We start from the raw sequence: 56,035 nt of genomic DNA, 5'->3' as shown, positions 1-56,035 counted from the left end.
CGTTCATGATCGGCGACCGCAACGTAGAGCAAGTCCAGCAAGAACTGCGCAAGATCGGCATTACTCCGCGTTGCACCGACGTAGGCGGAGGGATCAGCCGTACGCTCGAAATGAGCGTCGCCACCGGAGAGATCCGCTTAAAGACGTTGCCTCTCACCTCATAATGTCCGAAGAAGCTCCCGCTGGAATAGACTGCGGCAGCTTCTTTTTTTCACATAGCATTACCTTGCATCTATTCGACGATTTGGTGAAATGCTGAATAAATCTTGACATTTCCACCCTTACCCGATTGACTTCTCTCGCTTACGAGCGGATAATACTTCGCATGCGAAATAATTAAGGGGAATCCCATTGGACGACAATCAACGCGTCATGCAGATTTTTCAAGCTCACCGCGAGATTAATAAAGCTTTCTTTCAGTTGTTGCTCAAGGCCGCGAACCAACATAACATAACGCCCGTTCAACTTGTCGTGCTCGGCAAGCTGGCGGAACATCCGAACATGAGGCTGTCCGATCTCTCCGATCGGATGAGTCTTGGCAATAGCACGACGAGCGGCATTATCGATCGCATGGTCAAAGCCGGATTCGTGTCGCGCGAGCGCACGGAGTCGGATCGGAGGGCGATCACGTTGAATTTGACGGACAAAGGCGTAGAACTGAGAAAAGCTACGGAAGCTACAAGGATGACGTTACTGCATCCGCTATTACAGCTATCCGAGCCGGATCAACGGGAATGGCTTCGCATTCAGCAAGACATTATTCGCATTATAAAACAAGTCTAGAGGGGAAGTACCGCATGGCTAACATGGTAACCGGAACAATCCGCAGGGGACCGATTATGGCATCCTTGCTTATCGCCGCGTTCGTGGCGCTACTCAGTCAAACCGTATTGAACGTCGCTCTGCCCGTAATGATGAAAGATCTGGACGTGTCCGAGAACACGATCCAGTGGCTGTCCAACGGCTATATGCTCGTGAACGGCGTGCTCGTTCCGATCAGCGCGTTCTTCATTAACCGCTTTACGACGCGCCGCCTGTTCTTGATCGCATCTTCCTTGTTCGCGATCGGTACGATCGTGTGCGCGGTATCCCCCGGTTTTGAAGTTTTATTGGCCGGCCGTCTAATCCAAGCCGCGGGAGCCGGTATTCTTATGCCGCTCATGACGATCGTCATCCTTACGATCTTCCCTGTCGCTGAGCGCGGCAAAGCGATGGGTACGATGGGTATCGCGATGATCTTCGCTCCTGCCATCGGTCCTACGTTGTCCGGTTGGGTCGTCGAGCATTACGACTGGCGCGTGCTGTTCTACATCGTACTGCCGCTCGCTCTGTTTGCCGTAGCGTTCGGCGCGTATTCCATGAGAAACGTCATTCAGACATCAAGACCTAAGCTCGACATTATCGGCGTTATTCTATCCACGCTCGGATTCGGCGGTCTGTTGTACGGCTTCAGCGACGCGGGTAAAGCCGGATGGGGCGACGCGACGGTCGTCACTTGCTTGGTCGTCGGCGGCATTTCCTTATTGCTCTTCGTCATTAAGTCGTTAATGACCGAGAAACCGCTGCTCGAGATCAAAGTGTTCAAATATCCGATGTTCTCGCTCACGACGGTCATCAACGCCATCGTAACGATGGCTATGTTCTCCGGCATGATCCTGTTGCCGATCTTCCTGCAAAACGTTCGCCACTTTACGCCTCTAGAGTCCGGTTTGCTGCTATTGCCCGGCGCGATCTTGATGGGGATTATGTCTCCGATAACGGGCATGATCTTCGATAAAATCGGAGCGCGTTGGTTGGCCGTGATCGGGTTGATTATTACGTCGATCACGACTTACGAGTTCAGCCATCTGGCCATCGACTCGTCCTATAACCATATGATGTTGGTCTATACGGCGCGCATGTTCGGCATGTCCTTGCTCATGATGCCGATTCAGACGGCGGGTCTCAACCAGTTGCCGCGCCGGTTGAACGCGCACGGCTCCGCGATGTCCCAGACGCTTCGGAACGTCTCCGGCGCGATGGGCACCGCATTGCTCGTAACGGTCATGTCGAACAAAGCGGCTTCGCGCGCGACCGAGCTCGTCGTGGCCGGCGGTTTCGATCCAACGGATCCTAAGAACGAAAAGCTGATGAGTCCGATCGTCGACGCGTCGACGATCTACGGCATTAACCAAGCGTTCGTCGTCGCGACTTGGATGACGGTCGCCGCGCTCGTGCTGGCGTTCTTCATCAAGAAAGCGACGCCTGCGGAAGAGACGCCGGCTGTAACGCCGGCTGGCGAAGTTGCACCGGCAAAAAGATAATCGCGTTAACGTAACAAGGTTGAGCGGAAGTTCGCTCAACCTTGTTTATTAATTCGGTTCACCCTGTATGCTATAATAATCCAATATTTGCGACAAAAGGGGATGTTGGACGATGGCGCATTACTTATTCGATCAGCTTGCGTTCGTGCGCGGCAACACATTGAAGGCGATGGACGGAATTACGGAAGAGGAAGCCGAACGTATTCCCGACGGCTTCCGCAACCATATTCGTTGGAACCTCGGCCATATCTACGTCGTGCTGGAGCGGTTCGCTTTCCATTACATCGGGCTTCCGTTGCAACTGCCGGAAGGTTTTAAGGCGCTATTCGAATACGGTACGACGCCGCTTACTCCGCCGGAAGGCATAACGCCCCCGACGTTGCCGGAGCTGGAAGCTTTGCTGCGCGGACAATTGCAACGCATACAGGACGCGCTCGGCGACAGGATGCACGAAGAGATCGTACCGCCGTATAAGACGTCGACCGGCATTACGCTTGGTTCTCCCGAGCAATTTTTGAGCTTTAACCTGTATCACGAAGGCATGCACCAGAGCATCATTAAGCAGTATAAGAAAATGATCAGATAACGGAGACCTCATGAATAACCCGACATCTATAGAACCGCACGCAAACCCGCTCGCCAGCGAAGCGGATTCGTTCATCCGCGACTGCTACCGCGAGCTTGGCGAATCAATCGAGCGTACGGAGCAGCGCATCCGGCAAATCCACGAGGAAGTCGCTCGCACCGGAACCTATACCCATACGCTCGAAGAACTCGCGCATGGCGCCAGAATGGCGTGGCGCAATTCCAACCGTTGCATCGGACGTCTGTTCTGGAACCGGCTGCACGTATTCGATTGCCGAGGCTCGACGACCGAGCAATCGGTGTATGAAGCGCTTCTTCGGCATATCGAATACGCCACCAACGGCGGAGAAATCCGCTCGACGATCACCGTCTTCCCACCGTCGACCGTGCATGGAAACCCGATTCGGATCTGGAACCATCAACTGATCCGTTACGCGGGATACGTCGCTCCGGATGGCGGGATCGTCGGAGACCCCGCTTCGGTCGCCTTCACGAAAGCTTGCGAGTCGCTCGGTTGGCGCGGGGATGGCACGGCGTTCGACTTATTGCCGCTAGTTATCCAATGCGGGGACAACGCGCCGAAAGTATTCGAATTGCCTAAGGATATCGTCGTGGAAGTGCCGATTCGGCACCCGGAGATCGATTTGTTTCCAGGCGATGTTATCAAATGGTATGCCGTGCCGATCATCGCCGACATGCGGCTAGAGATCGGGGGCATCAGCTATGCGGCCGCTCCCTTCAACGGCTGGTACATGGGGACGGAGATCGGGGCGCGCAACCTGGCCGATAAATCCCGATACGACTTGTTGCCCCGGATAGCTGCAGCCATGGGGCTCGATATGTCCTCAAGTCTGTCGCTATGGCAAGACCGCGCATTGGTCGAGCTGAACGCCGCCGTTCTGCACTCCTTTCGGCAGCACGGCGTAAGCATCGTCGATCATCATACGGCAGCGCAACAGCTCGGAACGTTTCGGAAAAACGAGGAGAAAGAAGGGCGCGACGTAACCGGCCGGTGGTCGTGGCTCATTCCTCCGATGTCCCCAGCGACTACCGATATTTTCCACAGTTCGTTCGAAGATCGGGTGTTAAATCCGAATTATTGGAGCCAGCCGGCGCCTTATTAATATCAAAAACCCGCTCCAAGCCTAGGCTCGGAACGGGTTTGTTCGTTTATCAGGGATTTACCGCGCCATAGTGCAAAACGAGAAAAACGGTTTGCTGTTCAAGCTATTCGCGGGGCGGCGGTACGTCTTCTCTACCCACGGCATGGATATGCTTATGTTCAGGCAGAGTTCGACAAGGGGCGGCCGTTTCGGATTGTGCGCGGCCGGTTCATGTGGGGAGAGCGAACCGACTTCAGCGGGGATAGTAGGCGTATGTAAGTACGAATAGAGAGGTGGCCGCGGCAATAAGGAGAAGAGGAACAACGTTCAGAACTACGAATAGGACTAGCGCGTAAGATAAAGCCGCGGCTACCAGCAAAACATTCTCGTAGATAATAGACGCCAGCTGCGCATCCAAGGGGACGCCCACCCGCGTCGCGAGCACCATTCGGCCCGCATAGTTCCAGAAGCCGCCGGGGATGTACTTGGCGAATTGCGAGTCGATGAATATTCTGAGCCCGCCGAATAGGCCTAGCTTTGCGCCGCGACGGTATCCCGTCGGTTCCACGCCGAAGGCGTTGACGATCAACACCCAAATGCTCGCTTGCAGCATTAAAAACGCGGCGAACAACAGCATGGACGCGTAGAACCAGCCGTCCGCGTGCGCCAAGTAAGAGGCGACGTCCGACAGCTTTAACGGTACGCTCCGTACGATGAAGAAGACGATGACCGCCACGAGCAGCGTTTTGAACACCGCCGGTACCATTCTACGCAGCATCGTCATGCTTCAAAAATATTGAATTGTATTAAATATTTGCGATTGGCCTCTACGCGGCTTGGCTTAATCGAGCCATCCGTTCTTCTCGGCGATGGCGATCGCGTCGACCCGGTTTTTGGCGTCCAGCTTCTGGATCGCCTCGGACCAATAGTTGCGCACCGTCCCCGCGGTGAGGAACAGCTGCGCGGCGATATCGCCCGCGGACATCCCTTGGCGAGCTAGCTTCAGCAGCTCGCGTTCCCGCTCCGACAGCGGATTCTCCGTCTCCGTCTCCCAGAACGAAAGCGCCAGCTCCGGGCTGACCGCTCGCTTGCCTCCGTAGACGTTGCGCAGCGCGGTCGCTAGCTCGGCGATCGGCGAGTCCTTCAGCAGAAATCCGCGCGCGCCCGCCTTCATCGCCCGCTGAAAATAACCCGAGCGCGAGAACGTCGTCAAAATAATGACGAGGCAAGGATCTTTATCGGCACGAAGCCGTTCGGCGACGTCGAGCCCGGTCAGGACGGGCATCTCGATATCTAGCACGCACAGGTCGGGCTTCAGCTTGCGAATCATCTCTAACGCTTGCTCGCCGTTTTCAGCTTGGCCGACGACCTCGATATCCGGCTCCAAATCCAATAGCGCGCTCAGCGCGCCCCTCAGCATTCCCTGATCTTCCGCTAATAGCACTCTCATGCGCGCGTCTCCTCCCGCGATGTCGTGTTGACCTTCGGTACCGTAATCGTCATTCGGGTGCCTCGCCCGTTAGGCGAGTCTATGTTCAGCTTCCCGTCGACCAAATTCAATCGTTCCTGCATCCCTCTAAGTCCGTTGTGACCAGGCGGCGTAACGTTCGGCCCTCCACCATTGCCGGCAATTCCGACGCCGTCGTCCGATACGGTCAGACGGTGCAGTCCCGGCTCTTCCGCCCAATCTATCGTGCACGTGCGCGCGCGGCTGTGCTTGACGGCATTCGTTACCGCTTCGCGCAGGCACATGCCAAGCAAATTGTCGAGCAGCGGATTGATCGCGATGCTTGCAAAATCCCCTTGAAGCTTGAGGCCGATCGATGCCGTCGAAAGGATTCTTTTGGCGTTAGCCAGCTCATCTTGAATCGTCACCGCGCTCATGTCCGACACCAACTCTCGCACTTGCTTAAGCGCGGCGCGGGACGTCATCTGCACGTCGTAAATTTCCTGCTTGGCGCGCTCCGGCTTGCTATCGATCAGCTTCTCCGCCAGCTCGCTCTTCAGCGTAATCATCGTAAGCGTATGACCTAACGTGTCGTGCAGCTCTCTGGAAATGCGCTGCCGCTCCTCACTCTTGAACAAGCGCGCGATCTCGTCGTTGGCGAGCTGCAGCTGCGTTCGAAGGCGCTGCGAGCGACGGCTAACGAGCATCGCGACCGGTAAGAGCAGCAGGGCGAGAATCGCGGGCAACAATTGCAAGAAATCGTCCATCGTGCCCGTCGTTTCGTACCGCCATAAGTCGAGGCCGAACAACGCGAACAAGCCGGACAGGCCGATGGCGATTTCCCGCACCGACGGAAGCAAGCCAAGCAACGATACGGTGTAGAAGGCCATGTAGATGAAGCTCTCGTGGTACCTCCAGATGAAGTACCCGATAATGACGAGATGAACGATAATCGCCGCGAGCCGCCATTGGGTTCGAAGGAAGCCGATAACGTAACAAGCGATGAACACGATCAGAAGCGGAAAGCCGATCCATTGCTCGGCTGGCGACTGTTCGCCAACCGCCGCGAGCGGGAACAGCATGTAGATCAGCCACACCATGACCAAGACCAAAGGCGGCCCCTCTTGGGGCCGCCTGAATAAAATTTTGCGAATGCCGGACGGTAGGCGTAGACGCATCGTTAGATCGCTTCCTGTTTTTTCATGATATAAGAGGATAAGGCTAGGAATACCGCAACATAACCAATCAGAATAAGTACGCCGTTCCAATCTACCGAGGCACCTGCGACGGCGTCCCATGCTCCTTGGCCCAACCGGTACGTTGGCGTCGCATGAGCGATTTTCTGCATCGTGTCCGACATCGATTCGACCGGGAACCATAACCCGCCGAGCATGGACAAGCCCATGTAGCAAATCATCGACAGCACTTGGACGAAGTCGGCGTTCTTAATCGAACCGATCAGCGTGCCGATGCCCATGAACGTGAAGCCGCCGAGCCAGATGAACAAGCCGCTCGTCAGCCATTGCGAAGCCGACATGTCGACATGTTTCACGAAGCCGCCTACCATGAACATGATGAGCACGATCGTCAAGTTAATGAGCCCTTGCGCCATCACTTTGGAAGTCACGTAGGACCAAGTCGGAAGGGGCGTTATCCGGAGCAACGATAGCCAGCCCTGCGTGCGCTCCTTCGACAGACGCTGCGCGAACGAGGTCAGGCTAGCCCCAACGATACCGTAGACGGTCATGGACATCAGGTAATACGAGCTCCAGTCGACGTTGCCGACTTTCGTATCGCTCGGCACCGTATTCGTGAAGATGAAGTAGAAGATAACCGGCATAATAACCGAGAAAATAACGAACCGGCGGTTGCGCACCGTGCGCAGAAGCTCTGCCTTGCACTGCCCGAATGTCGCTCTTAAGGCGGTCGAATTCATCGTTATTGGTCTCCCTTCTGTTGAATGAGCGCTTGGAACGCATCGTCCAACCCGCCGCTCTGAATTTCGATATCCCGCATCTCGTAGCGCCGTTCGATCAGCAGCGTGATCAAGCGATCCGTATCGGCGCTATGAAGGGTTGCGCGGTGTCCGTTCCATTCGACCTTCTTCACGCCAGGCAGCGCGCTGAGCGAATCCGTCGTTACCGATGCACCCGCCGTGAACGAAATGACTCGGCCGGTCGTCTCCGCTTTGATCTGGCTCGGCGTTCCGTCGGCGATGATCTTGCCTTCGTTAATGACGACGACGCGGTCGGCCAAGCTATCCGCTTCCTCCAGGTAGTGCGTCGTAAGCACGACGGTTCTTCCTTTGTCGGCCATCGCGCGGATCGTCTCCCAGAACAGCTGGCGGGAAGTAACGTCCATGCCTACCGTAGGCTCGTCGAGGAAAATAATGTCCGGATCGCCCGCCGCGGCGAGCGCGAAGCCTAGTCTACGCTGTTGTCCGCCGGACAAGGACGAAGCCATCTTGTCCTTCTCGTTCTCAAGTCCGGAGATGCGTAGCAGTTGCTCCAGCGACTGCGGCTTCGTATAATAGCTGCGGAACAGATTGATCGTCTCCGCTACTTTCAGACTGTCGATAACGTTGACGTCCTGCAGCATCGCGCCGATGCGATCGCGCACTTGGATGTCCTTAGGATCTCCGCCCAGCAGCTTAACCGTTCCCGACGTCGGTTGCTTCATGCCGAGAATCATCGAGATCGTCGTCGTCTTGCCCGCGCCGTTCGGACCGAGCAACGCGAACACCGTGCCCCGCTCCACTTTCAGGGATAGATCGTCTACCGCTTTTTTACCTTTGTATATTTTCGTTACGCGCTCCAGCTCGATAGCCACGTTCATTGCTCACCACTCCTTATGCACACATCTTATCGCAACAACCGGCGCATTCCTACGCATTAAAATAATGAGATGGAGATGATAATTGTCATGCGCGGAGAGATGACAACGCCAACCCCTCCTGAGCTTATATGATATTTTTTATCATATAAGTTAGTTGCAAGCACTGTTATGGCGCGTATCCGATAATTTATATCGTAAAATGCGTGTGTTGGGCGGATTTATCTTCCTCAGCGGCGATTATCTGATATTTTATATCGCATAGTCGGGGCTAGCGTTGGGTCGCACGGCTTATCCGTTAGTTTATATCGTATAGCTGAAAAAAAAGCTGCGGCGGCACGCCTCTCGGCAACCGTCGCAGCTCTATGGGTTATCCTTGATACAATACCGCCTCAAGCCGGTCCAAGTTTTGCTCGTTGGCGCCTTCGGCGATCGGCTTGATCGCTTCGTAATCGCGCTCGTTCTCGAATTGCTGGCGGAACGTGATCTTCGTGCCTCCGTCTACCGCTTCCAGCAGGAAGGTCGCCGTGAAATGCGGTTGCGATTCGTGGCGCACCACGAGCCGTTCCGGTCTTGCGATTTCGACGAATCGCAATTCGTTAGGAAATTGGACGCCGTTCGGACCGTGGAACATGAATTTCCAATCCCCTCCCGCGCGGAAGTCGAACACCTCGAATACGCTCGCAAACCCGTTCGGCCCCCACCAAAGCGTCAGCAGCTCCGGGTTACTGAACGTCTCGAAAACCTGCTCGGGTGAAGCATGCAGGATGCGGGAAGTGGCTAGCTCGTTTGCATTGGCGTTAGTGCTCATTATCGATTCCTCCTTGGATTCTGATTATTGCCGTTACTTCCTCTTCTTCGCCGGCTTGTCCTTGTTCTCCTTCGCCCGGAACTTTACCATCTCTGCGATCAAAGCAAGCGGGAGCGGCTGATTCATCGGTAACTGGATCACAGATTTGGATACGACATAAGACGACAACTGGTCCTTGAATACTTCGAATACTGTGAACGGCGGCGGAAACGATAGCGAATAGTGCTTCGTGTATGCAGAGTAATAAATCAATTTGCCATGATAGTCGAAGGCTGGAATCTGGTAGCTGATCCCTTCCGTCGCTTCGGGTTCGGCCTCTCTAACCGTACGTCTGATGAGCTCTAGACCTTCCTGAACATCCTTCGGAAAAGTGCCAAAGTCCGGCGGGCGTTAAACGCTCCAGCATGACGAGCCAGGCATACGATACGTCGCCCTCTCCAGCCAACCGTTCTTCCGGTCCGGGTTCGACCGCTTCCACGACAGGCTCGGGCAACCAAGGTCCGACATAGCTTTCGCGGCGCCTTCTGGCGGATTTCAGCACGTTGAGGCAACGGTTCGTCGTAAGCTTGGCGAGATAAGCGCCGGGATGCTGCATCTCGACCGGTTCTGCGGAAGCTAGTCGTTCGAATACGTCCTGCACCACGTCTTCCACGTCCGATACGGAACCGAACATCCGATAGGCGATTGCCCACATTCGGCTCCCGTGATTCTTTCCCCTTATTGTGACGCCTCCACCTTTTCTCCCCAGAAAAGACCGCCCTCCCAGTTGTAAATCGAATGCCCGTTTCCACCGTCCGGCGTGTAAGATTTCGTGGTAAAGCTTGTTTCATCGATCTGATCAAGCAAAATCGACGGACTATGGTCCGCAATGTACATATCGTGATTCGTATTCAGCTTCTCGATCTGTCCATGCTCGTTGAGCGAATAAATCTCATAAATGCTACTGTTGCTGTTCGCGAATTGGCCCAACGTAAAATCGGCCCGGCCGTCGCCGTTGTAATCCGCCCAAGCTAAATTGAAGGTGCCGCTGAAATTCAGTCTTCCTCCCATTGCCGAATAAGTCGATACCGTCTCGCCTTTTGAATCGACGACGCGCAGCTGATAAGTGCCAGAATAATTGTCGGCATAGACGCCCCCGCCGGGGCCGCCGGCTTCCGCCTCCGTATAATGTTTGCCGGCAACCATCTCTAAATTAACATAGAGTGCGTCTCCGTTCGCCGTTCGAATTTCGTTATGAGAGAGCACATACTTGCCTTCGGAATCGGGCTGCAAAACCTGCGGTGGGCTCCTATCCACGGCTCCGATCTGCTTAACCTTGGCCACGTAATCGGAAAACAGCTTCTGGTCCTCCGCGATTTTCCTGACGTCTCCGCCGAAGACAGCTTCGATGTCTTTTCTATCCAACCGATACTCATAATCATCTTGACCGCCGTTGATCACTTGGGCATCGTCGACCTTAAAGACTATATAATCCGCGTTCCCGATGAGGCTCAGCAGAATGGCCGCATGTCGGTAGAACAGCTGCTCCAACGTAAACGGATCGCCACGGTCCATGTCCATGGTAATCCCAGTGTCATTGTCGATCTTGTACTGTATCGTTATTCCATAAGGTTCTTCGGCCGTCTGAAGCACCACTTCCTCGCGCTCGACTCCGCCGAGTAACGGCAACAGATCGATCAATGCGACCACTTTGCTGTTATCTCCGACAAAATTCGTACGGTGCTCCAGTAAGGTTTGGACGTCATAGCCCGTTACTTTACTTGCCGCCGATTCGGATGGCTGCGATGGGGTTGGCTGAGCTGGAGTTGGCTGCGCCTGCGAGTTTTCCTCCACTACCGCCGGATGCTTCGGGTTCGCGGTACACCCGACTACGATCACGACGAAAGCCAGCAAGGCGATCGCGACAGCCATGACTGGACCAGCATTCTTATAAGGTTCATATGGCATATTATTCATGGGCTAAAATGTCCCTCACTTCGCGTTGATGCGCTCCTGCACCCGTTTCGGTGCGACCGTTGAAGCCTTGCTGCCGAGCAGCTTCAAGTATTGCTTATAATACGTTTTAGCTGCCGCCTTCTGACCAAGCGTCCACTCAACGTCCGCTAGATTCAAGTAAGCAACGACCCGACCCGGCGCAAGCTTAATAATATTCGCAAGAATCGGCTTCGCTTCTTTATTCCGGCCTGCTAACGATAAGAAATAGGCGTAATCGTTCAGGATAGCCACGTATTTAATCAAGCTAATCGTCGGTTTCGTCCAAGTGTCGTCAGGCGAGCCCTCGATGTCTTCTTTGGTCAGTTCGCCGCCAGCATACGACGTGAGCATAAAGGTACCCTCATACTGGCCTAATCCATACTCCAGGTATCGAATGGCCGTTTTCATGTCTTTTTTGTAAATGGCCAGCGCTTTCTCATTAGACAGTAGCAGTACAGGACCAGGAAGCTCGAAAAAATCAGAATAAGCAGCAGGATAAAAAAGTCCGGGATCTGTCGATTCTAGGAGAATCAACCCATTTACGTCCTTCTTCTTGAGCAGCGCTCGTTTCTTATCAAAGAACGCTTGAGTGGGATCTCCGACCTCGTGCGACACAACGCGAAGTGACTTTCCGTTCCATTCCAATTCGACGTTAGATTCGAAAGCGCTGAAGGGCGCCTGTGTCCATACGATCAAGCGGTTCCCTGTATACGAAAGATCCAACTTAGCCGTGTTAACAAACAAGGGGCCTTCGTCCTTGTCCATGAATACGCGTCCAAGCAGCCTAAACCGCTTCACTTGCGAATCGGTTGCCAGCAGCAAGAGCTCAATATCCTCATCATTATAGATAAACGAAACGAATTGACGCATATACCCATGCGGCAAGCCGCCCAAGGATACCTCCATCATCTGATTCGTATCCCAATTAGAATCGGCTTCATCGGACAACTCTAGCTCTTGTGCGATGAACGCATGTAATGCCGCGCTGATCTTATCGCCATTAGCGAGATCGCTAACATAGACCGGCCTCGACGGTTCCGATTGGACCACGCCTGCGCCTGCCGCGGACGCACTCGAAGGCGGCTGAACGAGCAGACCTGCAATAGCAAGGCACAATCCTATGAGCAGTACACTTCGAGACCAACGCATCAACGGCAACATGTACGACTCCGCCTTCTTTCGATAGAATATCGGAAAGTGGCTAATCCAAGCTAACCCGTACGCCACGACCGGCGCGAGCAGGAACATCCACCAATGCAGCAGGAAGCTCGCCGCGACTAGCACGATTACGCTTGTCGTCCCGACGAAATGCCAAGCGCGGGTCCATGCTTTGCAGTGCTGCGAAAGATAGAACGGCCAGAAATCCTCTTAATCTCGAAACTCTCTTGTTGTTGTCATAGGAATATAGCCTCCGTTGGTAAAAAGAGCGATCCGCCAGGGATCACTCTTCTTTGATCTTTTGGATTTTGCTCGGGTTGTTGATCTTATAAGGGACCGGATGCTTCAGCAGCTTCTTGGCCGCGATTTTCCCGTCGAACACAAGCTTGTCCCCGACTTCCAGCTCAAGCTTCTTCAGCGTGGCGCTATGGCTCGACCAAGCAAGTCCGACTTCCAATTCCGGTTCTAGCAACGCGACCGCATCATAGATAATAACTTCGTCGTCTTCCTCGGTAAAATGGTTCGGCACCTTCGCGAACTCTTGGACGGTGGCGGTCATTTTGACCTTCTCCTCCGGAAGCTGCAGCTTCTGCTTCTTGCCTTCCTTCGCGGGTGCCTTAGTCGCGGCCGGCACTTTGACCGCAGGTTCCGGCGCAATCGCCTTGACCGGTTCGGCTTGGGATGCCGGCTCCTGCGCTAGCGCATCCGCTGCCCCGGCTGACTCGTCGGGCGCCGCGACCGCTTCCGCATCTGCTCCGCTAGCGCTATCCGAAGTTCCCCGCGACCCGAAGCTCAGCGCCTGCATCTCCTTCAAGTAGGAAGGATGGATGCAATGTTGCTGTCCGTTCTCGAAAGCGATGACCGCCGTGACGGAGTCGACGTAACCAACGATATTGCAAGCCAGCGTCTGGCCGGCCCGCTTGTAGCTGAACGCCTTCGTCTTGGTCGCTTTATCCGACAGCAAGCCCCATTCCCGGCATTTCGCAAGCTCGTCTTCCGTAGTTTCGAACGCCCTATAGTCGACCGGTTCGATCGCGAACGCATGTCCCATTGTTCAGTCCACCTTTTGCTGCAAATGATTATTTTCTTTGCCGTTTACGCATGTCATTCTGATCATATCACCGACGTAGTCCCGATCGCAATTCGAAAAGACGTCCGCTTCATTCGGGTGAACTTAAACCCGTCTTCGACCGTTATATTAATGCCCGTAACGCTTAAGGTCGGAAGTTATTTCGTTGAATAAACTATCGATCGCATCATGTAATGCATCCAGCATCCAGTCAATCTACCGCGACGAACAAAAAGGGATTTCACGTTCGCCCGTGAAATCCCTTTTTCAACAAATATCCGCCGATCAGATTAACGATGCCGTACAATATTATCGACATTAACGCTAACATGCAGATGCTGACCATAACCATGTTCATCTGGAACACTTGCCCCCCGTAGATGATCAAATACCCGAGCCCCGCTTTCGAGGACAGAAACTCTCCCATTATGACGCCGACGAGCGTCAACCCCACGTTCACCTTAAGCGTAGCGATCAAGTTCGGCACGCTCGCAGGCAGCAGCACCATCCGCAGCATTTGCAGCTTCGTCGCGCCGAACGATTCCATAAGGTGAAGCTTCGTTCGGGCGATTTCCTTAAACTCGTTCTCCACCATCATGATCGTAACGATAACCGAGATGGCTACGGCCATTCCGTAGACGGAATACCGGTCTCCCAGCCAAATATAGAAGATCGGACCCAGCGCTACTTTGGGGAGCGCATTAAGCACGACCATGTAGGGCTCGAGCACTTTGGAAGCGTAGGTCGACCACCAGAAGACGACGGCGATCAACGTTCCCAGCGCCATCGACGCGACGATGCCGATGACCGTCTCCATCGCGGTCACCCGCGTATGCATGAGCAGCGAGCCATGAAAGGCAAGCTCTCGGAACGTAGTTACCAGCTTCGAAGGCTGGCTCGTCAGCAACGGATCGACCCATTTCAGTCGCGCCGCCAGCTCCCATAACCCGAGGAACGCAACCATGAGGAGCAAGCGCGACAGGGTAATTCCCAGCCGCGCCCGCTTTTGCGCTTTCAAGTAATGGGCGTAGCCGCTAGAACCCTTATCTTGAGGTAACGGCATAGCCACCCATATCCTTCCATATGGAGTTGAAGTAATCGTTGTACTTGCCCGCCTCCCGCTTGTTCCACGGCGACAAGTTGTCGCCTTCCTCGAACCGGATCGGATACTCGGAGACGATGCTGCTCGGCCGCTTGGACATGACGAGCACGCGGTCCGCCATGCTGATCGCCTCGGAAATATCGTGCGTCACGAGAACGGCCGTCTTGCCCTGATCTTTAATAATATGGAACACGTCTTCCGCCAGCGTTAACCGCGACTGGTAATCGAGCGCTGAGAACGGCTCATCCAGGAGCAGAATGTCCGGGTCGGTGACGAGCGTCCTGATCAAGGCGACGCGCTGGCGCATCCCGCCGGATAGCTGATCCGGACTATGTCCCGCGAATCCGGACAATCCGTAACGGTCGAGCAGCTCGCGCGCTCTTCGCGTAGCCTCCTCGCGATTCATGCGCCGGATTTCCGCGCCGACTAGCAAATTGCTCAGCACGTCCCGCCATTCGAATAGATGGTCGCGCTGCAGCATATAGCCGACTTTAGGAGAGACGCCCGCCGTTTCAACGCCGTCGATAAGCACCCGCCCCGTCGTCGGCTTAAGCATACCGGAGAGCAGGTAGAGCAGCGTGCTTTTGCCGCAGCCGCTCGGTCCCACGATACTGATGAACTCTCCCGGCTCAATCGCCATCCTTACGTTCCGCAACGCTTCCGTCTCTTGCTTGAGCGTAAAATAGCTGAGGCCGACGTCCTGCACTTCGATCGCGCTCATAGCCGGTTACTCCGTATCGATCTTCTTCGCGTACTTCATATCGGCGACGTCGGTCATTTTCACTTTGTCTTCGGCTTTCAGCACGCCGTTCTCGACCAATACGGCTTGGAGCGTGTCGAATTGATCCTGCGTCATGACCGGATCGGTCGTCCATGTCCCCTGCTTCTTATAGCGCTCGATCGACTGAATGATCAGCTCCTTGGAAGTACCCTCGAAGAACGGAGCGAGCGCGGCTGCGATATCGTCGTTCGATGCGGTCTGCAGCCAAGCGGCGCCTTTGGCGACGGCGTTGGAGAACCGTTGAATAACGTCCGGATGCTTCTTAATGAAGTCGGATGTCGCGACGTAAGACGTCTCAGGGTACGCCCCGAACGATTCGCCCATCGAGACCGCGTAATAGGCTTTGCCCGCATTGACTAACGTCGAAGCGACGGGCTCGAACAGTTGGATGAAGTCGCCTTGGCCGCTCGTGAACGCTCCCGCCATTGCCGGGGACGCGATGTTCGTAACGACGTTAACGTCCTTGACGCCTTCCTTCAGCAGCGTCGAATTCAGAACCATCTGCGGCGAGCTGCCGGGACGCCAGCCGATTACCGTCTTGCCTTCGAGATCGCTCCATTTGAACGACTCGATCGGGTCGCGGGATAGCAGGAACGAACCGTCCTTCATGGTGAGCTGGTAAAAGATTTTGAGCGTCTTATCGCCCTTTTGATTGTGGATGTAAATAGCCGCCTCCGGACCGACGAGCGAAATATCCGCCGTTCCCGCAAGCAGGGCGGCCGCACCTTTATCCGAGCCCTGAGCCGTATTCAAGTCGAGCGTAATGCCTTCGTCCTCGAAAAACCCTTGCGACATCGCGGCGTAGTGCGGCGCGTAGAAGATCGAGCGGATGACTTCGGAAAACTTGACGGTTACTTTGTCGGACGAGTCGTTGTTTTTGTTTCCGCAGGCGGCCATTACTACGATTAATAGGGTCGCGAGCGACAGCAAGGCGGTCTTTCTCCACAGCTTCATGGATTGATCTCTCCTTTTTCTGAATCCCGTTGTGCTATCAAGTTATGTCATTCGCCCAGATGGGGTTCGTGGTTTCCCAAGGTTTCCCAATGAATGAATAAAAGCCGGCGATCTCCGCTGATGGGAGTTCGCCGGCCCTTGGTCATTCTGCCGCTATGAAATCTTCCGCCTTCAAGTCCAACGTCCAAGGTCCCCTGACGACGGCCGTCGGCCGTATGAATTTCAGGCTCACCGTCTTGGCGCCAGGCTCTACCGGAACCTCGATGTACTCGATCGCGCCGGTCTGCTCTTTCATCTTCGCCATGGAACTTACAGCTTCGATATCGAAGTTGTAGAGCGACGAGGCCGCAGCCTCGTCATAATGCAGATCCAAGTAGACTCTAAGACTGTCGTCCGCGATTCTATCCGTCCCCGTGATCGTGACAGGGAATCCGGCGATCTCGAACGTCTGCTCAAGTTGCTCGCGGGTTTCCGCAGGCATCTTGACGGTCGTCTCGTCATTGTAGGTCACGCTAATCTCCGGGATCGTCAGAGTATAGCCTAGCGAGGCATCGGCAGACAACGGAAAATAAAATTCTCGTTGCGGGCTCATCATTGCCCTAATCGTCTCGATCGCCAGTTTCTTGCCCGAACCGTCGACAACGTTCAGCTTATCGGCTTCACCATGCAGGTATACGCCGGAGATGCCGTAATCCATAATGCTACCCTTCTCCATCGGAGGCGATACGAGCGATACCCTCGCCTTCTCGCCTACCCGATCGGTAATCGCCGTAATCGATACTCCGTTAACTCTAACCGTCGCGCCGAGATCGGCATACCCGGCATGCGCTTTCGCTTCCGACAGATGCGCGGACACCTCTATCTCGGGCTTCGTCTGCAAGATCAGCTTGACGTCCCCTCTGACGTCAAGCTTCCCGTCATGCCAGTAAGAAGCCGTCCACTCTCCCGAACTAAATGAGACCAATGAACGATCGACCGTAAAAGCCTCTCCTTGCTCGTTCACGATCTTCACCTGTTCGAAATCCGCCATATGGTCTCCCGCCATCATAATCAAGGTCATCTGGTCGTCCGAGAGAAAACCCGTAATGACTATGGAACCCTCTCCGTCTTCATCTTCGATCGTAATCGGCTGGTTCATCACATACTGAGCCGACTGCGGATCCTCTTTTTCAACGACGCCGATGCCCGGTACGAACTGCAACGCCCTCTGAATGGCCGCCCACACGGTTGTACGGTTAGCTAGTGTCGCCGATAGCAGGATGACGCCCAGCAAAGCCGCAATCATAGCCATTCGGCGCTTGCCGCTTCCTGCGGACCGTTCCGAGGCCGCCTGTCCAATGCCGAGCCGACTTCTGTCTCGAAGCGCCGCCGGGATGGGAATCGCGCCAACCTGTTCTTTCAAGTTATCGGAATCCATACTCGACACCCTCCCCCGCGCGCTCCCGTAATTTTCGCAAAGCCCGATACAGCAACGTCTTTCCCGTACCGAGCGGAATGTCCATAATCTCCGCCGTTTCGCGAATGGTGAAGTCATAGTAGAAACGTAGGATAATGACCTGCTTCTCCGCGATGTCCAGCGCCTCGATCATTTCGTTCAACGTCAAGGATAGCTTGAAATCGCCTTCGTCGCCGACCGTGATCGCCTCGTTGTATTCCGGCTTCCACCGAACCTCTTGCTTGCGCTTGCGGAACACGTCCATGGAACAACGGATCGCGATTTTGATGAGCCACGTCTTGAAGTATTGCGGTTCTTTCAACCTATTAATGGCTTTATAGGACCGGTACGCCGTCTCCTGGACGACGTCCAGCGCATCCTCCTGATTGCCGAGATAGACGTAGGCAACCCGATATAGATCCTCTTCATATTGTTGGAACAGCGCCAAGAACGCCGTCTCGTCGCCCTGTTGCGCTCTCTTCACCCATTCGATTATGACCATCACCCACTTCGCGATTACACGCTCTTATATAGATTAGACGCTATTGAGGCCGATTTGGCTTTAACCCTTACTACCTGCCCGCGATATCATGCACGAAACGCAATTTGACTCATACTATGCATCGAGCCTATTGATGCAAGATATCAACATGCGGAGGGGATTCCTTGTTGGCTAATCAGCTTATGGTCGTGGCTCATCCCGATGACGAAAGCATATTCGGGGGGGCATTGTTGCTGCGGGAGCAAGGCTGGAAAGTGATCTGCGTAACGAATGGAGACAACGCCGTACGAAGGCGTGAATTTAAAGCCGCCACGGCATTCGCGCAGGCCGAATACGAAATATGGAACTATGAAGATCGATATAACGGCGATTTTGACCGTAAGAAGCTAAGCGCGGATATTCAACGGGTTTTGAACGAAACCAATTATACCAAAATCGTTACGCACGGCTTGAAAGGCGAATATGGCCATCCTCAACATATCGCATTATCCGAAGTTATGCATGGATTAGTAAAGTCCAACTTGTACACGTTCAAATTAAGCGACCAAATATTAGATTTGAACCTACTGCTCAGAAAACTGAAGCTTCTGCGTTGTTATCGCACGCAAAACATTGAAACCTACAATAAATATGTAATTTTTGAAGGATTGGAAAAGGCGACTAACCAACCGTCGATCTGATGACGGCGCCATGACATCTCATCCAAATGATGCGAATTCGGATATCATGGCACCGTAAGGCAGTCAGCAATAGCTGACTGCTATTCTATTCTGCCCGCTTCACGCTCTTCTGCGTTTCGACCGGGTCCTCTTGGATTTTGTCGATCTGTTTTTAGAGCGTCTTCTATGTTTGTTTCTCGATTTGGAGCTTCTCCGCCTATGCGAACTGCGTACATTCGTTGTTATCGACGGGTTTTTTTGCCTTAGCCCCTTCGTCATTTCTTCGATCATCCGGTCAATGTACGGGTACAACTCGGCAACGTTGTTACGGAGCTCGCTTCGTAATTCCTTCATCAAGCTTTCTTTGTCCTGCTCGTATTTCTCGTCCAAATTCACCATTATTTGCTCCAGCGCATCGTCCAGCTCTTTATTGATAAGAGGCGACTCCATTAAGCTTTTTAACCGCGGAGCCTGCAGCATCAGATCGCGTAACTTGGCAGCCGTTCGGTGGGCTACGGCTGTCCACTGAAACCGCGCGGCTTGTTTAAACCCGCGATCCGTTAGCTCTTTGCGCAATGCGGCGTTGGACACCAGCTCGACCATCCCTTGAGCGATTCCTTTCACGTCCTGCGGATCGACCTGAATGGCTGCATTCCCGACGATCTCCGGCATGGAACTGGAGTTGGACGTGAGAACGGGCGTACCGCATTGCATAGCTTCAAGAGCAGGCAAGCCGACTCCTTCGTATAAGGAAGGAAAGACTAACCCCTTGGCACCATTATACAAACGCAATAACTGGGACTTGCTTATTCGTCCCGCGTAATGGATGCGATTCTTAATCCCGTACTCCGCCGAAAGCCGGTCAAACTTCTCTTTTACAGCTTCCGGAAGCTGATTCACGAACAGCAACTGAATATTCGCATCGAAGCTGGAATCTCGCGAAGCTTGAGCAAAGGCTTGAATGATTCGTTGCGCGTTTTTGCGATAATCGGCTGGATTGAATGCTATAACATAGGGCTTATCAACGGGAAAAAGGTGCCGCATTTCTTGCAGATCCGGCTGTTCGAGCACAAAGAAATCTTGGCAGCCTACGCCGACCGTCGTGATGTACTGCGGGTTGAATCCGATTCGTATTAAATCGTTGCGGGTGAAATGCGAATTCGTAAACAAGTGGTCGAACTTCTTAAGCATAGCTAGTTGAAGATGGTAAAGCAGGCTGCACTTCTTGTTAGGCAAATACACATCGGGATAGATCAAAGGGATAATATCGTGAACCAATGCCGTTAATCGAACCTGAGGCAGCTGCCCGCGAAGGATGACTTCCGGGTACGGCATCTGCATCGGACTTGGATAATGAAAGATGTCCAGTTGGTTATCCGCGATAAAATTCGATAATTGCACGCGGTATTCTTCCTCGGTAAGCGCGCTGTAATCAGGCTGAAAGTGATACAGCTGTATACCGGGTTGTTCGGAAAGATGCGAGAGATGGGAAAAAGCATAATTCCCTATCCCGTCAAACGCCACCTGATGCTGCGCGTAATACATATCGACACCGACTCGCATAACTGTTCCTCCCACTAATACGGAATGTATTCCCTTCGCCTTAGGATGAGGTTATTTTTTGTCCGACCGTTGTTTCTATCGCCTCGATAAATTCGGCCGCAGAGCGTTCCCAGCTCCATTGCTTGGCTGTTTCCCGCCCTTGTTTCGCCTTGATTCGCGCCATATTGCGATCGCTGTATACTTTCCTCATGATCAATTGCAGCGATCCGCAATCCGCTTCCGCCCACAATTGATCGGGCTTGTAAAGCTGGGTATAGTACAGCGGCTCGGCGGGTACGAGATGATAAGGGATCAAATATCCGTTGCTAGGCTTAATAAAATCGGTGTGTCCGCTCCAACCCGTAGCTATTACCGGCGTTTCGCACGCCATGCATTCCAGGAACGGAAGTCCTACTCCTTCACCTCTTGTCGGCGATACGTAACAGTCCGCGCCGCGGTAGAGCTCAGCCATTTGACTCGTTGTCATAATGTCAGAGAACGTTCGCACTTTGGGAAACCCTTTTTTCTTAGGAACAATAGGTTGAATCGCTTGTTCGTACCAGGACTTCGGGAAATCCCCCATCCGCTCTCCGAATGTTTTGATCAAGAGCGTTACAGGCTCATGTTCATCGAACTCTTGCAAAAAAGCTTTCAGCAAGATGTCCGGCCCTTTGCGGTGAGACCATCCGAACACGGATAGAAATACGAACGTCTCCTCTTTCTCCCCTAGCCTCTCCCGCTTCCCTACCGGATGAAATAGGTTGGCATCGACGCCATAGGAGGCAATCAAAAGGGGCACCCGGGCTCCGCCCTTCAAGAAAGCTTGACGGTTGAATTCGTTAGGCAGGATTAGACTGTCGAATTCATTACAGCCTTCGACCATTTCCTTAGGCGCTTTCGAAGTTTCCCACATCGTGCAGCTAAGCGCCTTTTTGAATACTCCCCGTTCTTCCGGACGCAGCCGCGATTCTTGGGTTAACAGTACCTGTTCCTCTTGCTTTAATTTATTTTCCAATTTGCGTAATCGCTCGATCTCCCACGTATCTAAGGTAAAGCGCTTATTCCCCATCACTTCGATTTTCACATCAACGCCGGCATCCTCCAACTTATAGGCTAATTGACGAGCACAATTGCCAAAGCCCGTTGCTTCGTAAAAGTAGTTCCGGAAAACGACCTGCATTTTCGCCACCTCCAGTGATGGGTTACCGGCAATCGGCAATATACAGTCATGTTTATGTCAACCCTCTCCAATCGGTATAGACATACGGACCGGGGATGACAAATAACGTTCCGCTATCACCCCCTGTTCGAAAGATAGCCGTCCTGCATACTGTATAAAAAGAAAGGATGGGGACCCATGTACGCCAAACCGTTCGTGCTTGCCGACTTCCATCACTCTTCCTTGCTGCAAAGTCTGATCATGCTGTTTGAAGGGCGCATAGGCGGAAGTCTATTTCGCCCTATCGGCACCGAATGGTATACGCACGGGCTTTGGCGGATGTCTACTCATCCGAACGTGGTGGACCAGTTCCTGGGTGTCGATGAAGCAACGCCGATCATAACGAGCGAAACCCTTCCCGATCTTACTTATCCTTCTATCTATTCGTACCAGGATGCAGGATTTTCCCACAAAGGCATTACTTTAGAAGCCTTCTATCGAATGCCAATGGACATCGTAATCGCTTCCATTCCCGAGCATATCGAGCCTTTTCGCCATCTCTGCAACACGCATCCGAATAAGCCGAAGCTGATTTTCCAGATCGGCAATTCTTGGACGGTTAAAGATAAGCACGTGCGAAACGTTATGGCCAGCGCAATAGTAGACGAGGTGCCTAGCAACGTCCATTTTATTAGATATCATCAAGAGTTCGACTTGAGCGTGTTCAGTCCGGACTTTTCCTATCCGGACCGCAACATAAATTCCCTTATCAATTGTTTTGCAACGGCCGGCCATTTTTCATCGGATTGGAAGTTATTCGAGCAGGTCGAACAGCTAATGCCGGATTGGGCTTTCAGAAGCTTCGGAGGGGAATGCCGCGACGGCAACGCCGAGGGTCCTACCGGTGTCGCGGAACGCATTTCGGAAGCCCGATTTATATGGCATACCAAAAACGGCGGAGACGGGTACGGTCACGTGATCTATAATAGCGCGGCTATAGCGCGTCCCCTGATCGTGAAAATGGAGTACTATAAAGACCAAATGGGCAAGGAACTCATGACGGACGGCAAAACATGCGTGGCCATCGACGGACTATCTCCCGAGGAGATCGTACAAAAAATCGTTTTCTACTCGGACGAAAAGCGGTACGCGGCTTTATGCAAAAACATTCACAGTAATTTTAAAGCTAAAGTCGATTTTAATAGCGAGGCGAAGGCGCTGCAAAAGTTTATAAAACAATTGAAATAACGTTTCGAGGATGCACAAAGAGAGCCGACGATCTCCTCAAGCGAGGGGTTCGCCGGCTCTTGGTCATTCTTTCGCGCTGGTCTAATCTCTAGAAGCCTCGTACAGCTTGCGGGCCAGAAGCGCCGGCTCCGTTCTGAAGTAAGTCATATGGTCGCCGCGCGACTTCATCAATCTGAACATGCCTAATCGGCTCGACATGTGCGGATGCCAACCGAAGCCTTCTCCTTGAGGCAATACGTTATCTTCGGTCAAATAGAGGTAACTGCGGGGCGTCTGCAGGCTATAAAATTTTTTCAAATCCAATTTCTCGAATGCCGGCTTAGCAGGCTCGGGTCTAATTTCGCTATATAACCGTTTCGCGAGCGCGAGGTCCGCCAAATTGACGAACGCATCGCGGAACAACGAAAACGGTAGCATAATCGTATCGTCCTTGGAAGCATGCCTAAGCTGTACGAACGCCTGCTGCACGGGAGGCGGGAATTGTTCGGCTACGGACTGCCCGTCGCCCAGCACGAACGCGTTCATGAAGACAAGCCTCTTAATCCGGTCAAGCACAAGCTCTGCCGTCTTCTGAACGACCGACCCGCCGAAGCTATGCCCGACCAGCACGATATCTCGCAACTTATGGGCGACGATATAGTCGGCTACCGCCTTCGTGATCTGCGCGTGCGTCACGTTCGTATTCGGATCGCTTCCGTGGCCGGGATATTCGGGTACGTAGACGCTATGCCCCATTTTGCGCAGCTCGGTAGCAACGCCGTTCCAGAAGCTCGTATCCGCCCATGATCCATGAACGAGCACGAACTTGAGCGGTTGCAAAGGCGGATAGCCGTAATAGTTGTTGTACCCGTAGTAATTGAGCGCGCGACCCTGCGCCTCATGCGTTGCGTAATACATATCGGATGTTCCTTTCGCGAGTCCACGCTGTTCTACAGCCCAGTCTATGAGCGAAACGACTTATCGGTTCGAACTAAAAAAAGAGCATGCGAGTTCTCCCTCACATGCTCTTAACGTTATACGTTTACAATTTTTCTTTAATGCTCATTAAATATTTGACTACTACGGCGAACGCTCCCACGTAATATCCCGTCAGCACGATCCAGCCCGTCGAATCCAGAGCGGATATCGCCGCAAGCACGAGAAGCGGCAACACGTAGCCCACGATATCTTTCAGGTAACCCAGAATCGGTTCGATGGAGATTTTGCCGCCGGTCAGCGATTTGATCAATCCGATCAAGAAATCGACAGCCATTGCGCCTAGCACGATCCACAGCGCGACTTCCATCCAATGCGTTAACGTACCTATCACTTTGCATCACCTCCCTTGTAGGAGGATTACTGCTCGATTACAGTATATGCCGGCACGCCGAGGGTTGTACCTCCGCAATCATTGATCTTTCGGATCTAGTCCAATTCCCGCCCTCGTGTTTGCCCGGCTTAGGATGATACTCCGCGGACATGCCCCTTCGATGGATTAATTAAAGTAATGAAAATAACGTCTATTTATGAAATAATAAATACATTAAATTAGATTATTTTCATTTACTTACACAGTCGTTTTGGGGGAGATTCACCATTCGTAACAAATTTATCATCAGCCTGCTATCGTTAAGCTTCGTGTTCCTATTAGCTTCGATCTCGAACGCCGTTCCGGTCTCGGGCGAAGCCGCACTTACACCCACAACGGCAGTCCCATCCGTCGACAATATTCCGATTCTTATCTATCACTCTTTCAGCGAGATTCCGGAAGAACTCAACGACAATACCGTATCCCCGGACAAGTTTCTTGCGGATATGCAGGCGCTTATCGATAACGGATATACGCCGATTTTCTTCAAAGATTACTTGGACGCCCAAGAGAACAAATTCGCAATGCCCGCCAAGCCGATCTTCATTACGATCGACGACGGCTACTACAGCGTCTACAAGTACGCCTACCCGATTCTGAGAGAGCTTAAGCTGAAAGCGACGATCTCCGTCATCGGCTGGGCGATGGGGCGGTCGACGAACAAGGACAACCGGACGGCGATCTTCGCGCACTTCTCCTGGAATGAAGCGAAGGAGATGTACGATAGCGGCTATATCGACATCCAGCATCACACTTGGGATCTTCATAACGAATCGGGCAAAGACAAAGAGATCAAAGGCCTCATGAAGCTGCCGAAGGAATCGGACGCCGCGTATGCCAAGCGGATCAAAGCCGACTTCCTCAAGCTAAAGACGAAGATCGAATCCGAGATCGGCAACAAAGTCATCGTCTTTACGTATCCTTACGGCAGCACTAACGCCACGGCGGAGAAAGCGTTGAAGGAAGCGGGCGCAAAGTTCACGCTGACGACGACAAGCGGCGTTTCCGACATTAAGAAGAGCCCCTATTTGCTCAAGCGTATCAACGCGGCTGGGCGGATCAAGAGCGAGGACTTGATCAAGAAAATCGAGAAGCTTTCGGCTCCCGTTGTGAAGTAAAAAAAATGCACCTCTGTTCGTCGGCTGGATGCCGGTGCGGTCAGAGGTGCATTTTAGATTACATGTTATAGCGGGTTGACCATCCAAACTCCGTTTTCTAACTCTAGCGTATAATAGCCATGGGTATTATTTGTACCCAGACTCTGCAACTCTAAGTTCACGACTGCTGTTTTCTTTTCCTCTGTGTCCGTATCTTTAATTTTGCTTAACGAAAAGTCTCTAAGCGGTTTTGTGCTGTTGCTTTCTTGAATCCAAGAATCTGGATGGTCACGTAAACCCTTATTCGCCTTCTTGGCATTCTCCGATACGTACTTTGCCGCCGTTTCGTAATCCTCAGTTTTAACCGCCGTCAAATACGCATTAATCGTTTCCTCCGGCGAAAGTTGAGACTCGTTCGTCTGGCTAGGCGGCTGAGCCGCTTCTTCCGAAAGTTGTACATCCTCGCTCGGCGTAGCCGCAACGGGAGTATCTTTGCTTCCTTTGTCGTTCAGCAGATACCCCACCAAAAAAGCCAAAACGATTATGATGACCACCGCTCCAATCAGAAGCGGTTTGTTTTTATTCTCCACTGGCTTAGCTTCTTTCTTTTTGTCCTGCTCCATCACAAAATCGCCCCCTGAAAAGCCTTTATTTTTTTGTTATATGAAATGCCGATGCTGCTACGTAAGGCGCATTCTTAATTTCCGCGGTCTGCTCTTGAGCATCCGCATGCGCGCGATCGGCATTAGCCTGATTCTGTCTCATCATCTCGCCTTGACGCATTTGCGCCTTAACGTCAGCAATTTCGTGCCGGCGCTCTTCCTCGTAGATCTGAATACATTCCTTGAGCGTATCCGCGCGCATATTTTCCAAATACATCTCGAAGGACGCTAGAGCGTGTTGGAACAAAAATGCATCCGGAATGACTTTCGGTGCATGCATTCTCGCCTTATATTCTTCGATTCTTGCAGTCAAACTTGCTCTTTCCTCGCGCCTTTTCGCTTTTCGCCTATTGGATACGAAGCGATTTAACGACCTTGCAGCCGAAGCGTAGTAGAGCGGCGCAAACGCAACGATCCACCATAAGACGCCTCCCCCCACGTAAAAACCGATTAGAGTAAACGCGACCAAGAGAGCGGCCGTAAGCTTGAGTCTATTCGTTAAGAGATACTGTCTGACTCTGATGAGAGGATATTCATCCTTCCGTAAGTCTGCCTCGCAATCGCTAATCATCTGGTTAAATCCTTGTGCAACTCGAATTTGAAAGAGCAAATCGCTTTTGGTCATCTGATTAACCTCCTACAATGGTATAATTTAGGTGTTCGCAATTTACAAATAAGGAGACCCACGTATGTACTCGTCCGTCCTAGACACCCCGTTCTTCAAAGGCCTTATAGATGTAGCGGATTATGAACAGGTAAAAGGATTGTTCTCCGAGCGGCATTATCCTAAAGGAAGCATCGTGTTTCAACAGGGCGACGAAGGCCGGGAAATGTATGTTATCCAGTCGGGCGCGCTTAAAATATACAGGCAAGATCAGGGGAGGGAAATTATATTAGGCCATCAATTCCCCGGGGAGACGATCGGCGAGCTTGAGGTTTTTCATTATGACAGCAGGAGGCTTGCCTCCGTTGCCGCAATAGAGAAAACGTCCTTGTGGATGATTCGCAAAGCGGATATGGATGCGTTAGCGAACAAATACCCCGATCTTCTACGCAAAGTCTTATTCATCGTCAGCGAGCGGCTTAATCAAGCCAACCGCAAGATCGAATACTTGTCGTTCCTAGATGTCCGGGTGCGCGTAGCCAATCTTCTGCTGGACCTGAACTCCAACTTCGGAGCCGATTCAGACCAAGGACGGCATATCCGGTTCCGCATGTCGCAGCAGCATTTGGCCAACACCATCGGCGCGGGCCGCGAATCGGTGGCGCGCGTGCTGCTCGAGCTTCAGAAGGACGGCATCATACATACGGTTAAAAAGGACTTGTTCCTTACCGACTTGCCTTCGCTTGAACGATTGGCTGGACCTGACTCGGAGCCCCAAGATGAGCGCAAGTGGCATTCCTATCATAAATACTCATAGGGAGTTAAACTTTTCGCTAATAACCCTATAATAATTTTTCCATGTCGAAATATCTGTGCTGCAGTCGACAGCTTTTTTGTGAAGTTTTACGCTATGTTTTTGTATCGCAAATCACAAACGTTTAGGTCACAAGCGATCGCATACGCATAAACCGCGCGTTTCCGGACATGATAGAGGCGATTACTCTACATTTTGGAAACAAGCGGGTGAGGAAGAATGGCAAGAAGAAGGAAGCTGATCGTGCCGGAAGCTGAGCAAGGCGTTCGCGCTTTCAAGGCGGAAGTAATGCGCAAGGAAGGCTACGACGTCGATCCGGCGAACCCGGACGACGTGAAATACGAGGTTGCCGAGGAGCTTGGCATCCCGCTGCAGCGCGGCGGCAATGGCAAGCTTACGACGGAGGAAGCCGGGCAGGTCGGCGGTCAAATCGGAGGAGCGATGGTCCGCGAGATGATCCGGCTCGCGCAGGAGAAGATGTCTCAGAGATAGGAATAATTAAGAATGAATTGGGCCGGCAGGTGTCTCGGATGAGATGCCTGCCGGCCCCTATTAACGTTATTGCGCCTTATTCTTCCGGTTCCGCCGCCCGGACAATACGATCCGCTTGATCGAAGTCTTCGTCTTCCACGATCGCTACTAACATAATATCTTTGCCGGTTACCCGGTTATCGGGCCCTCCCGAGCTATAACCGCTGGCGCTGACGCTCGACGCAGCCAATATCGCCGCATCAACGTTATCGAAATCGCCTCCGAGCGTCAGATGCCCGAGGCCCGGGAAATCTCCCGTAATCGTACCGCCGAGTTTATCTAAGCTCTGAATGCCGGTGCCGGAGTAGCCGTCGATGCGCTCGATCGCATAGTCGACCAGCTTAAGCGATTGGAGTTGTTTCACCGCTTCCTTTGCCTGATCGGGCGTCTGGAAGTAGGCGAATATCGTTCGCTCTGACATGAGAAGTTCCTCCCGTTTCCATACTTGGTACGCATGGCAAAACACTCCGGTAGTGTACGTCTCGCTTGGAGGAACTATGCGCTTAACGCTTGTAATATCATATTCCCCTTGTCGACTCTTATCGAATATAATCATCGTACAAGCTTAAGCATGTTATCGACGCCCGACAAAGGGGATTATTATGTCTACTGCTAACGAAGTGCTAACTCGCAATAACGTAAAAGTATTCGGCAAAGGTACCCGGCCCATCGTCTTCGCGCACGGATTCGGCTGCGATCAAGAGATGTGGCGTTACATCGTGCCTAGCTTCGAGGATGACTATCGCGTCGTCCTGTTCGACTACGTAGGCTCGGGGCAGTCGCAGCAAGACTATTATGATGCGGTTAAATATAACGACTTGCAAGGCTACGCCCAAGACGTGCTCGACATTATGGAGACGCTCGATTTAAGAAACGCGATATTCGTCGGGCACTCCGTCAGCAGCATGATCGGTTTGCTTGCTTCGATCCGCGAGGCCAAGTATTTCGAACGGATCGTTATGCTCGGTCCGTCCCCGCGCTATTTGAACGATCTCCCCGATTATTTCGGGGGTTTCACTAGAAACGAGATTGACGAGTTGCTTACGATGATGCAGCTCAATTTCATGGGATGGGCCAGTTATTTGGCGCCGATCGCCATGCAGAACAACGAAAGGCGCGAGCTGTCGGAAGAGCTGGAAAAGACTTTCTGCGCCCGGGATCCCCAGATCGCCCGGCAATTCGCCGAAGTCACCTTTTTGTCCGATTGCCGCAACGATCTTAAGCATGCGCCCATTCCTTCGCTCATTTTGCAATGCTCCGACGATAGCATCGCCCCGATCCAAGTGGGCAACTACTTGCATGCCCATCTTAAGGACAGCACGCTGCGGTTGATGAACGCCAAAGGCCACTATCCTCAACTAAGCCATCCCGAGGAAACCACGACGCTTATTAAACAATATTTAGGCAACCATTAAGAACCGGAGGCGCCGCATGGACCTTCAATTAGACACCGCTCCCTGCGGATACTTCTCGCTCTCGAGCGCGGGAATTATCCAATCCGCCAATCGGACGCTGGCGAATATGCTCGCTTACGAGCGGGACGACTTGCTTGGCAAGCACATCGAATCGTTCCTGTCCGTAACGAACAAGCTGTTTTTCCATACCTACTTCTATCCGTTCATCCAGCTTTACGGGCAAGTTGGAGAAATTTTCCTATCGCTTCGGGCGAGCGATCAATTGGACATCCCGGTATTGCTCAACGGCGTTCGTCAAGAGCGCGACGGCGAGACGTTCATCGATTGCGTAGTCGTCGAGATGCGTAAGCGGCTGGAGCACGAGAAGGACATTCTTAAGACGAAGAAGCAACTCGAAGAGCTGTACGAAGCGACGAACGAGGCGAACAAAAAGCTCGAGCGGCTGCACCAAGAGTACGAAATCAAGCAGCAGGAGTTAATGAACGTTAACCACCTGCTGGAGACGATGGCGCTGACCGATCCGCTAACCGGCTTGAAAAACCGACGTTTTTTCCAAGAGAGCCTGCTTGCCAACATCGCCGCGTATCATCGTGCTCGGACTCCGTTCTCGCTGTTCATCATCGACATCGACCACTTCAAGTCCATCAACGATACGTACGGGCATCCGATCGGCGACCTCGTTCTGACGAAGCTGGCGCAGTTGCTGAGAGCGGAGTCCCGCGAGATCGACATCGTAGCCCGGTTCGGCGGAGAAGAGTTCGTTCTTATTCTTCCAGGGGCAGACCGCGATGCGGCCGTACCGGTCGCGGAGAGGTACCGATCCAAGATCGAGGCTACTCCGATGGGCGACTACCGAATAACGGCGAGCATCGGAGTAGCGACGATAGCGCCGGAGGAAACGGATCAGACTGTGCTTCATAAAGCCGACCAAGCACTCTATCATTCAAAAGCAAGCGGAAGAAATCGAGTTACGCATGCGGTGGATTTTAATAAATGACGGTTTAACTTTCGGTTAATATAGTCAGAACCTCCTGAGAACAATCTCCCCCTATACTTGGGACAAGCACTCAAACCTAGGAGGTTCATATGAAAGACGGCAAGCTCCTCATCCGTTGGAAAGCGAGCGCGGACCTCGGCGCAGCCAAAATTTACTGGAGCACGTCCCCGGACAATATTTTGAAAAACGGCAAGCTCCTCAAATCGACCTATGCAGCCTATAACGGCTATATTTCCGTAGATCCTAAGCCGGGTTCCCGCGTGTACTTCCTCGTTAAAGCCGGCAACGGCGCGACGATCGAAGTTTCCGAGCGCAAGGTGAACCTGCAAGGCGCGTTTAACTTCCGCGACCTCGGCGGCTACAAGACGACCGACGGCAAAACCGTGAAGTGGGGCAAGCTGTTCCGCGGCGAAGAACTTGGCCATCTGACCGATGCCGATATTAAAACCATCCAATCGATGGGCATTAAAACCGACGTAGACTACCGCACAGATGCGGAAGTCAAAGCGTTGGCCGACCCGATCATCAAAGGCATCCAATATATCCGCAAGGACGAAGGCAATGCGGGCGCTACGGCTGACCTGATGTCGATGATCTCCTCCGGAATGATGAAGGACGAAGCCTCTGCCGTTCAAATGATGGTCGGCTTCAATAAGCAAATGGTCGACAGTCCGAAGTTCTACGTCCAACTGATGGATCTGCTGAACGATCCGAAGAACATCGGTCTCCTCCAGCACTGCACGGCCGGCAAGGACCGTACGGGTCTCGGCTCCGCGATCATTCTTCTGACGCTCGGCGTGGACGAGAAAACCGTCATGGAAGACTACCTGCTCAGCAACGTGTATCGCGAAGAAGCGAACAAGAAAATGATCGAAGGCGTAAAGACGCAAATCAAAGACGAGAACGTGGTCGCCGCGATTACCGCTATGATGGGCGTTCAAAAAGAATTCCTTCAAGGCGCCACTTTAATAGAACAGAGTAGCGGCGTTTTTACGCCCTGCTCTGTTTTTTCGTTCCCGGAAACAGCAGGGCCAACAGAAAAAATGAGCCTATGCGACAAACGCTAGTCCATGTTACCATATAAATATGGGATGTTTTTACAAAATAACAACATGTTTCGAGGAGAACAGCATGAAGAGAATATTATTTTTATTATGCTTATTGTTTATGGCCTTTCCGGTAATGACGTCCGCAGCCGAGAAGCCGACGCAGATCTACTTGGATGGCAAGGTTTTGAAGCTCGCGCATAAGCCGATCGTTAAGAGCGCCACGACATTGGTCGATTATGCGGAAATATTCAAAGCATTGGGCGTTACCGCAAAATTCGACTCCAAAGCAAAAACGATCACGGCTACGAAAAACAAAATTACCGTCAAGATGACGGTAGGCAAAACAAGCGCTACTAAGAACGGAAAAACGGTCAAACTGCCCATCGCGCCGCAAACCGTCAATAAAATCACATATGTACCTCTCAATTCCGTCGTTCAACAATTCGAATACAAAGTAACCGTGAAAGGCAATCAAATTCTTGTGCAATCTCCTGCGCAACCTGCTGCGGCCAAACCGCCGGCAGCTACCCCCAAAGATCCGAAGCCGGCCGGCGATCAGCTTATCCCCGAGAAGCCGACTTTGACGATCGAGCAAGTGGGCGAACAAGCCAATCGCGTTGTCTATATCGAGGCTATCGACGACAAAGGAAAAGCCTATGCAAGCGGCAGCGGTGTTATCATCGGAGCGAATGGCGAGGTTATTACGAATTACCACGTCATAGAAGGCGCCTCGAAAATTACCGTCTATTTGAGCGAAACGGAATATTATACGACCGAGAACCTCGTACTTAAGGATAAGGACCGCGACTTGGCTCTGCTGAACATTGGAAAAACCGGTTTGCCTGCCGTTTCGATCGGAGATTCTTCCTTGCTGAAGCTAGGAGAAACCATCGTAACGATCGGTTCGCCGCTGGGATTTTCGAATACGCTCTCCACCGGCGTCGTTAGCACGACGAACCGAGCGATAGACGGGCAACATTATATTCAAATAACGGCCCCGATCGATCACGGCAGCAGCGGAGGCGCGTTGTTCAATATGAAGGGCGAGCTAGTCGGCGTAACGACGGCCTTAATCGAAAGTACCGCTAACATCAATTTAGCTATTCCTTCGAGCGACATAAAGCTGTTCTTGCAGAAGCCGAGAGTAACGGAACCGATCAGCACGACTGTAGTAAAACCGCCGGTAGTCGCTCCTGTCGGCAACAGTAAAATAACATCGGCCGATGAACTCGAAGCTTACTTAAACGACAACTACGATGCCATGACTTATAAGGATGTAGATATTGATTTCAGCTGGAACGTTATTATGTCGGAAGACAACACGTATTTACTTATCGGAACGATGGACGACGAGCAGCAATGGTTGGATTGGTACGACTATCAAGAAAATAACGAATCCGTTTTCCCCGGCATGATTTACTACATTCTTGAAGACCTCAAAAAAGAAACGGGCATCGATAATGCTTTCGTGAGCTTATTCCTGAGCATGCACCTAGATTCGTACTCCACCGATTTTCCGCCCGGATCCCTGACGCCCGAGGGGTCTGGATACAGACTCAATTACCACTTCGTCTATGGAGCATTCGATTATGATCGGGGCGTGTTCTACTATAACGTGAGTCCGGATGATCCTGACGAATTGCAAGAAACCGCTATAGACTGATCACGATAAGCAAAGAGCATGGCGAGTTAGACGCCATGCTCTTTTTCATAACCCTATGTTCTAAGAGATCCCGTACATGGCCTTCACTTTGGCGATCTACAAGTCGACCTTGCCCGCCACGTAAGGCAGCTTAACGTTTAATTCGATGTAGCTCTTGATTGGCCGATCATCGGCATCGAAAGTATAAAGATATACTTTTCCTATCACATAACCGTCTACGATATCGCCTAATATAGCCAAATTATTCGCGAAGGTACAGGTAACATTTGAATTGTTCCAACTTTTTCCTTGTCCCCGTCCGTTGAAGCTGATACTTTAATCAATGAAAACCTATCAACTAGAATCGGGGTATCGTTCAACATGAATAAAATGAAGCCATACGTGCTGTCCTTACTGGCGGTATTGCTGCTAGCCACTCTGTTCTTCGTGCCTAGCGAGGCCGATGCTGCGGGTACGTCCCGCTACAAGTTTACGCTCAAAAATGCGGCCGGCAAGGCGTACTCCGTGGCGCTTGCATCGGACAAAGAATCCAAGAGGAGCGTGGAGGATCCATCCGCTTTCGGAAACGAAGGCGACACTATCTACAGCGGCGTCTATTATTTGACGGTGCAAGGCAAGAAACAGAAGATTACGGTCAACGGCAACAAGCCGTTCGATATTAACCCGAGTCAAAGCGATATTTACGTCGTTCCCACGGTAGGCAAAGGCACGCCCGATCTATTAATCGTCGGACAACGCGAGTCTAGCAATTTCTATTCGTTCGAAGCGTTCGCGATCGCAAACGACGGGACGGCCAAGCGGGTAGGGTTCATTCGCCAAGGATCCTCTAAAGTCTCTTATGCCATGTATTCAAGCTACAAAATGAAAAACTACACGGCGTTAAAATTTCAGACGGTAGATTATGATAATGCTGAATTTGCAGGTTGGTATTTCACCTCGTATACCCTTAATGCCGCTAGTCTTGTAATGACGGCTAAGAGCACGATCTTCTATGGCGACGGCAATCCTGACGACGTGAAGAAATACGGGGATTGGAATACCGGCGAGAAGCAAATTAATCGTTACAAGAACGAAGCCCGGTTCGCCGTCGTTGAAACACCGGCCGCTACATCAACTACTAAGACACTTAAGTTCGCGCTCGATAAAAATACGGCCGCCAACCTCAAAGCCGGCATCGTTCCCGGAACGGGCGTCAAGCTCGGCTCTACGCGCGCGACGATTACGAAGACGCTCGGCAAACCAAGCTCTCGGGAGAACGAATTCGGTTCGTCGGAATGGACATTCCCTAAGCTGCCGCATTCCTTCTTCATCTTCGGCTTCGACTCCAACCATCCGGATGCGCTGTCTCTTGCCGTGCTGGGAGTCTCCGATCTTCCGAAGATGAAGTTCAGCGATGTGCAGAGGCTTCTCGGTAAATCCGTGATCGAAGAGTCCGAGGAGGAATCGGGCTACACGCTTAGCTATACTTACAACAACGATACGATTGCGATCACATTCTCTGCAGACAGCCCGACGGGCTACGTTTACGAAGTGTATATGCGAAAATATTAAGAACGTTAAAAAGCCGGAGCTCCTTGTGGAGTTCCGGCTTTCTCGTTCTGCTGTGCGTTAATCTTGCGGTCTAGGACCGGCATCGAGTCCCGTCGAAGCTACCGTCTTGATCAGACGGACCGACAGATCGTCATGCACATGGATCTGACAAGATAACCGGACGGACGGGTCCTCGATTCCTTTGTTCTGCCTGACCGTCGCTTCCGCCTCACCCATCTCGCCGGCATTGCCAGATAACACTTCGACGGCGCACGTCGTGCATCTGGCGTTGCCGCCGCAACGGTGCAGCACGTCCACCCCGCTGTCCTCGAGCACTAACACGAGCTTTTTGCCTTCTTCCGCATCGATGGACGGTTTTCCCTCTACTTGTATCGTTGGCATTGCAATGACCTCCTATGTGCTCTTGACTCTATTGTTCCCAAGACCTAATCGCTTTTACATCAACGCTGATTCAATATGCCGTCAATCTGATTCCTATGATGCAAATCGTGATCGGTGGACTCTTGAATGGTATGCGCCAAGGCAGAAGGCATCCCTTCTCCTAGCGCGAGCAACATCCGACATAGCTCCGCGCGGGTTGCGCTCAGTTCCCATAACAATTGCTTGCGACTTATGCCTGACTTTGCATACTTGTATGCCTCCGCGTTAAAGGGGTCGAAGTCCGGATATGCGATTTCTTCCCCTCTCACCGCTGCGAGCACAACGTTCGTAATGAAATACCGGTCCCAATACAGGAGATGGGAGATGACTTCGGCGATGGAAGCTTTGCCTTCCGCCAAAGGCTTGAACCAGGTTGCATCGTCTAACTCGTTCAGCCGATCGGCCCAAGCGATTAAAGTGCTGAACGACTCGATTACGCGTTTCGGATCGGACACGTACATTCCCCTTTACCCAATAGTAACATCATTATAGTACGGGAACGTACGTTTGTATATACCATCAGGTTCCGCAGAAGGTGCGATAAGGTCCGGAAGCTCCGTCCGGCAGCGAGCAGTAACGATCCTGTTCTCCGGTGTACGAGAAGGGATCCGCAAGAACGGCAAGAAGCCGCTCCATAACGCTAAGGTCTCCGTCCGTCGCAGCGGCCAGCGCTTCCTCTACCCGATGGTTTCTAGGAATGACCGCAGGATTGCTCCTGCGCATGAGCTGGCGAGCGGCGTCTAACGGCTCCTGCTGCCTGCCCAGTCTGGCTTTCCACCGCTCCTGCCACTCCGTAAATTCCGATGTGCCGAACAAGAACGAATCGTCCGGCTTATCGACCGTTAACGCGCGGAACGTATTGGTGTAGTCCGCATGATGCTTCTGCATCATAGCAAGAAGGTCCTCGATCAAGGCTTCGTCTTCCTCTTCTTCGCCGAAGATGCCTAGCTTGGCTCTCATCCCCGCCATCCAATGAGCGGAGAACGACGTGGCGAAACCGGCCAGCGCATCCTCCGCCAGCTTAATCGCCTGCTCCTCGTCTTCATGCAACAGCGGCAACAGGCTCTCGGCGAATCTCGCGAGATTCCATCCGCCGATCGCCGGCTGATTGCCGTAGGCGTAGCGGCCTTGCGTATCGATGGAGCTGAATACCGTCGCCGGATCATAGGCGTCCATGAACGCGCACGGACCATAGTCGATCGTTTCTCCGCTTAACGCCATATTGTCGGTGTTCATAACGCCATGAATAAAGCCGACCAGCTGCCACCGGGCAATCAACGCCGCTTGACGTTTGATCGCTTCCTGCAGCAGGGCAAGATAGCGGTTCTCCGGCGCAGTCGCATCTACTTCCGGGTAATGTCTTTGCAACGTGTAATCGGCCAGCGCCCGAAGCTCCTCCACCTTGCCGAATACCGACGCGTATTGGAAGGTGCCGACGCGAATATGGCTAGCCGCCACGCGGGTTAGCACCGCTCCCGGTAGCTCCGTCTCGCGATAGATGGGCTCCCCGGTCAGCACTACCGCTAAGCTGCGGGTAGTCGGAATGCCAAGCGCGTGCATCGCTTCGCTAATGATATGTTCGCGCAGCATCGGACCAAGCGCCGCGCGGCCGTCGCCCCGGCGCGAATACGGCGTCGGTCCCGAGCCCTTAAGCTGGATGTCGAACCGCTCGCCCGCTGGCGTGATCTGTTCGCCGAGCAGCAGCGCCCTGCCGTCCCCGAGCCTATTGAAATGCCCGAATTGATGGCCGGCGTAGGCTTGGGCAAGCGGCAAAGCACCCTCGGGAATCCGGTTGCCGGCGAACACCGCTACTTCCTCCTCGCTTGTTAACACCTCGGCATTCAGCCCCAAAGAGGCCGCCACTGGCTCGTTAACGACGACCAACCTCGGCGAGCGCACGGGGGTTGGATCCATCCTGGTAAACAACGTTTCCGGCAGACGAGCGTAGCTATTGTCGAAGTTCCAGCCTGCGCTCATCGAGTCGTTTTTCTCCGTCATCGGATATCCCCCTTTTTCTTCCGTTCTAATTGCTATTATACCCTTTCCGTTGCCATCCCCGTAACGCCGAACTAGGCGCCGGCATAGGATGATTTATGTTCATAACGGAGGTTATCAATCATGAGCGCTCAAAATACGGCACAACAAGGGGCTAAGCCGATCTATCAAGTCGATTCCAAAGTTCATCATACGCTGAAGACCGTCCATAACCATCTTCATCAGCTGTGCGCCAACCATGCCAACCGGCTAGTTAAAGTCGAGACCATGGAAGGCGACGTCTTCGAAGGACACATCGTTCATTGCGACAGAGGCATTCTGTACATCTGTCTGTCGAACGAAGGGGCCGCGCGCGGATTTTTCCCGGGTCCTGTGAATCCCTACTACAACAACTTCGTGCTGCCTCTCGTTCTGTTTAATCTGCTCACGATCTCGTTGCTTTGATAAAGCCTGGAATTAACAACCTAAGGAGTGATCAGCTTGGCTTTTACGCCTCCCTTCGGACCGCAAGGCACGCAGCAGCCTCCCTCTTCGCCACCGCCGCAAACGGTTCCGCCGAAGCCCCTCACGGCTTCGACGTTCGCCGTCGATCCGGGCGCCATCTCCCGCTGCTTGTTCCGTAACACTTATATTTGGCCGCGAACCGGATCTGGCTTCTGGTTTTACCCTGTCTTCGTAGGAAGAACTTCCGTCTCGGGATTTCGTTGGAACGGGTTCTCCTGGATGTTCTCCGGCTTCGACCTTCAAAGAATCGAGTCGTTCACTTGCATCTAATTTCGGCCGACTAGCGCCCTACGCGAAAGCCCCCGCCACGAGGGCGGGGGCTTTGCGATTTTGGACCTCTTACAAGCTCTGCTCGCTAACTCCCGTTACCGGATCGAAGTTCAGCATCTTGGTCCCGATCTTGTCGATGAAGAACCGATCATGGCTGACCGTAACGACCGCGCCCGGAAAATGAATCAAAGCCTGCTCCATGACCTGAATGCTCGTAAGATCCAGATGGTTCGTCGGCTCGTCCAAGACGATGACCGCGGCGCCCGAGAGGAGGCACTTAGCTAGCGCTACCCGCGCCTTCTGCCCGCCGGACAAGTTGCCGATCGTTTTGCTCAGGTCCGCTTCCGAGAACTGTAACATGGATAGGAATTTATTTACCTTTTTCCGCGGGGCATCCAGTCCGAGTCCGTACGTATTCACCGCGTGGCTAACCGTGTCCTTAGCATCGAGCTCCGCCCACATCCGGTTGAAGTACGCGTAGTTGACGCCCTTCTCCCATGTAACCTCGCCGGTCTCCGGCTTCTCCTGCCCCGTAAGCGCCTTGATGAGCGTGGACTTCCCGCTTCCGTTAGGTCCTACGATGACCAAGCGGTCTTCCTTCTGAATGTCGAAGCTGACGTTCCGGAAGATTTCCCGATCGTCGTAGGTTTGCCCGATATTCTTAACTTCGCACAGCTTGTCGGGGAAACGCAGCCGCTCGTAAATATCCGTAATGAGGACGTTGACGGGGTGCGGCTCGATCCGCTTCTTGTTGTCCGCCAATTGCCGGGAAAGACGGTCCTTCGAAGACGCCTTCTTGTTCGCGCGCTCCTCGATCGCCTCGGACTCCATGAGAAGAAGCTCTTCTTCCCACTCGAACTGGCGGTCGAGCTCCTTCTTGCGCATCTTTTTCTTCCGGACGTAATCGGTATAATTGCCTTCGTACTCTTGAAAATGATAATTTTCGATCTCGATGATCTGCGTGACGACCTTGTCGATGAATTGCCGGTCATGCGATACGAGAATCATGGCGCCGCTGAAGCGGTACAGCCACTGTTCCAGCCAGGCGATGCCCTCGATGTCCAAGTAGTTCGTCGGTTCGTCGAGCAACACGACGTCGGGCTTCTCGATCAGCAGCTTGGCGAGCGCGGCGCGGTTCTTCCATCCTCCGGACAGCTCGTCTGTCGGTTGATGGCGCGACCGCTCGTTAAACCCTAGCTTCGTGAGCACCGTGTTGATCTCGACCGATACGTTCCAACCGTCGAGATGCTCCATCTGCTCGAACAGCTCCGCCTGCCTCGCGAGCAGCCGATCCATCTCTCCGTCGTCGGTAACCGTACCGAGCTTGTCCCCGACTTCCTGCAGCTCCCGCTCGATCTTCGCGACCTCTTCGAAGCACAGCTCCAGCTCCTGCTGGACGGACAAGCTTCCGCTCATTTCCGAGAACTGCGAGAAGTAACCTATCTTAACTTGCGGATCAATCTCCACTTTGCCGGACGTTGGCTCTTCCTTGCCGAGAATCAGCTTGAACACCGTCGACTTGCCGGCGCCGTTCCGCCCGATCAAGCCGATCCGCTCCCCTTGGCTCAAGCGAAAATAAATATCGCGGAAGATCATGACGTCTTCGTACTTCTTCGTAACGTTCTCCAGCCGAATTACGCTCATCGCTAATCACCCTTCTTAACGCCCTTACTTGTTCGCCACGTAAACCTTTAACAGCTTGCCCTTGACCGTAGTCGTCTTCATCGCTTCCAGCACGAGCTTGCCCTTGCCGTTCAGGATGTCGACGTACGTCTCCAAATCCTGAATCGTAATGATGCCGATATCGTCCGCGGACATGCCTTGAAGGTTAGCGAGAGTGCCGACGAAATCGACGGCTCTCAGCTTCTTTTTCTTCCCGCCGCCGAAATACAGCTTCATGATGTCTTGGTTCAGCTGCGCGTTTTTGTCTTTCTTGAGGGTCGGCTCCGTCGTTACTTTCTTCTCGAAGGAAGGTTGCCGTAACGCCACTTCGTCCGCGGTAGGCGCCTTCCGCTTAACAATTTCGAATCCGATGTAGCGCTCGATGCTCCTAAGGAACTTGTCCTCGCTCGGAAGCGCGAAGGAGATCGCCTTGCCTTCCTTGCCCGCCCGTCCCGTTCGGCCGCTGCGATGAACATATCCCTCGTTATCCTGCGGAATATCGTAGTTAATCACGTGCGTGATGTTATCGATGTCGATGCCTCTCGCCGCCACGTCCGTCGCGACCAGGTAACGGAACTCGCCCTTGCGGAAAGCGTTCATGACCTTGAACCGCTCATCCTGCTCCATCCCTCCGTGGATCTTGCCGCAACGCAGGCCGATCGTATCCAATTGCCGATAGATCTGATCTACTTGCTCCTGGGTTCTGCCAAAAATAATGGCGCTATCCGGGTTTTCCACAACGAGGACGTCCCGAAGCAGCTTCGGCTTGTCCGTGTCCTTAGCCACGGCGATAAGCGAGTGGTCGATCAGATTCGACGCGGCGGCGCCGGCCGGCGAAGAAATCTCGATGTCGACCGGATCGTTCATATATTTATGGCACAGCTTCTCGACGTCCTTCGGCAGTGTCGCAGAGAACAGCAGCGTCGTGCGATCCTTCGGAAGCGCTTGGATGATTTTCTCCACTTGCTCGATGAACCCCATATTCAGCATCTCGTCGGCTTCGTCGATGACGAAGTACCGGATTTGCTCCAAGTCGATCGTCCCTCTGCCGATATGGTCCAGCACGCGCCCCGGCGTTCCGACGACGATATGGGTTTTCTGCTTAAGCTGGGCCGCTTGCTTGGAGAACGGCTCTTTGCCGAAGACGGCCGCAGACTTGATCCGCTTGAATCTCCCGATATTCGTCATATCCTCGTTCACCTGCAGGGCAAGCTCGCGCGTAGGCGTCAACACTAACGCCTGCGGCTTGTTCTCTTCCCATTGCACCCACTCGCAGATCGGAATGCCGAACGCCGCCGTCTTACCGCTGCCCGTCCGCGATTTGACCGCGATATCTTTGCCCTCGAGAGCGATCGGGATAACCTTGTCTTGAACTTCCGTCGGTTCCTTGTATCCAAGACCTTCCAACGCGCGGACGATCTCTTCGCTTAATGGATAGTCGTTAAATCTTCTTGTCGTCATAATAAGCCCCTTTTAGTTTACATAGAGATCGGTACTCCTAATAAAAGTATCATCGACCTCGCCGCGCTTTTCTATTTCGCTTCATAAGTAATAACCGAACCTTATTCCACGTTCGCGCGCCTGTCAAGGCAAACCGTTCAACGTATATTAGATCCGCGCGGAGGGAAAACGATGGAATAGTCATTTTTCGCTCATGAGAAGAGGACAACAATCAATGTGGAAAAAGACGCGGAGCTGGATGGGACACCGGTCGCCCGCTCAGGTTATTACCGGCTACTACCTGCTCGCCGTCGCCATAGCGATCGTGCTATTCAACATTCCCGCCGCCTATAAACCGGGAGCCCGCGTGACTTTCTTCGATACCGTATTCATGGCCGTCAGCATCGTAAGCGACACGGGTCTTAGCGTATTTAACGTGGCGGACACATACAGCGTATTCGGATATTTCATTGTCATGCTCCTGCTGCAATTCGGCGGCATCGGCATCATGGCGATGAGCACGTTCTTCTGGCTGCTAATAGGGCTTCGCCAAGGGTAGCCGGCGTCAGTTCAAAGCGTTCAACCGGGAGCTTCATCCCGACGATATTATGAAATCGTTCGCCATTACGCTGCTTGCGATCGTCCTGTGCTGCGCATCGGTAATCGCGATCAGCTTCTCCGACCGGCAGCATTCGCTTGTCGCCGTCTTCCTGGAGGTGTGCTCCGCCTTCGGAACGGTGGGTATATCCACGGGGATCACTCCGGATTTGAGCATTTTCGCGCAATGCATCCTCATGGTTCTGATGTTCCTGGGCAGAATCGGGTTAACGACTTGCTTCTATCTCGTCGGCGAAGGCTATAAGGACGAGAAAATTCGCTATCCCGTCGAGCGGGTTATTACGGGGTAGTTCGGAGATACGGGGGATGACGAAATTTCTTCCTCGCGGGGTATGATCCATGGCAGCACCTTCCATAATAAGCGTATCGCAAAAACCGCATGGAGGGAATTCAACTTGAAGAGATCAGGGTTATTCGTTGCGACGCTTACGCTCGCCTTATCGGTATTGGCCGCATGCGGCAACAACGCGAACAACGCCGCGCCGTCCGCCTCGCAGCCCGCGGCATCGGCGGGGCAGGGAGCGCTGGAGAAGATCAAAGCCAGCGGCAAGCTGAGGATCGGCACGGAAGGAACGTACGCTCCTTTTACGTTCCATGACGCAAGCGGCAAGCTTACCGGGTTCGACGTGGAAATCGCCGAAGAAGTGTGCAAACGCCTCGGAGTCGCGCCGGAATTCATCGAGACGCAATGGGACGGCATTATGGCCGGTCTGGAGGCGAAACGATTCGACACCATCTTCAACGAAGTGACGATCCGCGAGGACCGCAAGGAGAAATATGCTTTATCGGACCCGTACATCACTTCCAGAGCCGTACTGCTCGTTCGCGACGACAATAACGACATCAAGAAGCTCGCCGATCTCAAGGGCAAAAAGTCCGCGCAATCGCTCACCAGCGATTTGGCCGAAATCGCCAAGGCGAACGGCGCGGAAATCGTCGGCGTAGACGGGTTTAATCAGGCGATCGACCTGCTTACATCGGGGCGCGTAGATGCGACGATCAACGACAACTTATCGTTCTTGGATCTGAAGAAACAGAAGCCGGACATTAAGGTCAAGTCGGTGGACGAGGCTCCCGGCACTTCGCGGAGCGCGGCCCTGTTCCTCAAAGGGAACGATGACCTCGTTCAAGCCGTCAACCAAGCGATCGCCGCCATGATCCTCGACGGCACTCATCTGAGCATTTCCGAGAAATACTTCGGAGCCGACGTTTCCAAATAAGCCTACGCGGTAGTCGCCGACTTAAGGATGGTGCCCTCACGATGAGCGAACGCCAAATTCAAATTTTCAACGATTCCTTCTGGCCCCTGCTCAAGGCGGGGGTCCTTTATACGATTCCGCTAAGTTTGATCTCGTTCGCGCTCGGATTGCTGCTCGCGGTGTTGACGGCGATGGTCAGGCTGTACTCTTGGCAGGTGTTCCGACTCATTGGCGGATTCTACGTATGGATCATCCGGGGCACGCCGTTGCTCGTTCAACTGTTTATTATATTCTACGGTTTGCCCATGGTGGGCATCGTCATTAGCCCGTTCGTATCCGCCGTAATCGGTTTCTCGTTAAGCGTAGGCGCATACGGGTCCGAAATCGTGCGGGCGGCGATTATTTCGATTCACAAGGGGCAGTGGGAAGCGGCCTACTCCCTCGGGATGACGCGGCTTCAGGCGCTGCGAAGAATCATCCTGCCCCAAGCGGCGCGCGTATCCGTACCGCCTCTGGGCAACTCCTTCATCAGCTTGGTGAAGGATACTTCGCTCGCGGCCATCATTACGTACGTGGAGATGTTCCGCCAAGCGCAGCAGATCGTCGCCAGAACGTACGAGCCGCTCTTGCTGTACTGCGAAGCAGCGATCATTTATTTGTTCTTCAGTACCCTTCTGTCGGTGCTGCAAAATGTGTCAGAGAGACGTCTGAGTCGTTATTCGGCGAGCTAAGGAGGGACGATCATGATTCAAGCGAGCGGTCTGCACAAGGCTTTCGGGGCGCAGCCCGTGCTTAAAGGGGTTGACCTCTCCTTGCCCAAAGGCAAGGTGCTCGTCATTATCGGACCCTCCGGGTCCGGCAAGACGACGCTGTTGCGCTGTCTGAATCTATTGGAAGTGCCGGACGCGGGGTCGCTGCGGTTAGGCGACGCGGAGTTGCGTTTTCAGGAAGGCATCAAGCTTCGCGGGAAGGACGTTCGGAGCTTGCGCAAGCGGACCGGAATGGTGTTCCAATCGTTCAATCTGTTCCCCCATATGACGGCGCTGAACAACGTGGTCGAGGCGCAAGTCACGGTGCAGAGGAAAAGCCGGGGCGATGCGGAACGTCGCGCTCGCGAGCTGCTGGACAAGGTCGGCCTAGCCGACAGAGCCGACTTCTATCCCCACAAGCTCTCGGGGGGACAACAACAGCGCGTCGCGATCGCCCGCGCGATGGCGATGGATCCGGAGGTGCTGCTGTTCGACGAGCCGACGTCCGCCCTCGATCCGGAGCTGGCGGCGGAAGTGCTCAAGGTCATTAAGCAGCTGGCGGCCGAGGGCATGACGATGGTCATCGTGACGCATCTCATGAAGTTCGCCGCCGACGTCGCGGATCATGTTATTCTCATGGACGAAGGCGTTATCATCGAGGAAGGCGCCCCGCGGGATGTGTTCAGTAACCCTAAGAGCGCCAGGACCGCGCAGTTTCTAAATATATTGGCGGAGTGATACAATAAGGCTATATTCCAATAGCCGGAGGTCTCTTCATGCTCTCTCCCGTCTTTCTTCCGCATGGCTCGCCTTTTACGATTTTCGAGCAATCCGAATTTACGCGATTTTTGAACCGCTTCGGTCAGGAAAACCGCCCCAAAGCGATCGTCATCTTCTCGGCGCACTTCGAGAACGAGATTACGACGATCGCGGCGACGGACGACGTTCACGAAATGGTGTACGACTACTACGGATTTCCGTCGGCCTTCTATCAGGTCCAATACCCGGCGAGAGGCTCGACGATCGTCGCTTCCATCGTGGAAGAACGCCTGCGCAAACATAATATCCCGGTTCAGCGCGAATATCGCGGCTTAGATCACGGCGTATTCCCTATGATGATGCATGCTTATCCGGAAGCCGATATTCCGGTCGTGCCCGTCTCGGTCAACCCGTTCTTGCCGGCCAGACAGCAGATCGCCATCGGCGAAGCGCTGCAAGGGCTGGAGAAGGACGGCATTCTCGTCATCGGCAGCGGCTTCATCACGCATAACCTTCGCGCCTTCGACCGGGACAAGGATGCACCGCCTCGCGAATGGGCCGTGCAATTCAAAGACTGGATCCGCGAGAAAGTACTCGCCCGGGACATCGAAGCCTTGTGCCAATACGAGACGCTGGCGCCGCATGCGGCTATGGCCGTACCGCGCGCGGAGCACTTCGTGCCGCTGCTCATCGCGCTCGGAGCAGGAACGCCCGGCCATGAAATCCGCGTGCTGTACGATACGATCGAGCATGGGTCGGGTAGCACGCTTTGCTTCCAGTTCTAGCTCTTGCCGGACGGGGCTGTCTCCCTTAAGTACTTTGTCCGACGCAGGCGGCGAGGTTACATCGGTCGCATTTGGAATTTTGCCGCTGTAGCATCGTTTGGCGAGGTTACATCGGGCACATTTGGAGTTTCGCCGCATTAGCATCGTTTCGCGAGGTTACAGCGAGCGCATTTGGAGTTTCACCGCTGTAGCATCGTTTCGCGAGTTTACTACGGGCACATTTGGAATTTTGCCGCTGTAGCATCGTTTGGCGAGGTTACAGCGGGCACATTTGGAGTTTCGCCGCTGTAGCATCGTATCGCGAGGTTACAGCGGGCTCATTTGGAATTTCGCCGCTGTAGCATCGTTTGGCGAGGTTACAGCGGGCACATTTGGAGTTTCGCCGCATTAGCATCGTTTCGCGAGGTTACAGCGAGCGCATTTGGAGTTTCACCGCTGTAGCATCGTTTCGCGAGTTTACTACGGGCACATTTGGAGTTTTGCCGCTGTAGCATCGTTTGGCGAGGTTACAGCGAGCGCATTTGGAGTTTCGCCGCTGTAGCATCGTTTCGCGAGGTTACAGCGGGCACATTTGGAGTTTCGCCGCTGTAGCATCGTTTGACGAGGTTACATCGGGCGCATATGGAAGTTTCGCCGCTGTAGCATCGTTTCGCGAGGTTACAGCGGGCACATTTGGAATTTTGCCGCTGTAGCATCGTTTCGCGAGGTTACAGCGGGCACATTTGGAGTTTTGCCACTGTAGCATCGTTTGGCGAGGTTACATCGGACGCTTATGGAAGTTTCGCCGCTGTAGCATCGTTTCGCGAGGTTACAGCGGGCACATTTGGAGTTTCGCCGCTGTAGCATCGTTTCGCGAGGTTACATCGGGCACATTTGGAGTTTCGCCGCTGTAGCATCGTTTGGCGAGGTTACATCGGGCACATTTGGAGTTTCGCCGCTGTAGCATCGTTTGGCGAGGTTACATCGGGCACATTTGGAGTTTCGCCGCTGTAGCATCGTTTGGCGAGGTTACACCGCTTGCGCACTAGCGATGCAAAGCATACCGATTCGCTTTGCTTACCGAGCGAATCGCTTGAACCTCCGCCTCAGATAACTCCGGTACGTCGGCGGCCGCAAGGTTCTGCAGCAGTTGCTCCCGCGAACTGGCTCCCGGGACGGCGGCAGCAACCGCGGGATCGCTAAGCGAATAACGAATAGCGAGCTGTGTTAAGCTCCGCTCTTCGCTCGTCAGCGCCTGCAATTGCTCCCGAAGCCGAATAAGCTCCTCCAACTCGTAGTCGGACACGCCTTTAACCGGCTCCCGATTCGCTGCAATAGCCCCGCTAGCCAACGGTCCTCTCGCAATGACGCTGATTCCGTTGTCCTTAAGCAGCGGTAGCACCGTCTCTTCCGCGCGGCGATCCACGATGCTGTGCGGATTCATGACGCTGACGATGCTAGACCGCGCGACGTACTCCCGAATAACGTTCGGACGAATCGAGGAGATTCCGTAAGCGCGGATCGCACCCTCTCGCTTCAACTGCTTGAACGCTTCGATCGTCTCGTCGATCGGATCCTCGATCGTTCCACCGTGAAGCTGATATAAGTCAATATAGTCGGTGCCGAGTCTTCTCATGCTTTCTTTGACCGCCGACAGGATGTACGCCTTTGACGCATCCCACGCCCAGCCGGACTGACCCGGTATTCGCCGGTTGCCTACCTTCGTGGCCAGCACGACGCTCCCGCGACGCCCCTTGATCGCCTGCCCCACTATCTCCTCATTGCATCCGCTGTCGTAGAGGTCGGCCGTATCGAGCAGATTGACGCCTCGATCCAGCGCTTCATGGATAATCGCGACGGCCTTCCGCTCCTCCGTGCCCAGCGACATGCAACCGAGTCCGATCTCGCCGACGAGCAGCTCGGAAGTGCCTAACCGGTTCATTTTCATGCGCGTAACGCCCCTTTAAATACGAATAAGTATTACTCGTATTGTAACGCGTTTACTTACCCGATAAAACCAGCCACTCTCGTACCTTCCAAGCTACGTGAATAGAAGCCCATGCGATCAACAATCCGGACACCGGATGAAGCGACGCAACGACCCAAGTGTCATTGAACACTCGCACGGTCAGATGCTGGAAGATGAACAGCACGAACATCCCGAGCGATAACCAGCGCAGCCTGCCACCGATCTTGCCGATAAAGGACAAAATAAACATCAGCAACGGCAAATACTCGAACATTTTGGCGAAGTTGGCATGCGGGCTCCACCCGCCTTCATCCGCGAACAACGCCATCCCCGCCAAATAAAACTGAACGACGACGCAGACCGCGAACAAGGCAGCAAACAACCCGAACAGGAATCTCGCGTAACGGTTCCCCATTTTATAAACCCCTTCGGCTCCTAATAGACGCTTGTAGAAGCGTAGCAAACAACTCTTAATGACCTGCAAAAAAAGTATAAAAAAAGTATAAACGGCCATGATGGCGTGCAAGTTTCCTATATAATGGCTCATGAGAACGGCTACAAGGAGCTTGCTGATGTCCATCAAAAGAAGATTACGGCTTTCCTATATCGCGATGACGGTCGTCCCCATTATCCTGGTGGCACTTATTGCCGCAACGCTTGGTTCCGCTCTTTTTAAACCTGCGGACGAAGCCGGAAACAATAGATGGATGCCCGCCTTTTGGGCAAAATCGAATGATCGCGCCGAGGCGGTAGGCGGTATTAAATTTATGGCCGAAGCGGAGCCCGACCGATTCGCCGATGACGCGTTCTTAAAGGAAGCGGACACCCGGCTGAACCAAGTAGACGCGGGGCTCGTGATCATGCGCGGCGATGCGATTACGTTCGCTTCTCCTATGGCGAACAAGATCTCCGATCTGCGGAGCCGGCTGCTAGAAGGAAAGACGAATGCTCGTTGGAGCGGCTGGGACCGTTATACGGTCGATAAACTCGAACTTAAGTTCAGCGATAATAGCACAGGTACGGCATACGTGCTGTCCGACAGGAGCGAGATGTTCCGGAGCGCCAGATCTTTCTTCCCCCTCCTCATCCTCTCTTTGCTCGTCGTGATCGGATTAACGAACGGCATCCTGACTTATCTCGTCTCGCGCAGCTTCATCAAGCCGTTATACGCGCTTAAATTTGCCGCCGAACAGATCAAAGAAGGGAACTTGGAGCATAAAGTCGTACTCTCGCGAAAAGACGAAATCGGGGAGCTAAGCGCGGCGTTCGAGGATATGCGCGTCCGATTGAACGAGTCCATTCGGCTTCAACTGCAGTACGAAGATAACCGCAAGGAACTGATCTCCAACATTTCGCACGACCTGAAGACGCCAATTACCGGCATTCAAGCCTGCGTCGAGGGGCTGCGAGACGGCATAGCCAATACGGAAGCCATGAAGGACAAATATATAGGCATGATCTCGAAGAAGTCGGAAGAGATGAATCGGCTGATCGACGAGCTGTTGCTGTTTTCCAAGCTTGATTTGAAACGCGAGCCTTTTCAATTAGAGCGCGTGGACCTTGGTGCGTACTTGCGCGATTGCGTCGACGAATTGCGATATGATCCGCGTATGGATGGGGTTGCGTTAACGTACTCCGGCGTCCTGGAGGATCAGCCCGCACCCGTTATGGTCGACCGCGAAAAGCTGCATAGAGTCATTATGAATATCGTAGACAACAGCTTGAAGTATATGGACAAGGAACCTAGAGAGATAAGCGTGAGGCTGTCCGTCGATCGAACGGAAGCGAAAGTCAGCATCCAAGATAACGGCCCCGGGATCGATAATGCGGCACTGCCGCATATTTTCGAGCGGTTTTACAGGGCGGATCCGTCCAGGCAATCGGCTACGGGCGGCAGCGGGCTAGGGCTTGCCATCGTGAAACAAATTATTGAAGGGCAAGGTGGAACCGTGTCGGCGGAAAGCCTAGCGGGGCAAGGCGTCAACATTACATTCGCTTTACCGATCTTAACGGACGGCGGTGAGCGGCCATGAAACGTATTCTAATCATCGAAGACGAACAGGTTGTCGTGGAAGTGGTCAAAGATTATTTGGAAGCTAGCGGATTCGCGGTGGAAACCGCCGACAACGGAGAGACCGGCCTCGCCATGGCGCTGGAAGAGGACTATGATTTGATCGTTCTCGATCTCATGCTGCCGAAAACCGACGGGTTCGAAATTTGCCGGCAGGTTAGGCAATCGAAAAACGTGCCGATCCTGATCGTTTCCGCCAAAAAAGAAGACATCGATAAAATACGCGGCCTTGGACTAGGCGCCGACGATTACTTAACGAAGCCGTTCAGCGTCGCCGAGCTCGTAGCCCGGGTCAAAGCGCATATCGCCCGTTACGATCGCTTGTTGAACGATAACCGGAAGAAATACGGCGACGAGCTTCGGATCAGAGGGATTCGCCTCGATAAGCTAGCCCGCAAAGGTTACGTGAACGAGACGGAAGTTCCTTTTACGTCCAAAGAGTACGACCTGCTGTTGTTTCTAGCGACGAATCCGAACCAAGTGTTCAGCAAAGAGAAGCTGTTCGAGAAGGTGTGGGGCTTGGACGCGCTCGGCGACAATGCCACGGTAACCGTATTTATTAGCAAGCTGCGGGAAAAGATCGAGGCCGATCCGCAAAAGCCCCAATACATAGAGACTGTATAGGGCGTAGGGTATCGGTTCAATATTTAGGAGGTGCGCGGTTATGGGGAATATAAGTTTAACGCCGAGAAGATGGCTGCTCACGCTTCATCTCTTGTTCTCCGGGATTCTGCTTGGCGTTTCGGTAGCTTTCCTAATCCTCAGCCTATTCGCGGTCAACACGAACGACGAAGGCGTGTTCCAAGCTTGCTACCACGCCATGCATCTGCTTAGCAAAACTTCCGTCATCGCATCGACGATCGGCGCTCTTGTAACCGGGGTTTTGCTGTCCGTGCTGACCCGTTGGGGACTATTCAAATTTTACTGGATTATCGTCAAGGAGGTATTGACGCTTGTATCTATCGGGTTAGGGCCGATAGGCATGTACTTCTGGACGCTGAAGGCGGCCGATCTATCATCGGAGCAAGGCCTTAACGCGCTTCAGGATCCCGGCTTCATCGTTAACCATAGGCAGATGGCGGTCGGAATCATTCTTCAGATTCTATCGCTCGTCGCCATGTTCATCCTGTCCGTGTTCAAGCCATGGGGGGAGCGGCGCGTTAAAAAAGGCTAGCCATCATAACGATCCCAAGCCAGATAAAGACTTAACGCGGCAAACGCATAAAAGACGTACGATACGCGTCGGTTGTACCGCATTTTGATCCCGAAAATGCAGAAGAATACGGCTGTGGCCAGTTTACCGACGCTTTGCGAGTAAGCATATTCCGAGAATAAAGAACTGCTAAACACAATCGAGATCAGCAAAGCCGCAGGTGCCAAGATTTTGAACCATAACGGCTCTCTTAGAAAAAGCTTGCCCATGAATTTCAATCGCTGCATCCCGGTAACCTTCCCCTCTTATCGAATTCGAAGTACTGCTGTTTGCTGCTTGTCCTGCCACTGCACGTCGAGCCCGATCTCTTCCGCAAAAAAACGCAATGGAACGTAAGTCCGATTGTTCGAGACATAAGGTGCCACGTCCGTCTTTCTGATGACGTCGGCAGTTCCCGATACCGATCTCCGAATCGTCGTTTGGCCGATACTCAACTCAATGACGAGTTTGTCTTTAGATAACACAACTTTCTGTCCGTTGTCGGTGGACTTTACCTCGTAACCTAGCGCCTCCGCGATCGCGCGCACGGGCACCATGACCCTGCCTTTTTTCATGACCGGCTTAGCATCGAAGGGCACTGCCTTATTCTCATAGAAGACTTTAATCGTTTTATCGTTCGGCAAGTTCGTCGGCAGCGCGTAGTTTACGATTTGGCGGATTAGACGGTTGCCGGTATCCGCTACGTAAATCGTGCCGTTGGCAGCTACGGTTACTCCTTTGGGCGTATCGAAGAGAGCGCTAGTCTCCACGCCGTCGTGCATGCCCGACTCGTTTGTTGCACCATTGCCCGCAAGCGTCGACACGATTCCGTTGTTCAAATACCTGATGGAATGATTCAGGGAGTCCGCAATGATTAACCCGCCGGCGCTGTCCAAGGCGATGCCCTGAGGCGAATGGAACAATGCGTTGTTGCTCTTTCCATCGCGATATCCTCCCGACGCGTATAAAGCGTCTATAGCGTAGACGGAGCCCCCTTCGGCGATAGTCCCTGCCACAGTGGTGACCCGATTCAGAGAAAAGTCGATATAACGAATAGTTTGATTGCCTGTATCGCTGACGTACAAATTTCCTTTAGCATCGAGGGCTAATCCGTGAGGTTCATTGAATAGAGCCTCCGATAGGTCACCGTCCTTGTAATCCCCGGCGCTCTGAACCATTCCCGGATAGATCTCGACAACTCGTTGCGGCGCGGCGTTCAATGTCGTCGTCGTTCCGTCCTTATCTATTTTGCGGATCAAGTGGTTCAACGTATCTGCGACGTAGACGACTCCGGCTTTGGAGACGGCAATGCCTTCCGGATCGTAGAACGACGCCCCCGAACCTCTCCCGTCCTTGCTCCCTATAATGCCGTTGCCCGCTAAGGTAACGACTTTTCCGGCAGGGGTAATTTGACGAATCGCATTGTTGGCGCTATCGGCAACGTAAAGACTCCCGTCCGGTCCAGACGCAACCGCAGACGGAGAATGAAATAGCGCCTCGTCCTTGCTCCCGTCCAATAACCCTCCATCCGGAAAAACGGAGCTTGCGGAACCGGCAAGGACCGATGAAACCCCGTTCTTCAAACGAATGACATTATGATCAGCGGCATTCGCGATGTATAGCGTCCCATCCGTTCCTAGCGTTAACCCTGTCGGCATTCCTAAAGATACGAACGGGTTGCCGGCAAGCGTCGAAATGGTTTGCATGATTTGTCCGCTCTGATTGACTAGAGGCGCCTTCTCCCCCGCTGCCATGGCCAAGCCGTTCGTCCCCCATAGGAGAGCCGCAAGGGATACGATCACAGTCTTTTTATAGGATAGTCTCATAGAAACTCCTCGTGGTTGGATTTGAGCCGTTTATTAGCGCGTAACGGATATCGCTGCAGGCAAAGCGGTAGAACCGCTGTTTAATTCCAAAATGACGGCGCCAGTCTGATCGACGATTTTAGCGTAGACTAACCGAATGGTTCCGCTACCGTGGACGGCAAATGGAATCGTGGCCATCGTCCCGTTGGAAATCGAAACCGGGGATGCCGAGCCGAAGCTGGTGGCGGCGTAAATCGCTTCCGTCGGCGAGCCGCTTGGTCCTTCGATATTTCTGAGCGTGTCTACGCTGTTAGAGGTTTGAAAATACTGATCGTTTAGTAGACGGCCCTTGGTCGGATCCGCTTGAATGTCTCCCTCTACGGCGAAGTGATATTCCGCCGCATATACAGCGTTAGTCCCGGTGAACTGATGAAGCTGTATTTTCAGGGTTAGCCCCTCCGCGGTATTTTGTTTGATCAACTCCACAGAAGGAGCAGGCTGGGATGGCCCCGACGGTCCGGACGATATAGGAGCGGACTGCGACGGCGTCGCTGCCTGCTCGGCGGCAATGCTGACTTTATCCTCTTTGTACCGCGCGAGTTCCTCGGCCGTCAGCGAGCCCATGTAAGTTTGCTCGGCTTGTTGCTGCAGTTCGTCGAGCACGCTCTTATTGCCGGCGGACAACTCGTTCATTTTGCTTATTAGCTGATCCATGGTCTTGTGAAGCTGGAGTAGAAGCCGTCGCTCCAAATCGGCTCGCTCCTGCTCTTGTTGCCGCTGTATCGAGCGCAATCGGGCTTGTTCCTTCTCTTTCTCGTTTACCGCGGCAGGGTCAACGCCAACGGTCGGATCAAACTTCGTGTCCTGAATATCGACATCGGAGTCCGTTCCGGGAATTTGCCTATTTACGTCTTCGATTAGCTTTAGGAGCTCGGCGGACTTCTCCGGATCCAAAGCAATCGCCGATGCGGCGACGTTAGAAATTAAAGCATTCAGGTTTTGTTTCAATTGTTCCAACTCATCCGAACTTCCTAGCGTTAAGTCGGACGCAATACCCTCCCGCTGGATAGACGGCTGCTTGCCCTGCTCCAAGGACGATGCTAGACCTTGAAGGAAGGCTTCGTTCTCGCTGAAGATTGCGGGAGCGCTCAACATGAATGCTTTCAGAATACCGGCGTCTGCCTGCGTCACCGTCTGCGTGATATCGATTATGCTTACGCTGTTTTGCAGATTTACCGGAGGATGGTTAGGATCAACGGTCAACTGCTGCGTCGGGGCCAACAACAATTGTCCGCCGGAGCTATTCGAAGCACCCGGCTGAACGCCGGTAATCGAGGCTGTTACTAGCCCGGAAGCGACGGCCACGCTTAGTGTCCCGTCCGCTTTGACCGTTACGAGAAAGTTCGTCCCCTTAACCTCAAGCTTCGCAGCCGGCGTCTCTACATAATCTTCTTCGTTGCTCTTCAGCGAGTGTACCGAGTTCCACATAGAGCCTTTCCACAGCATGATACCGAGTCTTTTCCCCAATGCGCCTTGGGACAACTTCTTGATCGTAGCTTCTGAGCCTGGCCCTAACGTGCGAGTTGATTCCGGCTCAACGATCTGAATCGTCAGACTGCCTTCACGACCCGTCGATAGAAAATCCCCCTGCTCCAACGGCATATTAACGAAAGCCGGAATAGGTTTGGAGCCGCCCGCTTTTTTAACGATTACGTCGCCGCTTACAGTCGTAATGAAGGCAGCGGGAGCTGACTTGGCGAATACTGCGGGCGCAACCATGCTTATCATGAGGATCGAGGCAAGTAAGAGCGTTACTGCCAATCTCGTTCGTTTGAACACGCGCAATCCCCTTTCTTAACGTAGATGTAGGTTCAGCAACCTTTGCTGACGCCTAATGAAATCAAACTTGTTATCCAAAACGCCCGAATCGGGAAGCCGGTTCCGTACTTCTTGCAGCACTTTTCTGCCTTCGTACAACTGTCCTTGATGGACGAGCAAGTCTGCGACTAACGCGTCTGCTTTCCAAAGGTGAATATCATAGCTGGCACCTACTAACCCTCTATAGGTATCAAAACCTCTCGAGGATAGTTGAGCGTGCTCCATTGCCTTTTTCAACAGGAGTTGGGCTTGCAACGTAGCGACATAAGCCATTTGAAAATGCGCGTCAGGATAATCGGGATGTAGCGCAAATGCCTTCCGATAGCATTGTTCCGCTAGGTCGAGACGGTTTTGAGAGAGATAGATTCGTCCCATTAACATGTGGATTTCCAGCATTCTGCCGAAACGCGGGTTGTTCGCCCCGTATTCGATAACTTTATCAAAATATGCCAGGGATTCGTCGTGTTGGCCCAACTCCATCGATTCCCGGCCCAGAAAATACCACCAACCCGGATTCGTCGGTTCTTCCTCGGCCATCAGCTTTAGCAGCCTAAGGTTACGTTGGATTTTGTCTTTATCTGCCTTGACCGAACTCTCGTAGCCGTCGTGGTTTAACCTGATGCGGACCGGTTTGTGCAGGACGTTCGACGTGAAAATGCCTTCCTTCTCCGTCGCGATCTGCTCGTGAATTCTGCCGCTATAGTAGAGACCTTTCGACGTTGGAAACATTCTAGCCACGGAATGCTCAATAATTGCCGTTCCATTGATATGGTTAATTAAGCAGGGTTGCAAAGCAGGGATAAACGGCAAATTCAGATCAAACATGCCTGCGACTTTACGGATATTTTCCGCGTCCTCCGAAATCAGCCATTCGTCGGCATCCAGCCAGAACACCCACTCGGAAGTGACCCGCGACAACGCTTCGTTACGGAGCGCTGCAAAATCGTCCTTCCACTCGACTTGATACAGCTTAACGTTCGAATAGCTTCGGATTATGTCCAAGGTGCGGTCGGTAGACCCGGAATCGACGACGATGATCTCGTCGACCGCCGACTGAATACTGTTCAAACAGCGCTCTATGCATCTTTCTTCGTTTTTAACGATAATGGCTGCGGCAACTGTCTTTGCAGGTACTTGAAGCAATTGCTCGATATCGGGGCAATGCTCGCCGCGGGGCGCCCGTTCAAGCTCCAACTGCATTTGCGGCATCCACTTCGCTTCCGGATCCAGAAGGTAGGCTCGGTTGAACAGCTGGCTTGCCGCATATCCAAAGCCTTGCATGAGCAATGCCTCGCCTAGCAAAACCCAGCCCTGTCCATCGATCGGATAGTGTTGGACATGGATTTTGCCAAGGCGCTCTGCTTCTCCGTAGCGACGTTCGTAAATAAGATTGGCTAGCTGCTGATGACTTGGGTGCATGAGGGATTCCTTTCTCGTTCCGTAAATAATTGCTGGCTTATTGATTTATACGAACCGACCCGTAGGTCCAGCCTCCCCGTCCATCTAGAGCCCCGAAAGATAACACTATCGGCATAGTGATGCCTAAAATACTCAGGCTGTTATAGTCTTCGTACACCGTATAGGCGCTGGAATAAGGGCCAGCAAAGTAAAAATAGAGCGGATCACCGTCCCGGTCGATAAAGTAGTTACTCAAATCGATGTACGTCAGAGAACCCGTAGAATAAATCGACGGTCCGTGAATCGCCTCTGGCGCGAAATTCAACGAGTAGGTCATGTCCGCATACAAGCCATGGCTATCGGAAGCGCGCACTACGAACGAAGCCGGCATCGTCGGCGTTCCGCCATAGCTAAGCGTCGATCCATCGATGGATACGGACAAGCCGCTCGCAGGATCAGGCCCTTGGATAATTTCAAAATTGACCAAATCGCTCGTGCCGTTCGAATCATAGAAGTCTGCATACAAACTGATACTGCTGGAAGTGTAGACGGCGTTCGTCGGATCGTATTGAATAAGCGAGAGCGACGATAGCGCCTCCGGCGCCACATTTTGTCCGGCAAAGCTCACGGTGTTGAGCGCGGTGTAATAGCTGAAGCCGTCAGACGCCCCGATATGCAATTGATAAGGCGCGACGCTTTCGCTCCAGACGTTCAAAATGCTGCCGCTTATCCAAATCGAGTGCTCGTCGTCGATCGGTGTTACGTAATAGTTCAAGCTGTCTCCGTCTCGATCAGTAAAATAACTGCTAAGATCGACTGACACAAATACTCCCGAAGGATAGACAGCCGGCCTAGCAACGGCCTCCGGCGTAAAGTTTATTGCATACGTTTTATCTGCGTACAAGCCCTGACTATCTGTCGCTCGCACCTTGAACGAAGCCGGCATC

Annotated in this window: 60 protein-coding genes and 1 pseudogene (1 of these 61 cut by a window edge); 26 read left to right on the top strand and 35 right to left on the bottom strand. The window is 53.1% G+C overall.

Features of this window, described 5'->3' with window-relative positions:
- From ACFPQ4_RS15425 to ACFPQ4_RS15405, 5 genes are all read left to right on the top strand, one after another.
- Positions 1–164 carry the 3' portion of a chemotaxis protein CheD gene (locus ACFPQ4_RS15425; protein WP_378112759.1) on the top strand. Its footprint begins 307 nt before the window's first position, so only the last 164 of its 471 coding nucleotides appear in the window; its start codon lies off the left edge, out of view; it ends in the stop codon at positions 162–164.
- 187 nt (positions 165–351) lie between these two features.
- Positions 352–783, top strand: a complete 432-nt coding sequence (locus ACFPQ4_RS15420; protein ID WP_378112758.1) for a MarR family winged helix-turn-helix transcriptional regulator — start codon at positions 352–354, stop codon at positions 781–783.
- A 14-nt stretch (positions 784–797) separates the two neighbouring features.
- On the top strand, positions 798–2,303 hold the full coding sequence (locus ACFPQ4_RS15415) for a DHA2 family efflux MFS transporter permease subunit (RefSeq protein WP_378112757.1): 1,506 nt from the start codon (positions 798–800) through the stop codon (positions 2,301–2,303).
- A 112-nt stretch (positions 2,304–2,415) separates the two neighbouring features.
- Complete coding sequence (locus tag ACFPQ4_RS15410; RefSeq protein WP_378112756.1) at positions 2,416–2,889, top strand: DinB family protein; 474 nt, start codon at positions 2,416–2,418, stop codon at positions 2,887–2,889.
- A gap of 10 nt (positions 2,890–2,899) precedes the next feature.
- A complete protein-coding gene (locus ACFPQ4_RS15405; protein ID WP_378112755.1) occupies positions 2,900–4,012 on the top strand; it encodes a nitric oxide synthase oxygenase in 1,113 nt (370 codons plus the stop codon).
- 232 nt (positions 4,013–4,244) lie between these two features.
- Here ACFPQ4_RS15405 and ACFPQ4_RS15400 read toward each other — a convergent pair whose 3' ends face one another.
- The 16 genes and pseudogenes from ACFPQ4_RS15400 to ACFPQ4_RS15325 all read right to left on the bottom strand — a co-directional run bounded on the left by ACFPQ4_RS15400 (position 4,245) and on the right by ACFPQ4_RS15325 (position 18,056).
- Complete coding sequence (locus tag ACFPQ4_RS15400) at positions 4,245–4,769, bottom strand: hypothetical protein (RefSeq protein WP_378112754.1); 525 nt, start codon at positions 4,767–4,769, stop codon at positions 4,245–4,247.
- 63 nt (positions 4,770–4,832) lie between these two features.
- Positions 4,833–5,441, bottom strand: a complete 609-nt coding sequence (locus tag ACFPQ4_RS15395) for a response regulator transcription factor (protein WP_378112753.1) — start codon at positions 5,439–5,441, stop codon at positions 4,833–4,835.
- Positions 5,438–6,550 (bottom strand): sensor histidine kinase, encoded by a 1,113-nt coding sequence (locus ACFPQ4_RS15390; protein WP_378112752.1) that lies wholly within the window; start codon positions 6,548–6,550, stop codon positions 5,438–5,440. Before ACFPQ4_RS15390 ends, ACFPQ4_RS15395 begins: the two co-directional genes overlap by 4 nt.
- 68 nt (positions 6,551–6,618) lie before the next feature.
- On the bottom strand, positions 6,619–7,374 hold the full coding sequence (locus ACFPQ4_RS15385) for an ABC transporter permease (RefSeq protein ID WP_378112751.1): 756 nt from the start codon (positions 7,372–7,374) through the stop codon (positions 6,619–6,621).
- A gap of 2 nt (positions 7,375–7,376) precedes the next feature.
- Positions 7,377–8,273 carry an ABC transporter ATP-binding protein gene (locus ACFPQ4_RS15380; RefSeq protein WP_378112750.1) on the bottom strand — a complete coding sequence of 299 codons (897 nt, stop codon included), beginning with the start codon at positions 8,271–8,273 and terminating at the stop codon, positions 7,377–7,379.
- 367 nt (positions 8,274–8,640) lie between these two features.
- Positions 8,641–9,081, bottom strand: coding sequence for an SRPBCC domain-containing protein (locus ACFPQ4_RS15375; RefSeq protein WP_378112749.1), 441 nt, complete (start codon positions 9,079–9,081; stop codon positions 8,641–8,643).
- A gap of 33 nt (positions 9,082–9,114) precedes the next feature.
- The gene (locus ACFPQ4_RS15370; RefSeq protein WP_378112775.1) at positions 9,115–9,417 is read right to left on the bottom strand and encodes an iron chaperone; all 303 of its coding nucleotides are present in this window, start codon (positions 9,415–9,417) and stop codon (positions 9,115–9,117) included.
- Positions 9,401–9,775, bottom strand: a complete 375-nt coding sequence (locus ACFPQ4_RS15365; RefSeq protein WP_378112748.1) for a sigma factor — start codon at positions 9,773–9,775, stop codon at positions 9,401–9,403. Before ACFPQ4_RS15365 ends, ACFPQ4_RS15370 begins: the two co-directional genes overlap by 17 nt.
- 23 nt (positions 9,776–9,798) lie before the next feature.
- The gene (locus tag ACFPQ4_RS15360; RefSeq protein WP_378112747.1) at positions 9,799–11,037 is read right to left on the bottom strand and encodes a DUF4825 domain-containing protein; all 1,239 of its coding nucleotides are present in this window, start codon (positions 11,035–11,037) and stop codon (positions 9,799–9,801) included.
- A 15-nt stretch (positions 11,038–11,052) separates the two neighbouring features.
- Positions 11,053–12,411, bottom strand: a pseudogene (locus tag ACFPQ4_RS15355) (Mpo1-like protein); the annotation flags it as partial.
- Between the two features lie 85 nt (positions 12,412–12,496).
- Complete coding sequence (locus ACFPQ4_RS15350) at positions 12,497–13,264, bottom strand: hypothetical protein (protein ID WP_378112746.1); 768 nt, start codon at positions 13,262–13,264, stop codon at positions 12,497–12,499.
- A gap of 259 nt (positions 13,265–13,523) precedes the next feature.
- The gene (locus ACFPQ4_RS15345; RefSeq protein WP_378112774.1) at positions 13,524–14,345 is read right to left on the bottom strand and encodes an ABC transporter permease; all 822 of its coding nucleotides are present in this window, start codon (positions 14,343–14,345) and stop codon (positions 13,524–13,526) included.
- A complete protein-coding gene (locus tag ACFPQ4_RS15340) occupies positions 14,326–15,105 on the bottom strand; it encodes an ABC transporter ATP-binding protein (RefSeq protein WP_378112745.1) in 780 nt (259 codons plus the stop codon). Before ACFPQ4_RS15340 ends, ACFPQ4_RS15345 begins: the two co-directional genes overlap by 20 nt.
- 6 nt (positions 15,106–15,111) lie before the next feature.
- Positions 15,112–16,119, bottom strand: coding sequence for an ABC transporter substrate-binding protein (locus ACFPQ4_RS15335; protein WP_378112744.1), 1,008 nt, complete (start codon positions 16,117–16,119; stop codon positions 15,112–15,114).
- A gap of 142 nt (positions 16,120–16,261) precedes the next feature.
- Positions 16,262–17,536, bottom strand: a complete 1,275-nt coding sequence (locus ACFPQ4_RS15330) for a hypothetical protein (RefSeq protein WP_378112743.1) — start codon at positions 17,534–17,536, stop codon at positions 16,262–16,264.
- Positions 17,523–18,056 (bottom strand): sigma-70 family RNA polymerase sigma factor, encoded by a 534-nt coding sequence (locus tag ACFPQ4_RS15325; protein ID WP_378112742.1) that lies wholly within the window; start codon positions 18,054–18,056, stop codon positions 17,523–17,525. The genes ACFPQ4_RS15330 and ACFPQ4_RS15325 overlap by 14 nt, the downstream gene beginning before the upstream one ends.
- Before the next feature lie 167 nt (positions 18,057–18,223).
- Here ACFPQ4_RS15325 and ACFPQ4_RS15320 point away from each other — a divergent pair, with 167 nt between their 5' ends.
- Entirely contained in the window at positions 18,224–18,736 is a 513-nt protein-coding gene (locus tag ACFPQ4_RS15320; protein ID WP_378112741.1) for a PIG-L family deacetylase, read from the top strand.
- Positions 18,737–18,835: 99 nt separating this feature from the next.
- Here ACFPQ4_RS15320 and ACFPQ4_RS15315 read toward each other — a convergent pair whose 3' ends face one another.
- A complete protein-coding gene (locus ACFPQ4_RS15315; protein WP_378112773.1) occupies positions 18,836–19,759 on the bottom strand; it encodes a glycosyltransferase family 4 protein in 924 nt (307 codons plus the stop codon).
- 559 nt (positions 19,760–20,318) lie between these two features.
- On the bottom strand, positions 20,319–21,437 hold the full coding sequence (locus ACFPQ4_RS15310; protein ID WP_378112740.1) for a glycosyltransferase family 4 protein: 1,119 nt from the start codon (positions 21,435–21,437) through the stop codon (positions 20,319–20,321).
- Between the two features lie 177 nt (positions 21,438–21,614).
- On the opposite strand from ACFPQ4_RS15310, the gene ACFPQ4_RS15305 reads away from it, so the two are divergent.
- Positions 21,615–22,664, top strand: coding sequence for a hypothetical protein (locus tag ACFPQ4_RS15305; protein WP_378112739.1), 1,050 nt, complete (start codon positions 21,615–21,617; stop codon positions 22,662–22,664).
- Positions 22,665–22,745: 81 nt separating this feature from the next.
- Here ACFPQ4_RS15305 and ACFPQ4_RS15300 read toward each other — a convergent pair whose 3' ends face one another.
- Positions 22,746–23,561 (bottom strand): alpha/beta hydrolase, encoded by an 816-nt coding sequence (locus ACFPQ4_RS15300; RefSeq protein WP_378112738.1) that lies wholly within the window; start codon positions 23,559–23,561, stop codon positions 22,746–22,748.
- Between the two features lie 124 nt (positions 23,562–23,685).
- On the bottom strand, positions 23,686–23,973 hold the full coding sequence (locus ACFPQ4_RS15295; RefSeq protein WP_378112737.1) for a hypothetical protein: 288 nt from the start codon (positions 23,971–23,973) through the stop codon (positions 23,686–23,688).
- A 308-nt stretch (positions 23,974–24,281) separates the two neighbouring features.
- Here ACFPQ4_RS15295 and ACFPQ4_RS15290 point away from each other — a divergent pair, with 308 nt between their 5' ends.
- On the top strand, positions 24,282–25,130 hold the full coding sequence (locus ACFPQ4_RS15290; RefSeq protein ID WP_378112736.1) for a polysaccharide deacetylase family protein: 849 nt from the start codon (positions 24,282–24,284) through the stop codon (positions 25,128–25,130).
- A 65-nt stretch (positions 25,131–25,195) separates the two neighbouring features.
- On the opposite strand, the gene ACFPQ4_RS15285 is transcribed toward ACFPQ4_RS15290, so the two are convergent.
- Positions 25,196–25,732 (bottom strand): hypothetical protein, encoded by a 537-nt coding sequence (locus tag ACFPQ4_RS15285; protein ID WP_378112735.1) that lies wholly within the window; start codon positions 25,730–25,732, stop codon positions 25,196–25,198.
- A 25-nt stretch (positions 25,733–25,757) separates the two neighbouring features.
- Positions 25,758–26,396, bottom strand: a complete 639-nt coding sequence (locus ACFPQ4_RS15280; RefSeq protein WP_378112734.1) for a hypothetical protein — start codon at positions 26,394–26,396, stop codon at positions 25,758–25,760.
- 64 nt (positions 26,397–26,460) lie between these two features.
- Between ACFPQ4_RS15280 and ACFPQ4_RS15275 the strand changes: the two genes are divergently transcribed.
- Entirely contained in the window at positions 26,461–27,192 is a 732-nt protein-coding gene (locus ACFPQ4_RS15275) for a Crp/Fnr family transcriptional regulator (protein WP_378112733.1), read from the top strand.
- A 216-nt stretch (positions 27,193–27,408) separates the two neighbouring features.
- Positions 27,409–27,681 (top strand): small, acid-soluble spore protein, alpha/beta type, encoded by a 273-nt coding sequence (locus tag ACFPQ4_RS15270; protein WP_378112732.1) that lies wholly within the window; start codon positions 27,409–27,411, stop codon positions 27,679–27,681.
- Positions 27,682–27,757: 76 nt separating this feature from the next.
- On the opposite strand, the gene ACFPQ4_RS15265 is transcribed toward ACFPQ4_RS15270, so the two are convergent.
- Entirely contained in the window at positions 27,758–28,141 is a 384-nt protein-coding gene (locus tag ACFPQ4_RS15265) for a hypothetical protein (RefSeq protein WP_378112731.1), read from the bottom strand.
- Between the two features lie 181 nt (positions 28,142–28,322).
- On the opposite strand from ACFPQ4_RS15265, the gene ACFPQ4_RS15260 reads away from it, so the two are divergent.
- From ACFPQ4_RS15260 to ACFPQ4_RS15240, 5 genes are all read left to right on the top strand, one after another.
- The gene (locus ACFPQ4_RS15260) at positions 28,323–29,135 is read left to right on the top strand and encodes an alpha/beta fold hydrolase (protein ID WP_378112730.1); all 813 of its coding nucleotides are present in this window, start codon (positions 28,323–28,325) and stop codon (positions 29,133–29,135) included.
- A 16-nt stretch (positions 29,136–29,151) separates the two neighbouring features.
- Positions 29,152–30,132 (top strand): sensor domain-containing diguanylate cyclase, encoded by a 981-nt coding sequence (locus ACFPQ4_RS15255; RefSeq protein WP_378112729.1) that lies wholly within the window; start codon positions 29,152–29,154, stop codon positions 30,130–30,132.
- An 89-nt stretch (positions 30,133–30,221) separates the two neighbouring features.
- Positions 30,222–31,199: a tyrosine-protein phosphatase gene (locus ACFPQ4_RS15250; RefSeq protein WP_378112728.1), complete on the top strand. Its 978-nt coding sequence runs from the start codon at positions 30,222–30,224 to the stop codon at positions 31,197–31,199.
- 64 nt (positions 31,200–31,263) lie between these two features.
- Positions 31,264–32,844, top strand: a complete 1,581-nt coding sequence (locus tag ACFPQ4_RS15245; protein WP_378112727.1) for a trypsin-like peptidase domain-containing protein — start codon at positions 31,264–31,266, stop codon at positions 32,842–32,844.
- A gap of 360 nt (positions 32,845–33,204) precedes the next feature.
- Positions 33,205–34,395, top strand: a complete 1,191-nt coding sequence (locus ACFPQ4_RS15240; RefSeq protein ID WP_378112726.1) for a hypothetical protein — start codon at positions 33,205–33,207, stop codon at positions 34,393–34,395.
- Between the two features lie 57 nt (positions 34,396–34,452).
- Here the strand turns inward: ACFPQ4_RS15240 and ACFPQ4_RS15235 are convergent, their stop codons facing one another.
- From ACFPQ4_RS15235 to ACFPQ4_RS15225, 3 genes are all read right to left on the bottom strand, one after another.
- Positions 34,453–34,776, bottom strand: a complete 324-nt coding sequence (locus ACFPQ4_RS15235; RefSeq protein ID WP_378112725.1) for a 2Fe-2S iron-sulfur cluster-binding protein — start codon at positions 34,774–34,776, stop codon at positions 34,453–34,455.
- 59 nt (positions 34,777–34,835) lie between these two features.
- Positions 34,836–35,270, bottom strand: coding sequence for a DinB family protein (locus ACFPQ4_RS15230; RefSeq protein ID WP_378112724.1), 435 nt, complete (start codon positions 35,268–35,270; stop codon positions 34,836–34,838).
- 64 nt (positions 35,271–35,334) lie between these two features.
- A complete protein-coding gene (locus ACFPQ4_RS15225) occupies positions 35,335–36,813 on the bottom strand; it encodes a protein adenylyltransferase SelO (protein ID WP_378112723.1) in 1,479 nt (492 codons plus the stop codon).
- Positions 36,814–36,933: 120 nt separating this feature from the next.
- Here ACFPQ4_RS15225 and ACFPQ4_RS15220 point away from each other — a divergent pair, with 120 nt between their 5' ends.
- Together ACFPQ4_RS15220 and ACFPQ4_RS15215 are read left to right on the top strand one after the other, a co-directional pair.
- Positions 36,934–37,254: a hypothetical protein gene (locus ACFPQ4_RS15220; RefSeq protein WP_378112722.1), complete on the top strand. Its 321-nt coding sequence runs from the start codon at positions 36,934–36,936 to the stop codon at positions 37,252–37,254.
- Between the two features lie 36 nt (positions 37,255–37,290).
- Positions 37,291–37,584: a transporter gene (locus ACFPQ4_RS15215; RefSeq protein WP_378112721.1), complete on the top strand. Its 294-nt coding sequence runs from the start codon at positions 37,291–37,293 to the stop codon at positions 37,582–37,584.
- A 69-nt stretch (positions 37,585–37,653) separates the two neighbouring features.
- Here ACFPQ4_RS15215 and ACFPQ4_RS15210 read toward each other — a convergent pair whose 3' ends face one another.
- Together ACFPQ4_RS15210 and ACFPQ4_RS15205 are read right to left on the bottom strand one after the other, a co-directional pair.
- Positions 37,654–39,228, bottom strand: coding sequence for an ABC-F family ATP-binding cassette domain-containing protein (locus ACFPQ4_RS15210; protein WP_378112720.1), 1,575 nt, complete (start codon positions 39,226–39,228; stop codon positions 37,654–37,656).
- A gap of 24 nt (positions 39,229–39,252) precedes the next feature.
- Positions 39,253–40,707: a DEAD/DEAH box helicase gene (locus tag ACFPQ4_RS15205; RefSeq protein WP_378112719.1), complete on the bottom strand. Its 1,455-nt coding sequence runs from the start codon at positions 40,705–40,707 to the stop codon at positions 39,253–39,255.
- Positions 40,708–40,921: 214 nt separating this feature from the next.
- Between ACFPQ4_RS15205 and ACFPQ4_RS15200 the strand changes: the two genes are divergently transcribed.
- The 6 genes from ACFPQ4_RS15200 to ACFPQ4_RS15175 all read left to right on the top strand — a co-directional run bounded on the left by ACFPQ4_RS15200 (position 40,922) and on the right by ACFPQ4_RS15175 (position 44,796).
- The gene (locus tag ACFPQ4_RS15200; protein WP_378112718.1) at positions 40,922–41,245 is read left to right on the top strand and encodes a potassium transporter TrkG; all 324 of its coding nucleotides are present in this window, start codon (positions 40,922–40,924) and stop codon (positions 41,243–41,245) included.
- Between the two features lie 49 nt (positions 41,246–41,294).
- Positions 41,295–41,594, top strand: coding sequence for a potassium transporter TrkG (locus ACFPQ4_RS15195; protein WP_378112717.1), 300 nt, complete (start codon positions 41,295–41,297; stop codon positions 41,592–41,594).
- 105 nt (positions 41,595–41,699) lie between these two features.
- Positions 41,700–42,524, top strand: coding sequence for an amino acid ABC transporter substrate-binding protein (locus tag ACFPQ4_RS15190; protein ID WP_378112716.1), 825 nt, complete (start codon positions 41,700–41,702; stop codon positions 42,522–42,524).
- 41 nt (positions 42,525–42,565) lie between these two features.
- Complete coding sequence (locus tag ACFPQ4_RS15185) at positions 42,566–43,234, top strand: amino acid ABC transporter permease (protein ID WP_378112715.1); 669 nt, start codon at positions 42,566–42,568, stop codon at positions 43,232–43,234.
- Positions 43,235–43,246: 12 nt separating this feature from the next.
- Positions 43,247–43,990 (top strand): amino acid ABC transporter ATP-binding protein, encoded by a 744-nt coding sequence (locus ACFPQ4_RS15180; RefSeq protein WP_378112714.1) that lies wholly within the window; start codon positions 43,247–43,249, stop codon positions 43,988–43,990.
- Between the two features lie 38 nt (positions 43,991–44,028).
- On the top strand, positions 44,029–44,796 hold the full coding sequence (locus ACFPQ4_RS15175; RefSeq protein WP_378112713.1) for a DODA-type extradiol aromatic ring-opening family dioxygenase: 768 nt from the start codon (positions 44,029–44,031) through the stop codon (positions 44,794–44,796).
- A 1,024-nt stretch (positions 44,797–45,820) separates the two neighbouring features.
- Here ACFPQ4_RS15175 and ACFPQ4_RS15170 read toward each other — a convergent pair.
- Positions 45,821–46,723 carry an aldo/keto reductase gene (locus ACFPQ4_RS15170; protein WP_378112712.1) on the bottom strand — a complete coding sequence of 301 codons (903 nt, stop codon included), beginning with the start codon at positions 46,721–46,723 and terminating at the stop codon, positions 45,821–45,823.
- 52 nt (positions 46,724–46,775) lie between these two features.
- Positions 46,776–47,159 carry a DUF6220 domain-containing protein gene (locus ACFPQ4_RS15165; protein ID WP_378112711.1) on the bottom strand — a complete coding sequence of 128 codons (384 nt, stop codon included), beginning with the start codon at positions 47,157–47,159 and terminating at the stop codon, positions 46,776–46,778.
- A gap of 157 nt (positions 47,160–47,316) precedes the next feature.
- Here ACFPQ4_RS15165 and ACFPQ4_RS15160 point away from each other — a divergent pair, with 157 nt between their 5' ends.
- From ACFPQ4_RS15160 to ACFPQ4_RS15150, 3 genes are read left to right on the top strand one after another with little or no spacing between them, the layout of a single operon-like run.
- The gene (locus ACFPQ4_RS15160; RefSeq protein ID WP_378112710.1) at positions 47,317–48,777 is read left to right on the top strand and encodes a sensor histidine kinase; all 1,461 of its coding nucleotides are present in this window, start codon (positions 47,317–47,319) and stop codon (positions 48,775–48,777) included.
- Positions 48,774–49,439 (top strand): response regulator transcription factor, encoded by a 666-nt coding sequence (locus ACFPQ4_RS15155; protein WP_378112709.1) that lies wholly within the window; start codon positions 48,774–48,776, stop codon positions 49,437–49,439. The genes ACFPQ4_RS15160 and ACFPQ4_RS15155 overlap by 4 nt, the downstream gene beginning before the upstream one ends.
- A 40-nt stretch (positions 49,440–49,479) precedes the next feature.
- The gene (locus tag ACFPQ4_RS15150; protein ID WP_378112708.1) at positions 49,480–49,989 is read left to right on the top strand and encodes a DUF2269 family protein; all 510 of its coding nucleotides are present in this window, start codon (positions 49,480–49,482) and stop codon (positions 49,987–49,989) included.
- On the opposite strand, the gene ACFPQ4_RS15145 is transcribed toward ACFPQ4_RS15150, so the two are convergent.
- The 5 genes from ACFPQ4_RS15145 to ACFPQ4_RS15125 all read right to left on the bottom strand — a co-directional run.
- Positions 49,986–50,255: a hypothetical protein gene (locus ACFPQ4_RS15145; protein WP_378112707.1), complete on the bottom strand. Its 270-nt coding sequence runs from the start codon at positions 50,253–50,255 to the stop codon at positions 49,986–49,988. The genes ACFPQ4_RS15150 and ACFPQ4_RS15145 overlap by 4 nt on opposite strands.
- An 18-nt stretch (positions 50,256–50,273) precedes the next feature.
- On the bottom strand, positions 50,274–51,833 hold the full coding sequence (locus ACFPQ4_RS15140; RefSeq protein ID WP_378112706.1) for an NHL domain-containing protein: 1,560 nt from the start codon (positions 51,831–51,833) through the stop codon (positions 50,274–50,276).
- Positions 51,834–51,866: 33 nt separating this feature from the next.
- A complete protein-coding gene (locus ACFPQ4_RS15135; RefSeq protein ID WP_378112705.1) occupies positions 51,867–53,651 on the bottom strand; it encodes a FecR domain-containing protein in 1,785 nt (594 codons plus the stop codon).
- Positions 53,652–53,666: 15 nt separating this feature from the next.
- Positions 53,667–55,109, bottom strand: a complete 1,443-nt coding sequence (locus ACFPQ4_RS15130; RefSeq protein ID WP_378112704.1) for a glycosyltransferase — start codon at positions 55,107–55,109, stop codon at positions 53,667–53,669.
- Between the two features lie 37 nt (positions 55,110–55,146).
- A partial coding sequence (locus tag ACFPQ4_RS15125) for a hypothetical protein (RefSeq protein WP_378112703.1) occupies positions 55,147–56,035 on the bottom strand: 889 nt, incomplete at its 5' end.

It is taken from the genome of Cohnella yongneupensis (assembly GCF_042655785.1).
In the GTDB taxonomy this organism is placed as follows: Bacteria; Bacillota; Bacilli; order Paenibacillales; family Paenibacillaceae; genus Cohnella; species Cohnella yongneupensis.
This window is presented reverse-complemented; position numbering and strand designations above follow the sequence as displayed.

What these genes read in the sequence shown, in the direction of transcription:
- ACFPQ4_RS15210 (WP_378112720.1), bottom strand. Translation starts at nt 39,228, where the DNA reads ATGAGCGTAATTCGGCTGGAGAACGTTACGAAGAAGTACGAAGACGTC.
- ACFPQ4_RS15130 (WP_378112704.1), bottom strand. Translation starts at nt 55,109, where the DNA reads ATGCACCCAAGTCATCAGCAGCTAGCCAATCTTATTTACGAACGTCGC.
- ACFPQ4_RS15345 (WP_378112774.1), bottom strand. Translation starts at nt 14,345, where the DNA reads ATGCCGTTACCTCAAGATAAGGGTTCTAGCGGCTACGCCCATTACTTG.
- ACFPQ4_RS15375 (WP_378112749.1), bottom strand. Translation starts at nt 9,081, where the DNA reads ATGAGCACTAACGCCAATGCAAACGAGCTAGCCACTTCCCGCATCCTG.
- ACFPQ4_RS15405 (WP_378112755.1), top strand. Translation starts at nt 2,900, where the DNA reads ATGAATAACCCGACATCTATAGAACCGCACGCAAACCCGCTCGCCAGC.
- ACFPQ4_RS15300 (WP_378112738.1), bottom strand. Translation starts at nt 23,561, where the DNA reads ATGTATTACGCAACGCATGAGGCGCAGGGTCGCGCGCTCAATTACTAC.
- ACFPQ4_RS15165 (WP_378112711.1), bottom strand. Translation starts at nt 47,159, where the DNA reads ATGGGGAACCGTTACGCGAGATTCCTGTTCGGGTTGTTTGCTGCCTTG.
- ACFPQ4_RS15395 (WP_378112753.1), bottom strand. Translation starts at nt 5,441, where the DNA reads ATGAGAGTGCTATTAGCGGAAGATCAGGGAATGCTGAGGGGCGCGCTG.
- ACFPQ4_RS15330 (WP_378112743.1), bottom strand. Translation starts at nt 17,536, where the DNA reads ATGGATTCCGATAACTTGAAAGAACAGGTTGGCGCGATTCCCATCCCG.
- ACFPQ4_RS15170 (WP_378112712.1), bottom strand. Translation starts at nt 46,723, where the DNA reads ATGAAAATGAACCGGTTAGGCACTTCCGAGCTGCTCGTCGGCGAGATC.
- ACFPQ4_RS15350 (WP_378112746.1), bottom strand. Translation starts at nt 13,264, where the DNA reads ATGGGACATGCGTTCGCGATCGAACCGGTCGACTATAGGGCGTTCGAA.
- ACFPQ4_RS15305 (WP_378112739.1), top strand. Translation starts at nt 21,615, where the DNA reads ATGTACGCCAAACCGTTCGTGCTTGCCGACTTCCATCACTCTTCCTTG.
- ACFPQ4_RS15250 (WP_378112728.1), top strand. Translation starts at nt 30,222, where the DNA reads ATGAAAGACGGCAAGCTCCTCATCCGTTGGAAAGCGAGCGCGGACCTC.
- ACFPQ4_RS15265 (WP_378112731.1), bottom strand. Translation starts at nt 28,141, where the DNA reads ATGTCAGAGCGAACGATATTCGCCTACTTCCAGACGCCCGATCAGGCA.
- ACFPQ4_RS15255 (WP_378112729.1), top strand. Translation starts at nt 29,152, where the DNA reads ATGGACCTTCAATTAGACACCGCTCCCTGCGGATACTTCTCGCTCTCG.
- ACFPQ4_RS15365 (WP_378112748.1), bottom strand. Translation starts at nt 9,775, where the DNA reads ATGTGGGCAATCGCCTATCGGATGTTCGGTTCCGTATCGGACGTGGAA.
- ACFPQ4_RS15270 (WP_378112732.1), top strand. Translation starts at nt 27,409, where the DNA reads ATGGCAAGAAGAAGGAAGCTGATCGTGCCGGAAGCTGAGCAAGGCGTT.
- ACFPQ4_RS15185 (WP_378112715.1), top strand. Translation starts at nt 42,566, where the DNA reads ATGAGCGAACGCCAAATTCAAATTTTCAACGATTCCTTCTGGCCCCTG.
- ACFPQ4_RS15220 (WP_378112722.1), top strand. Translation starts at nt 36,934, where the DNA reads ATGAGCGCTCAAAATACGGCACAACAAGGGGCTAAGCCGATCTATCAA.
- ACFPQ4_RS15245 (WP_378112727.1), top strand. Translation starts at nt 31,264, where the DNA reads ATGAAGAGAATATTATTTTTATTATGCTTATTGTTTATGGCCTTTCCG.
- ACFPQ4_RS15225 (WP_378112723.1), bottom strand. Translation starts at nt 36,813, where the DNA reads ATGACGGAGAAAAACGACTCGATGAGCGCAGGCTGGAACTTCGACAAT.
- ACFPQ4_RS15275 (WP_378112733.1), top strand. Translation starts at nt 26,461, where the DNA reads ATGTACTCGTCCGTCCTAGACACCCCGTTCTTCAAAGGCCTTATAGAT.
- ACFPQ4_RS15285 (WP_378112735.1), bottom strand. Translation starts at nt 25,732, where the DNA reads ATGGAGCAGGACAAAAAGAAAGAAGCTAAGCCAGTGGAGAATAAAAAC.
- ACFPQ4_RS15410 (WP_378112756.1), top strand. Translation starts at nt 2,416, where the DNA reads ATGGCGCATTACTTATTCGATCAGCTTGCGTTCGTGCGCGGCAACACA.
- ACFPQ4_RS15335 (WP_378112744.1), bottom strand. Translation starts at nt 16,119, where the DNA reads ATGAAGCTGTGGAGAAAGACCGCCTTGCTGTCGCTCGCGACCCTATTA.
- ACFPQ4_RS15385 (WP_378112751.1), bottom strand. Translation starts at nt 7,374, where the DNA reads ATGAATTCGACCGCCTTAAGAGCGACATTCGGGCAGTGCAAGGCAGAG.
- ACFPQ4_RS15175 (WP_378112713.1), top strand. Translation starts at nt 44,029, where the DNA reads ATGCTCTCTCCCGTCTTTCTTCCGCATGGCTCGCCTTTTACGATTTTC.
- ACFPQ4_RS15235 (WP_378112725.1), bottom strand. Translation starts at nt 34,776, where the DNA reads ATGCCAACGATACAAGTAGAGGGAAAACCGTCCATCGATGCGGAAGAA.
- ACFPQ4_RS15415 (WP_378112757.1), top strand. Translation starts at nt 798, where the DNA reads ATGGCTAACATGGTAACCGGAACAATCCGCAGGGGACCGATTATGGCA.
- ACFPQ4_RS15200 (WP_378112718.1), top strand. Translation starts at nt 40,922, where the DNA reads ATGTGGAAAAAGACGCGGAGCTGGATGGGACACCGGTCGCCCGCTCAG.
- ACFPQ4_RS15400 (WP_378112754.1), bottom strand. Translation starts at nt 4,769, where the DNA reads ATGCTGCGTAGAATGGTACCGGCGGTGTTCAAAACGCTGCTCGTGGCG.
- ACFPQ4_RS15180 (WP_378112714.1), top strand. Translation starts at nt 43,247, where the DNA reads ATGATTCAAGCGAGCGGTCTGCACAAGGCTTTCGGGGCGCAGCCCGTG.
- ACFPQ4_RS15315 (WP_378112773.1), bottom strand. Translation starts at nt 19,759, where the DNA reads ATGCGGCACCTTTTTCCCGTTGATAAGCCCTATGTTATAGCATTCAAT.
- ACFPQ4_RS15280 (WP_378112734.1), bottom strand. Translation starts at nt 26,396, where the DNA reads ATGACCAAAAGCGATTTGCTCTTTCAAATTCGAGTTGCACAAGGATTT.
- ACFPQ4_RS15380 (WP_378112750.1), bottom strand. Translation starts at nt 8,273, where the DNA reads ATGAACGTGGCTATCGAGCTGGAGCGCGTAACGAAAATATACAAAGGT.
- ACFPQ4_RS15140 (WP_378112706.1), bottom strand. Translation starts at nt 51,833, where the DNA reads ATGAGACTATCCTATAAAAAGACTGTGATCGTATCCCTTGCGGCTCTC.
- ACFPQ4_RS15325 (WP_378112742.1), bottom strand. Translation starts at nt 18,056, where the DNA reads ATGGTCATAATCGAATGGGTGAAGAGAGCGCAACAGGGCGACGAGACG.
- ACFPQ4_RS15205 (WP_378112719.1), bottom strand. Translation starts at nt 40,707, where the DNA reads ATGACGACAAGAAGATTTAACGACTATCCATTAAGCGAAGAGATCGTC.
- ACFPQ4_RS15310 (WP_378112740.1), bottom strand. Translation starts at nt 21,437, where the DNA reads ATGCAGGTCGTTTTCCGGAACTACTTTTACGAAGCAACGGGCTTTGGC.
- ACFPQ4_RS15160 (WP_378112710.1), top strand. Translation starts at nt 47,317, where the DNA reads ATGTCCATCAAAAGAAGATTACGGCTTTCCTATATCGCGATGACGGTC.
- ACFPQ4_RS15155 (WP_378112709.1), top strand. Translation starts at nt 48,774, where the DNA reads ATGAAACGTATTCTAATCATCGAAGACGAACAGGTTGTCGTGGAAGTG.
- ACFPQ4_RS15260 (WP_378112730.1), top strand. Translation starts at nt 28,323, where the DNA reads ATGTCTACTGCTAACGAAGTGCTAACTCGCAATAACGTAAAAGTATTC.
- ACFPQ4_RS15145 (WP_378112707.1), bottom strand. Translation starts at nt 50,255, where the DNA reads ATGCAGCGATTGAAATTCATGGGCAAGCTTTTTCTAAGAGAGCCGTTA.
- ACFPQ4_RS15240 (WP_378112726.1), top strand. Translation starts at nt 33,205, where the DNA reads ATGAATAAAATGAAGCCATACGTGCTGTCCTTACTGGCGGTATTGCTG.
- ACFPQ4_RS15195 (WP_378112717.1), top strand. Translation starts at nt 41,295, where the DNA reads ATGAAATCGTTCGCCATTACGCTGCTTGCGATCGTCCTGTGCTGCGCA.
- ACFPQ4_RS15150 (WP_378112708.1), top strand. Translation starts at nt 49,480, where the DNA reads ATGGGGAATATAAGTTTAACGCCGAGAAGATGGCTGCTCACGCTTCAT.
- ACFPQ4_RS15360 (WP_378112747.1), bottom strand. Translation starts at nt 11,037, where the DNA reads ATGAATAATATGCCATATGAACCTTATAAGAATGCTGGTCCAGTCATG.
- ACFPQ4_RS15340 (WP_378112745.1), bottom strand. Translation starts at nt 15,105, where the DNA reads ATGAGCGCGATCGAAGTGCAGGACGTCGGCCTCAGCTATTTTACGCTC.